The organism is Pseudomonas sp. AC136, from assembly GCF_979258585.1.
Genome location: NZ_OZ409865.1, coordinates 4,744,157 through 4,801,827, shown reverse-complemented (window position 1 = coordinate 4,801,827; position 57,671 = coordinate 4,744,157). Strand labels below are relative to the sequence as shown.

Annotated in this window: 48 protein-coding genes and 1 pseudogene (2 of these 49 running past the window's edge); 20 read left to right on the top strand and 29 right to left on the bottom strand. The window is 60.6% G+C overall.

Going from position 1 to position 57,671, the window contains the following annotated elements:
* From prpC to ACZZZU_RS21465, 3 genes are all read right to left on the bottom strand, one after another.
* Positions 1-1,102 carry the 5' portion of a bifunctional 2-methylcitrate synthase/citrate synthase gene (gene prpC, locus ACZZZU_RS21475; RefSeq protein WP_463551758.1) on the bottom strand. Its footprint begins 62 nt before the window's first position, so the window shows 1,102 of its 1,164 coding nt (coding positions 1-1,102); the start codon lies at positions 1,100-1,102; its stop codon lies off the left edge, out of view.
* Between the two features lie 95 nt (positions 1,103-1,197).
* Positions 1,198-2,082, bottom strand: coding sequence for a methylisocitrate lyase (gene prpB, locus ACZZZU_RS21470; protein WP_463551757.1), 885 nt, complete (start codon positions 2,080-2,082; stop codon positions 1,198-1,200).
* Entirely contained in the window at positions 2,079-2,810 is a 732-nt protein-coding gene (locus ACZZZU_RS21465; RefSeq protein ID WP_463551756.1) for a GntR family transcriptional regulator, read from the bottom strand. The genes prpB and ACZZZU_RS21465 overlap by 4 nt, the downstream gene beginning before the upstream one ends.
* A 382-nt stretch (positions 2,811-3,192) precedes the next feature.
* On the opposite strand from ACZZZU_RS21465, the gene rloA reads away from it, so the two are divergent.
* The 3 genes from rloA to ACZZZU_RS21450 all read left to right on the top strand — a co-directional run bounded on the left by rloA (position 3,193) and on the right by ACZZZU_RS21450 (position 6,405).
* A complete protein-coding gene (gene rloA, locus ACZZZU_RS21460; RefSeq protein ID WP_122492491.1) occupies positions 3,193-3,744 on the top strand; it encodes a retropepsin-like aspartic peptidase RloA in 552 nt (183 codons plus the stop codon).
* Between the two features lie 144 nt (positions 3,745-3,888).
* Positions 3,889-5,415: an osmotic stress tolerance membrane protein RloB gene (gene rloB / locus ACZZZU_RS21455; RefSeq protein ID WP_463551755.1), complete on the top strand. Its 1,527-nt coding sequence runs from the start codon at positions 3,889-3,891 to the stop codon at positions 5,413-5,415.
* Positions 5,416-5,418: 3 nt separating this feature from the next.
* A complete protein-coding gene (locus tag ACZZZU_RS21450) occupies positions 5,419-6,405 on the top strand; it encodes an alpha-L-glutamate ligase-like protein (RefSeq protein WP_122492493.1) in 987 nt (328 codons plus the stop codon).
* A gap of 484 nt (positions 6,406-6,889) precedes the next feature.
* Here the strand turns inward: ACZZZU_RS21450 and ACZZZU_RS21445 are convergent, their stop codons facing one another.
* Together ACZZZU_RS21445 and ACZZZU_RS21440 are read right to left on the bottom strand one after the other, a co-directional pair.
* Positions 6,890-7,489, bottom strand: coding sequence for an FMN-dependent NADH-azoreductase (locus tag ACZZZU_RS21445; RefSeq protein ID WP_463382089.1), 600 nt, complete (start codon positions 7,487-7,489; stop codon positions 6,890-6,892).
* 133 nt (positions 7,490-7,622) lie between these two features.
* Positions 7,623-7,952 carry a 3-phosphoglycerate kinase gene (locus ACZZZU_RS21440; RefSeq protein WP_463551754.1) on the bottom strand — a complete coding sequence of 110 codons (330 nt, stop codon included), beginning with the start codon at positions 7,950-7,952 and terminating at the stop codon, positions 7,623-7,625.
* Positions 7,953-7,998: 46 nt separating this feature from the next.
* Here ACZZZU_RS21440 and ACZZZU_RS21435 point away from each other — a divergent pair, with 46 nt between their 5' ends.
* The 5 genes from ACZZZU_RS21435 to ACZZZU_RS21415 all read left to right on the top strand — a co-directional run bounded on the left by ACZZZU_RS21435 (position 7,999) and on the right by ACZZZU_RS21415 (position 12,901).
* Positions 7,999-8,925, top strand: coding sequence for a LysR family transcriptional regulator (locus ACZZZU_RS21435; protein ID WP_122492496.1), 927 nt, complete (start codon positions 7,999-8,001; stop codon positions 8,923-8,925).
* A 30-nt stretch (positions 8,926-8,955) separates the two neighbouring features.
* Positions 8,956-9,744 (top strand): alpha/beta fold hydrolase, encoded by a 789-nt coding sequence (locus tag ACZZZU_RS21430; RefSeq protein ID WP_463551753.1) that lies wholly within the window; start codon positions 8,956-8,958, stop codon positions 9,742-9,744.
* Positions 9,745-9,824: 80 nt separating this feature from the next.
* A complete protein-coding gene (locus ACZZZU_RS21425; RefSeq protein WP_463382086.1) occupies positions 9,825-10,388 on the top strand; it encodes a peptidylprolyl isomerase in 564 nt (187 codons plus the stop codon).
* Positions 10,389-10,529: 141 nt separating this feature from the next.
* A complete protein-coding gene (locus tag ACZZZU_RS21420) occupies positions 10,530-12,362 on the top strand; it encodes an ABC transporter ATP-binding protein (protein ID WP_463551752.1) in 1,833 nt (610 codons plus the stop codon).
* Positions 12,363-12,634: 272 nt separating this feature from the next.
* Complete coding sequence (locus tag ACZZZU_RS21415; protein ID WP_122492500.1) at positions 12,635-12,901, top strand: DUF2790 domain-containing protein; 267 nt, start codon at positions 12,635-12,637, stop codon at positions 12,899-12,901.
* A gap of 30 nt (positions 12,902-12,931) precedes the next feature.
* Here the strand turns inward: ACZZZU_RS21415 and ACZZZU_RS21410 are convergent, their stop codons facing one another.
* Together ACZZZU_RS21410 and ACZZZU_RS21405 are read right to left on the bottom strand one after the other, a co-directional pair.
* A complete protein-coding gene (locus ACZZZU_RS21410) occupies positions 12,932-14,056 on the bottom strand; it encodes a GNAT family N-acetyltransferase (protein WP_463551751.1) in 1,125 nt (374 codons plus the stop codon).
* A 197-nt stretch (positions 14,057-14,253) separates the two neighbouring features.
* On the bottom strand, positions 14,254-15,606 hold the full coding sequence (locus ACZZZU_RS21405) for an OprO/OprP family phosphate-selective porin (RefSeq protein WP_463382083.1): 1,353 nt from the start codon (positions 15,604-15,606) through the stop codon (positions 14,254-14,256).
* 513 nt (positions 15,607-16,119) lie between these two features.
* Between ACZZZU_RS21405 and ACZZZU_RS21400 the strand changes: the two genes are divergently transcribed.
* Both ACZZZU_RS21400 and ACZZZU_RS21395 read left to right on the top strand, forming a co-directional pair.
* Positions 16,120-16,818: a pirin family protein gene (locus ACZZZU_RS21400; RefSeq protein WP_463551750.1), complete on the top strand. Its 699-nt coding sequence runs from the start codon at positions 16,120-16,122 to the stop codon at positions 16,816-16,818.
* Positions 16,819-17,000: 182 nt separating this feature from the next.
* Positions 17,001-17,678 (top strand): YceH family protein, encoded by a 678-nt coding sequence (locus ACZZZU_RS21395; protein WP_463551749.1) that lies wholly within the window; start codon positions 17,001-17,003, stop codon positions 17,676-17,678.
* Positions 17,679-17,955: 277 nt separating this feature from the next.
* Here ACZZZU_RS21395 and ACZZZU_RS21390 read toward each other — a convergent pair whose 3' ends face one another.
* Together ACZZZU_RS21390 and ACZZZU_RS21385 are read right to left on the bottom strand one after the other, a co-directional pair.
* Positions 17,956-18,558: a glutathione S-transferase family protein gene (locus tag ACZZZU_RS21390; protein ID WP_463551748.1), complete on the bottom strand. Its 603-nt coding sequence runs from the start codon at positions 18,556-18,558 to the stop codon at positions 17,956-17,958.
* A gap of 33 nt (positions 18,559-18,591) precedes the next feature.
* A complete protein-coding gene (locus tag ACZZZU_RS21385) occupies positions 18,592-19,758 on the bottom strand; it encodes an aminotransferase-like domain-containing protein (RefSeq protein WP_463541533.1) in 1,167 nt (388 codons plus the stop codon).
* A 97-nt stretch (positions 19,759-19,855) separates the two neighbouring features.
* Here ACZZZU_RS21385 and ACZZZU_RS21380 point away from each other — a divergent pair, with 97 nt between their 5' ends.
* The 3 genes from ACZZZU_RS21380 (at position 19,856) to ACZZZU_RS21370 (ending at position 22,191) form a co-directional block, all read left to right on the top strand.
* Positions 19,856-20,302 carry a MarR family winged helix-turn-helix transcriptional regulator gene (locus ACZZZU_RS21380; protein ID WP_463536343.1) on the top strand — a complete coding sequence of 149 codons (447 nt, stop codon included), beginning with the start codon at positions 19,856-19,858 and terminating at the stop codon, positions 20,300-20,302.
* Between the two features lie 95 nt (positions 20,303-20,397).
* Complete coding sequence (locus ACZZZU_RS21375; protein ID WP_463551747.1) at positions 20,398-21,000, top strand: LysE family translocator; 603 nt, start codon at positions 20,398-20,400, stop codon at positions 20,998-21,000.
* Positions 21,001-22,191 (top strand): benzoate/H(+) symporter BenE family transporter, encoded by a 1,191-nt coding sequence (locus tag ACZZZU_RS21370; protein WP_463551746.1) that lies wholly within the window; start codon positions 21,001-21,003, stop codon positions 22,189-22,191.
* A 110-nt stretch (positions 22,192-22,301) separates the two neighbouring features.
* Here the strand turns inward: ACZZZU_RS21370 and ACZZZU_RS21365 are convergent, their stop codons facing one another.
* Positions 22,302-23,147 carry a methyl-accepting chemotaxis protein gene (locus ACZZZU_RS21365; RefSeq protein WP_463552171.1) on the bottom strand — a complete coding sequence of 282 codons (846 nt, stop codon included), beginning with the start codon at positions 23,145-23,147 and terminating at the stop codon, positions 22,302-22,304.
* A 15-nt stretch (positions 23,148-23,162) separates the two neighbouring features.
* Positions 23,163-23,363: pseudogene (locus ACZZZU_RS21360) on the bottom strand (HAMP domain-containing protein); the annotation flags it as partial.
* 1,614 nt (positions 23,364-24,977) lie between these two features.
* On the opposite strand from ACZZZU_RS21360, the gene ACZZZU_RS21355 reads away from it, so the two are divergent.
* The gene (locus ACZZZU_RS21355; protein WP_463551745.1) at positions 24,978-26,246 is read left to right on the top strand and encodes an OprD family porin; all 1,269 of its coding nucleotides are present in this window, start codon (positions 24,978-24,980) and stop codon (positions 26,244-26,246) included.
* 381 nt (positions 26,247-26,627) lie between these two features.
* On the opposite strand, the gene ACZZZU_RS21350 is transcribed toward ACZZZU_RS21355, so the two are convergent.
* Positions 26,628-28,076: a glyceraldehyde-3-phosphate dehydrogenase gene (locus ACZZZU_RS21350; RefSeq protein WP_122492512.1), complete on the bottom strand. Its 1,449-nt coding sequence runs from the start codon at positions 28,074-28,076 to the stop codon at positions 26,628-26,630.
* Positions 28,077-28,236: 160 nt separating this feature from the next.
* On the opposite strand from ACZZZU_RS21350, the gene mfd reads away from it, so the two are divergent.
* On the top strand, positions 28,237-31,686 hold the full coding sequence (gene mfd, locus ACZZZU_RS21345) for a transcription-repair coupling factor (RefSeq protein WP_122492513.1): 3,450 nt from the start codon (positions 28,237-28,239) through the stop codon (positions 31,684-31,686).
* Between the two features lie 18 nt (positions 31,687-31,704).
* A complete protein-coding gene (locus tag ACZZZU_RS21340) occupies positions 31,705-32,229 on the top strand; it encodes a CsiV family protein (protein WP_463551744.1) in 525 nt (174 codons plus the stop codon).
* A gap of 139 nt (positions 32,230-32,368) precedes the next feature.
* On the opposite strand, the gene fleR is transcribed toward ACZZZU_RS21340, so the two are convergent.
* The 12 genes from fleR to ACZZZU_RS21280 form a co-directional block, all read right to left on the bottom strand.
* Complete coding sequence (gene fleR, locus ACZZZU_RS21335; RefSeq protein ID WP_463551743.1) at positions 32,369-33,772, bottom strand: sigma-54-dependent response regulator transcription factor FleR; 1,404 nt, start codon at positions 33,770-33,772, stop codon at positions 32,369-32,371.
* Positions 33,773-33,777: 5 nt separating this feature from the next.
* On the bottom strand, positions 33,778-34,983 hold the full coding sequence (locus tag ACZZZU_RS21330; RefSeq protein ID WP_463551742.1) for a sensor histidine kinase: 1,206 nt from the start codon (positions 34,981-34,983) through the stop codon (positions 33,778-33,780).
* Between the two features lie 121 nt (positions 34,984-35,104).
* Entirely contained in the window at positions 35,105-36,577 is a 1,473-nt protein-coding gene (locus tag ACZZZU_RS21325) for a sigma-54-dependent transcriptional regulator (RefSeq protein WP_463382072.1), read from the bottom strand.
* 220 nt (positions 36,578-36,797) lie between these two features.
* Entirely contained in the window at positions 36,798-37,097 is a 300-nt protein-coding gene (gene fliT, locus ACZZZU_RS21320; RefSeq protein WP_122451749.1) for a flagellar protein FliT, read from the bottom strand.
* A gap of 19 nt (positions 37,098-37,116) precedes the next feature.
* On the bottom strand, positions 37,117-37,497 hold the full coding sequence (gene fliS / locus ACZZZU_RS21315; RefSeq protein WP_122492518.1) for a flagellar export chaperone FliS: 381 nt from the start codon (positions 37,495-37,497) through the stop codon (positions 37,117-37,119).
* A 126-nt stretch (positions 37,498-37,623) separates the two neighbouring features.
* Positions 37,624-39,072: a flagellar filament capping protein FliD gene (gene fliD / locus ACZZZU_RS21310; RefSeq protein WP_122492519.1), complete on the bottom strand. Its 1,449-nt coding sequence runs from the start codon at positions 39,070-39,072 to the stop codon at positions 37,624-37,626.
* Between the two features lie 79 nt (positions 39,073-39,151).
* Positions 39,152-39,517: a flagellar protein FlaG gene (locus tag ACZZZU_RS21305; RefSeq protein WP_122492520.1), complete on the bottom strand. Its 366-nt coding sequence runs from the start codon at positions 39,515-39,517 to the stop codon at positions 39,152-39,154.
* Positions 39,518-39,594: 77 nt separating this feature from the next.
* Entirely contained in the window at positions 39,595-41,055 is a 1,461-nt protein-coding gene (locus ACZZZU_RS21300; RefSeq protein ID WP_122492521.1) for a flagellin, read from the bottom strand.
* Positions 41,056-41,457: 402 nt separating this feature from the next.
* Complete coding sequence (locus tag ACZZZU_RS21295; protein ID WP_463551741.1) at positions 41,458-47,058, bottom strand: glycosyltransferase; 5,601 nt, start codon at positions 47,056-47,058, stop codon at positions 41,458-41,460.
* A 56-nt stretch (positions 47,059-47,114) separates the two neighbouring features.
* Entirely contained in the window at positions 47,115-47,534 is a 420-nt protein-coding gene (locus ACZZZU_RS21290) for a sugar 3,4-ketoisomerase (protein WP_122492523.1), read from the bottom strand.
* A 129-nt stretch (positions 47,535-47,663) separates the two neighbouring features.
* On the bottom strand, positions 47,664-48,773 hold the full coding sequence (locus ACZZZU_RS21285; RefSeq protein ID WP_463551740.1) for a DegT/DnrJ/EryC1/StrS family aminotransferase: 1,110 nt from the start codon (positions 48,771-48,773) through the stop codon (positions 47,664-47,666).
* A 1-nt stretch (position 48,774) separates the two neighbouring features.
* Positions 48,775-49,239, bottom strand: coding sequence for an acyltransferase (locus tag ACZZZU_RS21280; protein WP_463382069.1), 465 nt, complete (start codon positions 49,237-49,239; stop codon positions 48,775-48,777).
* 127 nt (positions 49,240-49,366) lie between these two features.
* On the opposite strand from ACZZZU_RS21280, the gene ACZZZU_RS21275 reads away from it, so the two are divergent.
* Genes ACZZZU_RS21275 through ACZZZU_RS21260 form a run of 4 tightly spaced genes read left to right on the top strand, consistent with a single transcriptional unit; the run spans position 49,367 to position 52,278 of the window.
* On the top strand, positions 49,367-50,428 hold the full coding sequence (locus tag ACZZZU_RS21275; protein ID WP_463382068.1) for a CDP-glycerol glycerophosphotransferase family protein: 1,062 nt from the start codon (positions 49,367-49,369) through the stop codon (positions 50,426-50,428).
* Positions 50,429-50,432: 4 nt separating this feature from the next.
* Positions 50,433-50,951, top strand: coding sequence for an adenylyl-sulfate kinase (locus ACZZZU_RS21270; protein WP_463551739.1), 519 nt, complete (start codon positions 50,433-50,435; stop codon positions 50,949-50,951).
* Positions 50,948-51,541 (top strand): hypothetical protein, encoded by a 594-nt coding sequence (locus ACZZZU_RS21265; RefSeq protein WP_463551738.1) that lies wholly within the window; start codon positions 50,948-50,950, stop codon positions 51,539-51,541. Before ACZZZU_RS21270 ends, ACZZZU_RS21265 begins: the two co-directional genes overlap by 4 nt.
* Positions 51,542-51,573: 32 nt before the next feature.
* Positions 51,574-52,278: a formyltransferase family protein gene (locus ACZZZU_RS21260; RefSeq protein WP_463551737.1), complete on the top strand. Its 705-nt coding sequence runs from the start codon at positions 51,574-51,576 to the stop codon at positions 52,276-52,278.
* On the opposite strand, the gene ACZZZU_RS21255 is transcribed toward ACZZZU_RS21260, so the two are convergent.
* From ACZZZU_RS21255 to flgL, 5 genes are all read right to left on the bottom strand, one after another.
* Positions 52,275-53,477 (bottom strand): class I SAM-dependent methyltransferase, encoded by a 1,203-nt coding sequence (locus tag ACZZZU_RS21255; RefSeq protein WP_463551736.1) that lies wholly within the window; start codon positions 53,475-53,477, stop codon positions 52,275-52,277. The genes ACZZZU_RS21260 and ACZZZU_RS21255 overlap by 4 nt on opposite strands.
* Before the next feature lie 33 nt (positions 53,478-53,510).
* A complete protein-coding gene (locus ACZZZU_RS21250; protein WP_463551735.1) occupies positions 53,511-54,251 on the bottom strand; it encodes a phosphocholine cytidylyltransferase family protein in 741 nt (246 codons plus the stop codon).
* 3 nt (positions 54,252-54,254) lie between these two features.
* A complete protein-coding gene (locus ACZZZU_RS21245) occupies positions 54,255-54,899 on the bottom strand; it encodes a gamma-glutamyl-gamma-aminobutyrate hydrolase family protein (RefSeq protein ID WP_463551734.1) in 645 nt (214 codons plus the stop codon).
* Positions 54,896-57,256: a PEP-utilizing enzyme gene (locus ACZZZU_RS21240; protein WP_463551733.1), complete on the bottom strand. Its 2,361-nt coding sequence runs from the start codon at positions 57,254-57,256 to the stop codon at positions 54,896-54,898. Before ACZZZU_RS21240 ends, ACZZZU_RS21245 begins: the two co-directional genes overlap by 4 nt.
* A gap of 100 nt (positions 57,257-57,356) precedes the next feature.
* On the bottom strand, positions 57,357-57,671 hold the 3' end of the coding sequence (flgL, locus tag ACZZZU_RS21235) for a flagellar hook-associated protein FlgL (protein ID WP_122492534.1). Its footprint extends 1,005 nt past the window's final position; 315 of the gene's 1,320 nt are visible here — the last part of the coding sequence; its start codon lies beyond the right edge, outside the window; it ends in the stop codon at positions 57,357-57,359.

Genomic DNA, 57,671 nt, shown 5'->3' with positions numbered 1-57,671 from the left:
GGCGAATGATTTTGCCGTCGATACGCTGCTCGATCACATGCGACGACCAGCCCGAGGTGCGGGCGATCACGAACAGTGGCGTGAACATGGCGGTGGGCACGCCCATCATGTGGTAGCTAACGGCGCTGAACCAATCGAGGTTGGGGAACATTTTCTTGATGTCCCACATGATGGTTTCCAGGCGCTCGGCAATGTCGAACATCTTGGTGTTGTTCTGCTCCGCCGACAGCTCGCGGGCCACTTCTTTAATCACTTTGTTGCGCGGGTCGGCCACGGTGTACACCGGGTGGCCGAAGCCGATCACCACTTCTTTTCTCTCAACGCGGGCGCGGATATCGGCCTCGGCTTCATCCGGGTTGTCGTAGCGTTTTTGAATTTCAAAGGCCACTTCGTTGGCGCCGCCATGCTTGGGGCCACGCAATGCGCCAATGGCGCCGGCGATGCACGAGTGCATGTCCGAGCCGGTGCCGGCGATCACCCGCGAGGTGAAAGTCGAGGCGTTGAATTCATGCTCGGCGTACAGGTTCAGCGAGGTGTGCATGGCGCGCACCCACGACTCGCGCGGCTTTTCGCCGTGCAGCAAGTGTAGGAAATGACCGCCGATGGAGTCGTCGTCGGTTTCCACATCGATGCGCTTGCCGTTGTGGCTGAAGTGGTACCAATACAACAAGGCCGAGCCCAGCGAGGCCATCAGTTTGTCGGCAATGTCGCGGGCGCCGGGGTGGTTGTGGTCGTCTTTCTCTGGCGATACGCAGCCCAGCACCGACACGGCGGTGCGCATCACATCCATCGGGTGCGCCGAGGGCGGCAGTTGTTCCAGCGAGGTTTTCAGCGCGGCCGGAATACCACGCAGCGCTTTCAGCTTGGCTTTGTAGGCGGCCAGCTCCGACACATTCGGCAGCTTGCCGTGCACCAGCAGGTGGGCGATTTCTTCGAAGTCGCAGCGGTTGGCAAAATCCAGCACGTCGTAGCCACGGTAGTGCAGGTCGTTACCGGTACGGCCGACGGTGCACAGCGCGGTATTGCCGGCGGAGGTGCCGCTCAGGGCAACTGATTTTTTGGGTTTGAAGCCCGGCGTGGTCGTCTCTGGGGTTGCGCTCATCGCGGGTATCTCCTCATCTGATCCGGTTGTAATTGTTGTTCTGACTCAGCACAGCGCTGGCCGGCCGCCGCTTCAGTCGAGCGACCGGGTGGCAATCACTTATTGGCGGCAAACAACGCGTCGAGCTTTTGCTCGAAGGCGTGGTAGTTGATGCGGTCATACAGTTCAGCACGGGTCTGCATCATTTCGATGACGTCTTTCTGGTGGCCGTTCTGGCGAATCGAGGTGTAAACACTTTCCGCCGCCTTGTTCGATGCGCGGAACGCCGACAGCGGATAAAGCTGAATGGCGACGCCGACCGAGGCCAGTTCATCGCGGGTAAACAGCGGCGTGGCGCCGAACTCGGTGATGTTGGCCAGCACCGGCACACCCAAGGCGTCGACAAAGCGCTTGTAGGTCGGCAGGTCGTAGGCGGCTTCGGCAAAGATGCCGTCGGCGCCGGCTTCCACATAGCGCAGGCAGCGTTCAATGGCAGCGTCCACGCCTTCGGCCTGAATGGCGTCGGTGCGGGCGATCAGGAAGAAATCGGCGTCGGTCTTGGCGTCGGCAGCCGCTTTTACGCGGTCGGCCATTTCTTCGGTGGAGACGATTTCCTTGCCCGGACGGTGACCACAACGTTTGGCGCCCACTTGGTCTTCAATGTGAGCCGCCGCAGCGCCGGCCTTGATCAGGCTTTTAACTGTGCGCTCGATATTGAAGGCACTCGGGCCGAAGCCGGTGTCGATGTCGACCAGCAGCGGCAGGTCGCACACGTCGGTGATGCGGCGCACGTCGGTGAGCACGTCGTCCAGGGTGTTGATGCCCAGATCCGGCAAGCCCAGGGAGCCGGCCGCTACCCCGCCACCGGACAGGTAAATGGCTTTATAACCGGCGCGTTTGGCCAGCAGCGCGTGGTTGGCGTTGATCGCGCCAATGACCTGCAACGGCGATTCAGCAGCAATGGCAGCGCGGAAACGTTGACCTGGGGTGTTGGAGCTCATGCTTCACCTCTCGTGGGGGATTTGGAAACCGCCTGCCCGGCCTGACCGGTGTAGTGGCGTTCGATATTGCGTTTGGAGGCCGCGATATGGCGGCGCATCAGCAGCTCCGCCAGCTCGCCGTCGCGCTCGGAAATGGCGTCGAGAATGCGGTGGTGCTCGGCAAACGCGTGACGCGGGCGATTGGGCGTGGCGGAAAATTGCAGGCGATACATGCGCACCAGTTGGTACAGCTCGCCGCAGAGCATCTGCGCCAGGGTTTTGTTGCCGCTGCCTTGAATGATTCGGTAGTGGAAGTCGAAGTCGCCTTCTTGCTGGTAGTAACCGACACCGGCCTGGAACGCGGCGTCGCGCTCGTGCAAATCCAGCACGCTGCGCAGCTCATCGATTTCAGTCTGGCTCATGCGCTCGGCGGCCAGGCGACAGGCCATGCCTTCGAGGGATTCGCGAATTTCGTAGAGTTCGATCAGCTCGGCGTGGCTGAGCGAAACAACGCGAGCGCCGACGTGGGGCACGCGCACCAGCAGCTTCTGGCCTTCCAGCCGGTGAATCGCCTCACGCAGCGGGCCACGGCTAATGCCATAGGTGCGCGCCAGTTCGGGTTCGGAAATCTTGCTGCCGGGGGCGATGTCGCCCTGCACGATGGCCGCCTGAATGCGGCGGAATACGTGCTCGGAGAGGGTTTCGGAGTCGACGGGAGAGTCGACTACGGATTCGAGGGCGTCTTGCATATTGTCGACACACCGATGAATATTTCGGTGAAAACTACCCGCCGAACACGCTTTCGTCAAACGTTCAGAGTGGATTGTTGACAGTATTTAAGATCGAGGTTTGCAGGAATCGCGGCTGAAGCCGCTCCTACAGGTTGGCGTTTGGTGTGGGAGCGGCTTTAGCCGCGATGCTTTTTTTGCCTCGCAACCGCCTGTCGCCGCAAAAAATCTGCATGTTAGAATGCGCCGCGCTTGAAGCCTGCCAGACTGCGCCGTGCGGGCTGCTAGACTCACTCGCCAAGCGCCAGGTGAACCTAAGCCCTTGCTGTTAACACTAAGTGACTTGATCCGGGACTGCTCCACACGGACCCCGCTGAAATTTCCACGATCCGTTTTAGGACTTATGACACTCAAGCCCTTAGCCCTCTTGTTATCGCTCGTTCTGTTGCCGGCCCTCAGCCAGGCGGCGGAAAAGGGTGTGTATGGCCTGAACGAATACGCGCAGCTCACCGACATTGATCTGCAAGTGGCGGCCAAGCTCGACACCGGCGCCAAAACCGCTTCGCTCAGTGCCCGCGACATCAAACGCTTCAAGCGCGATGGCGAAACCTGGGTGCGCTTTTACCTGGCCATCGACGACGCCCACGCGCACCCCATTGAGCGGCCGCTGGCGCGCATCAGCAAAATCAAACGCCGCGCCGGTGACTACGATCCCGACGAAGAGAAAACCTACACAGCACGTCCGGTCATCGAACTTCAGGTATGCATGGGCAAAGCCCTGCGCACCATCGAGGTCAACCTCACCGACCGCAGCGCGTTCCAGTACCCCTTATTAATTGGTTCCGAAGCGCTAAAACGCTTCGATGCCTTGGTCGACCCCAGCCTCAAATACGCCGCCGGCAAACCCGGCTGCGCGGTGGCAGAAGACAGCAGTGAGAAACAACCGGTGAGCTAAACGGCCTACCCGGCCGCGCCCGTTACACCGAAACAGCTTCAAGAACGTGAGCTCCACCGCAATGCCATTACCTGCACCGCGCCCTGCCTGGGGTCATGTGGTACAGCGACACTGACAAGATTGATTAATGGACAGGTTCCCCACATGCGCTCTCTTACCCTGCATCTGAAAGTCCTGATCGCCATTTTGGTGACCTTGGGCGTTCTGATTACGGCCTACCAGATTTTCGTCGTTGGCATTCCGATTACCGAGGATGAAACCGACGATCTGTGGAACATCGATGCCAAGGTCGAATTCCAGGCCACACCGAAAAACCCGGTGAAGGTGCAGATGTTCGTGCCGCCGCTGAGCCAGGATTATGTAAGCCTCAACGAGAGCTTCATTTCCAATAACTACGGGGTGAGCATCAACCGCGTCGACGGCAACCGTAAGGTCACCTGGTCGGCCCGTCGTGTCAGTGGCAACCAAACACTCTACTACCGCCTAGTGCTGACCAAGCGCTACAGCGGTGAAAAACCCAAAGCCAAAGGCCCGATTTTCCGCGACAGCATTGCTGTGGAAGGCGCCGAAAAAATTGCCGCCGAAGCGCTGATGGCGCCGATTCGCCAGCACTCGGCCGACATCGAAACCTTCATCAGCGAAACCATCAAACGGGTCAACAACGTCAACGATGACAACGTCAAACTGCTGCTGGCAGGCGACCTGTCGACCCCGAACAAAGCCAAAACCATCGAACTGCTGCTTTCCATCGCCCATGTGCCGATGGAGCGCGTGCACACCATTCGCCTGGTAGCGGACCAACCGCAAACCCCGGAACTGTGGCTGCGCAGCTTCAACGGCCAGGACTGGCTGTACTTCAGCCCGGAAACCGGCGAACAAGGCCTGCCGGCCGATCGCCTGGTGTGGTGGACCGGTGATGAAAACCTGGTGAGCATCGAAGGCGGGAAAAAACTTCAGGTGCGCTTCAGCCTCAACAACAGCCAGATGAACGCCATTCGCCTGGCCAAGCTGACCGACGAAAACACCGACGCCGACTTCCTCGAATACTCGCTGTACGGCTTGCCGCTGCAAACCCAGCAAACCTTCATGATCATGGTGATGATCCCCATCGGCGTGCTGGTGATTCTGGTGCTGCGTAACCTGATCGGCCTGCAAACCCTGGGTACGTTCACCCCGGTGCTGATCGCCCTCGCCTTCCGCGAAATGCAGCTGGGCTACGGCATTGCGCTGTTCACCATCATTACCGCGCTGGGCCTGTCATTACGCTCGTACCTGGAGCACCTGAAACTGCAAATGCTGCCAAGGCTGTCGGTGGTGCTGACCTTTGTGGTGGTGCTGATCGCGACCATCAGCCTGCTGAGCCATAAATTGGGCCTGGAACGCGGGCTGTCTGTCGCGCTGTTCCCGATGGTGATTCTGACCATGACCATCGAACGCCTGTCGATCACCTGGGAAGAACGTGGCGGCGGCCATGCCATGAAAGTGGCCATCGGCACGCTGTTCGCCGCCTCCCTGGCGCACCTGCTGATGACCGTGCCGGAGCTCAACTACTTCGTCTTCACCTTCCCGGCAGTGCTGCTGATTCTGGTGGGCTTCATGTTGGCCATGGGTCGTTATCGCGGCTATCGCCTGACCGAGCTGTTCCGCTTCAAAGCCTTTCTGAAGGACTGAGCCATGTTCGGCATGATCAAAACGTGGAAGGCCCTGGAAGCCAAAGGCATCATGGGCATCAACCGGCGCAACGCGGACTACGTGCTCAAGTACAACAAGCGGCACCTCTACCCGATTGTGGATGACAAGATCATCACCAAAGAGCGGGCGATTCTGGCTGGCATTCATGTGCCGGAAATGTACGGCATCATCGAAACCGAAAAGCAGATCGACAAGCTGCCGGAAATCATCGGCGACCGTCCCGACTTCGTGATCAAGCCCGCCCAGGGCGCGGGCGGCGACGGCATTCTGGTGATCGCCGACCGTTTCGAAGACCGCTACCGCACGGTGTCCGGCAAGATCGTCAGCCATGAAGAGCTTGAGCATCAGATCTCCAGCATTCTCACCGGCCTCTACTCGCTGGGCGGCCACCGCGACCGCGCGCTGATCGAATACCGGGTTACGCCGGACCAGATTTTTAAAAGCATCAGCTACGAAGGCGTGCCGGACATCCGCATTATTGTGCTGATGGGTTACCCGGTGATGGCCATGCTGCGTTTGCCGACTCGCCAATCTGGCGGCAAGGCCAACCTGCACCAGGGCGCCATTGGCGTTGGCGTCGACCTGGCCACCGGCGTCACCCTGCGCGGCACCTGGCTGAACAACAAAATCAGCAAACACCCCGACACCACCAACGCCGTGGATGGCGTACAGCTGCCCAACTGGGATGGCTTTATGAAACTGGCCGCCGGTTGCTACGAACTGTGCGGGCTGGGCTACATCGGCGTGGACATGGTGCTCGACCAGGAAAAAGGCCCGCTGATTCTGGAACTCAACGCCCGCCCCGGCTTGAACATCCAGATCGCCAACGACTGCGGCCTCACCCACCGCGCTCATGCCGTGGAAGCACGCATTGAAGAACTGACCGCCCAAGGCGTAGTGGAAACCGCCGAGGACCGCGTGAAGTTTTCTCAGAGTTTGTTTGGCAACGTGCATCGGCCAGAGATTTGATTGGCGCGTAGCGCAATAAAAAGCCCGGCACTTGCCGGGCTTTTTGTTGGCCAATCCACAGAGCCATTTCCACCAGACTCAATGAGTTTTATCGCCAGCCCCCGACCTGTAGGAGCCGCTTAAGCCGCGATTGGCCTGACCTGCAAGCGCATTCTCTCCCACCATCGCATCGCGGCTAAAGCCGCTCCCACAGGTAGCATTTCCACCAGACACAACGAGTTTTAACGCCAACCACCGACCTGTAGGAGCGGCTGGGCGGCATCCCGATTAGCCGCGATTGGCCGGGCCTGAAAACGCATTCCCTCCCTCCATCGCATCGCGGCTAAAGCCGCTCCCACAGGTAGCATTTCCACAAGACAAAAAAAATGCCCAACAGAACAAGGGGAGTGTCTGTCGGGCCGATACACGCAGGAGCGGGCGTGTGAAGTAGGAGCATTAACCAACCGGGGCGCCGCTCCAGCCGAGCGGGCGCCTCGTCAAACCATCAAGCCACTTGCGCCAGCTGCGCCTTGGCTTGATTCAAACCTTTTTCCATAAACTCGCCACCCAGGTTCAACCCCTCAGCGTGAATGAAGCTCACGTCGTGAATGCCGACAAAGCCCAACGCCTGGCGCAGGTAGGGTTCCTGGTGATCCAGACTGCTGCCGGCGTAAATGCCGCCACGGGAGGTCAGCACAAAGGCGCGTTTGCCGGTGAGCAGGCCTTGCGGGCCGGTTTCGGTGTACTTGAAGGTCACGCCGGCACGCAGCACATGGTCGAGCCACGATTTCAGCGTGCTGGGAATGGTGAAGTTGTACATCGGCGCGGCCAGCACCAGCACGTCGGCGGCGAGCAATTCATTGGTCAGGGTGTTGGAGCGAACCAGGGCGGCTTTTTCGGCGTCGCTCTGCTGGTCGGCGGGCGTCATCCAGCCGCCGAGCAGATTCATGTCCAGGTGCGGCACTTGGTCAACAGCGAGGTCACGAACGGTGATGGTGTCGCCAGGGTGGGCGGCCTGCCATTGCGCAATGAACTGCGCGGTGAGTTCGCGGGAGATCGAACCCTGGGTGCGGGCGCTGCTTTCAATCACTAAAACCTGAGACATCGGACCTGCTCCATCTGCGTTGTGCGTGCGATGGAGCTAGACTAATGCCGTATAAATCGATAAAAAAGCGTAAAAACCCGCTACAACCTATCTATTTATTTGATTTATCGCGTCGTTAACCCTAGTCTCAGCGCTAGACAGGCTTGCAGGTAACGCGGATGCGCATTTTGATGACTTGCGAGGTAAAGCGCCCGGTCAGCAACGCGTCTTTGCCGGGTTGCAGCGTGACCTTGCGGGTGCGAGGTGCTTCCGGCCCATTGCGGAAAACCGCCGAGCATTCGGCGGCGGCCCGGCCATAGTTGTAAAGCTGCACGGCCCCCATGTTGAAGTCGACTTCCTGGGTCGATGCCGACACCTCGGCGCCATTGAGCTTTTTCTCAAGCTCGATGGGAAACGCAAAGGCGGTCAATGGCACGGCACTCAAGGGCAGCGCAGCAAAGGCTAAACACAACAACTTATTCATAGTGGTCTCCGGCAGGGATCACAGCTTAGGACAAGAGGATGCGAGGATGAAAGCGCCCCGGGTAACCCTGGATCAGTGGCGAACGTTGCAAGCGGTCGTCGACCACGGCGGTTTCGCCCAGGCAGCCGAAGCGTTGCACCGCTCGCAGTCATCGGTGAGTTACACCGTGGCGCGTATGCAGGAGCAACTCGGCGTGCCGTTGCTGCGTATCGATGGGCGCAAAGCCGTGCTCACCGAGGCCGGCGATGTGCTGCTGCGCCGCTCGCGGCAACTGGTTAAGAACGCCAGCCAACTCGAAGACCTCGCCCACCACATGGAACAAGGCTGGGAAGCCGAAGTGCGTTTGGTGGTCGATGCCGCCTACCCCACCGCCCGCCTGGTTCGTGCCCTTACCGCGTTTATGCCGCAGAGCCGTGGCTGCCGCGTGCGGCTGCGTGAGGAAGTGTTGTCGGGCGTGGAAGAAGTGCTGAAAGACGGTATCGCCGACCTGGCGATCTGCGGCTTCAACGTACCCGGCTTTCTCGGCTCGGAAATGAACCCGGTGGAATTCGTCGCCGTCGCCCATCCCGAACACGCCCTGCACCGCTTGCAACGGGAAATCACCTTTCAAGACCTCGAATCCCATATGCAGGTGGTGATCCGCGACTCGGGCCGCCAACAGCCAAAAGACGTCGGCTGGCTTGGCGCCGAGCAGCGCTGGACCCTCGGAAGCCTGGCCACCGCCGCCACCTTCGTGGCCAGCGGGCTGGGCTTTGCCTGGCTGCCGCGCCACCTGATCGAGCGCGAATTGCGTGAAGGCGTGCTCAAGGAACTGCCGCTGGACCGTGGCGGCAGCCGCCACCCGACGTTCTTCCTCTATACCAACAAAGACAAACCCCTGGGCCCGGCCACGCAGATTCTTATCGAGCTGCTGCGTAACTTCGACGCCGCGCCACTGGACGCCCCATTCGCCGCACCCGCCATGCACAACTGACCCCGCAGCCGCGCTAGCCAGGAGGCACACATGCCGTATTTCGATCACGACGATTGCCAGCTGCACTACGAGGAATACGGCACCGGCGCGCCCTTGGTGCTGGTCCACGGCCTGGGCTCCAGCACCCTGGATTGGGAATACCAAACGCCCGTGCTGAGCCAGCACTACCGCGTGATCAGCCTGGATGTGCGCGGTCACGGCCGCTCCGACAAACCTAGCGAGGCCTACAGCATCAGCGGTTTTGCCGAAGACGTGGCGGCCCTGATCGAACACCTGAATTTGCCGCCGGTGCACCTGGTGGGCATTTCCATGGGCGGCATGATCGGCTTTCAGGTGGGCGTCGATTACCCGCACCTTTTGAAAAGTCTGACCATCGTCAACAGCAGTCCGGAAGTGAAGGTGAAAACGCCGAAAGACGCGCTGATGGTGGCGCAGCGCTGGACCTTATCGCGCCTGCTCAGCCTGGAAGTGATCGGCAAAAAGCTCGGCGGTTTGCTGTTTCCCAAACCCGAGCAAGTGGAGCTGCGCCTGAAGATTGAGCGGCGCTGGCCCATGAACGACAAGCGCGCCTACCTCGCCAGCCTCGACGCCATTATCGGCTGGGGCGTGCGGGAACGACTGGCGCGCATAACCTGTCCTACGCTGGTGGTTACGGCCGACCATGACTACACCTCGGTGGCCAGCAAACAGGCTTATGTCGACGAGCTGCCCAACGCTCGCCTGTTAGTGGTAGAAGATTCGCGCCACGCCACGCCCATGGATCAACCCGAGTTCTTCAATGCCCAGCTGTTGGCATTCCTCGCCGAGGTGGACCGTTAAACTGCCCGGCTACAGCTGTTCCTCCCATGCCAATAACCGGTTTCTCCACACCAATAAATAGTCCAGACAAGGTCTTCGCCATGTTGAAAAAAGCCACCCTCCTCGCCTGCTCCGTGCTGTTCGCCAGCCACCTGTTCGCCGCCGACGCGCAAGCCGGCACGCACGTGCTGCTCACCACGAGCCTGGGCGACATCGAAATCGAACTGGAAGACCAGAAAGCGCCGATCAGCACCAAAAACTTCCTCGCTTATGTGGACAAGGGCTTCTACAGCAAAACCATTTTCCACCGCGTAATTCCGGGCTTTATGGTTCAGGGCGGCGGCTTCGACACCGACATGCGCCAGAAGAACACCGACTCGCCGATCAAGAACGAAGCCGACAACGGCCTGCACAACGTGCGCGGCACGCTGGCCATGGCCCGCACCGGGGTTGTTGACTCGGCCACCAGCCAATTCTTCATCAACCAGAAAGACAATGCCTTCCTCGACCACGGCGGCCGCGACTTCGGCTATGCCGTGTTCGGCAAAGTGGTTAAAGGCATGGACATCGTCGACAAAATCGCCCAAGTACCGACCGGCCGCTACGCCGGCATGAGCGATGTGCCGAACACGCCCGTGCTGATTCTGGCCGCCAAACGCCTGTAACTTCTGCCCGCGACGCCGCGGAACGAAAGCGTAGCGAGCGACAGCAGGCAATCCGAAAGCAGACGGAAAACGAGCAGTTGGCGTTTTCCGTTTGGTTTTTCAGCGCCGCCTAACCGAGCGCAACAGCTTTTCAAGAGGTTTGTGATGTTTCGCCGTTTCGAGCAATTGATCGACATCTTCCGCCCCGCGCCCAGCGAGGCACCGCCCACGGACGTGTGGCGTTTCTACCTGTACTTTCTGCGCCAGGCCTGGCCCAGTTTTGTGGCGTTGATGATTGTCGGCCTGATCGTCGCGCTGATCGAAGTGGCGCTGTTCAGCTTTCTCGGCGACATCGTCGACTGGGCGCAAAGCACCCCACCCGCCCAATTCTTCGAGCAACACGGCACCGCGCTCCTGTGGATGGCCGCCGTCACCTTGTTGCTGCGCCCACTGTTCAACGGTTTGCACGGCCTGCTGGTGCACCAGACCATCAGCCCGAGCCTGACCAACCTGATTCGCTGGCAAAACCATAGCTACGTGCTCAAGCAGAGCCTCGGTTTTTTCCAGAACGACTTCGCCGGGCGCATCGCCCAACGCATCATGCAAACCGGCAACTCCCTGCGCGACTCCGCCGTGCAAGCCGTCGACGCGTTGTGGCATGTGCTGATTTACGCCATCAGCAGCCTGGTGCTATTTGCCGAAGCGGACTGGCGGCTGATGCTGCCGCTGCTGGCGTGGATCGTCTGCTATATCGGCTCGCTGGTGTACTTCGTGCCACGGGTGAAAGCCCGCTCGGTGATCGCGTCCGAATCGCGCTCCAAACTCATGGGCCGCATTGTCGACGGCTACACCAACATCGCCACGCTCAAGCTTTTCGCCCACACCAACTCCGAGCAGAACTACGCCCGCGAAGCGCTGCACGAACAGAACGTGACCACGCAACTGGCTGGCCGCGTGGTGACGGTGATGGACGCGGTGATTACCGCCATGAACGGCGCACTGATCGTCGGCACCACGGGGCTGGCGTTGTGGCTGTGGAGCCAGGGGCTGATCACCGTGGGCGCTATCGCTCTGGCCACTGGCCTGGTGATTCGCCTGATCAATATGTCCGGCTGGATCATGTGGGTGGTCACCGGCATTTTCGAAAACATCGGCACCGTGCAAGACGGCATGCAAACCATCGCCCAGCCGCGCAAGGTGCTCGACCGTGCCGACGCGCCGCGCCTGCAAGTGCCCCAAGGCGCCGTAAGCATGCGCAACGTCAGCTTTCACTACGGCAAAGGCGCGGGTGTGATTGGCGGGCTCGATTTGGAGATTGGCGCGGGCGAGAAAATCGGCCTAATCGGGCCATCCGGCGCGGGTAAATCCACCTTGGTGAATTTGCTGTTGCGCCTGTACGACCTGGAAGGCGGCGAGATTCTTATCGACGGTCAAAACATTGCCCACGTTGCCCAGGAAACCTTGCGCGAACGCATCGGCATGGTCACCCAGGACACCTCGCTGCTGCACCGCTCCATCCGCGACAATTTGCTGTACGGCAAACCCGACGCCACCGACGCCGAGCTGTGGGAGGCGGTGCGAAAAGCGCGGGCCAGCGAGTTTATTCCCGAACTCTCCGACGCCCAGGGTCGCTTCGGCTTTGACGCCCATGTTGGTGAGCGCGGTGTGAAGCTGTCGGGCGGCCAGCGCCAACGCATCGCCATCGCCCGCGTATTGCTCAAAGACGCGCCGATTTTGATCCTCGACGAAGCCACCTCGGCGCTGGACTCTGAAGTGGAAGCGGCCATCCAGGAAAGCCTCGACAGCCTGATGCGAGGCAAAACCGTCATCGCCATCGCCCACCGCCTTTCCACCATCGCGCGCATGGACCGCCTGGTTGTGCTCGACAAAGGCCGCATCGCAGAAAGCGGCACCCACGCCGAATTGCTGGCGCACAAAGGCCTGTATGCGCGGTTGTGGCATCACCAAACGGGCGGGTTTGTGGGGCTTGATTGATCGCGACGGTCTCACGTCCGAACCGCGAATCCTGTAGGAGAGGCGCTAGCCTGGATGTTCTCAAAGCCAGCAAAACCGTTAGCTAGCTTTCTAATATCAACGTCACCGATGCCGACTAGCAAGATCATTGATTATTCAAACCTGCCCTGCGGCTGTTTATATAAGCCCGTCGCTACCTGCGACAGAAAGCCGCAATGCAAACCTTCTCTGCCGCTTACCGAAGATTTTCGTTGCTGCTTTTAATCGACCCCCACTGTTGAGGAAAGGCCATCATGAAAATAGCTTCACTGGTTACCGCCGTTCTCTCCGGCTTCGCTCCTGGCGTGTTTGCCGATGATCTCAACCCCGCCCCGGGCGCTGGCCTGCCGGCAGTGGATTACCACTACGGCATGAAGGTTGATGTAGCCAAAGTGCTGCACCGTACCGACAACTCCGGCAAAACCGGTGTCGTGCCTGTGATCGTGGTCTACGAAGACAGCCTCGGCGAAGTGCACAAGCTGAAGTATCAAGAATGGGGCGGCCGCGCGCAGAACGGCTAACCCGCCGCCCGCCGGGCTTAGACCACCGCGCTAAGCCTGGCGAAACGGCAACAGCGTCTTCGCCTCTTCGGCGTAGGCGCGAATGCCGGCCCGTTCATCCTCAAGAAAATCCGCCACCGCATCGCGCAGTCCTGGGTGACACAAGTAGTGCCACGACTGCGTAATGACCGGCTCAAAGCCCCGAATCAACTTGTGCTCGCCCTGAGCACCGGCGTCGAAACGCTGCAAGCCCTGACTGATCGCATAGTCCATGCCCTGATAAAAACAGGTCTCGAAGTGCAAGCGATCAAACTCCGCCAGGCATCCCCAATAGCGTCCATACAAACTGTCGCCAGCCACCAGGCTGAACGCCATGGCCACCGGCCGCGCGCATTGAATGGCGAACACCACACGAATCGCCTCGGGCATGCGCTCGGCTAACAGGCTGAAGAAGGTGCGCGTCAGGTACGGCATCTGCCCGCGCACGGCGTAGGTGTTGGCGTAGCAGGCGTAGACGAAATCCCACTGCGCTTCGCTCAGCGCCTTGCCTTCGTACCACTCAAACTCAATGCCCTGCCCCGCCACCTGCTCACGCTCTTTGCGCATTTGCTTGCGCTTGCGCGAGGCGAGCACGTCGAGGAAATCGGCGAAGTCGCGATAGCCACGGTTTTGCCAATGAAACTGGCAGCCCAGACGCTGCAACCAGTTTTCGCGGCCGTCGAGCAAGGCGCTGGCCAGCTCATCGGTGAAGTTAATATGCAGGCTGGAAAGCCCTTGTGCCGGTAGATCAGCCGTTAGCGCGTTCAGCAGGAGCGAGGCGCTGTCCGGCAAGCCGAGCAGGCGCGGCCCGGTCACGGGGGAGAACGGCACGGCGCCGAGTAGCTTGGGGTAATAAGGAATGCCCGCGCGCTGGCTGGCGTCGGCCCAGCCGTGGTCGAACACGTATTCGCCGTAGGAATGGCTTTTCAAATATGCCGGCAACGCCGCCTGCAATTCGCCTTGGTCGTTCACCCACACGCGGTGCGACGCCCGCCAACCACTGCGCCCGCCAATGCTGCCGCTGTCTTCCAGCGCCGATAGAAACCCATGGCGCAAAAACGGCTGTGACTCGGGCAGCAACGCGTCCCAGGCCGAGGCGGGAATGGCGGAAAGCGAGTCGACAATGTGCACGGGCATGGGCGGTTCCACGGCGGGTTAGACGGCCCGGTCATCATAACGGCAGCTTGGCGGGTGTGGTCAAAAGCATCGAGGCTGAAGCCTCTCCTACAGGGTGTGCGCCGCGATGCGCTTATATTAATACGCGCCCATAAAAAAGCCCCGCACGAGGCGGGGCTAAAGAAAGGAGCAGAACCTTTGTTGCGTGGAGCTACAGCTTAGAACGCGTATTGAGCGCGAATTACGAAACCGTCGCCGTCGTCGTCGCCAGTGCGGCGAGCTGGAACTGGGCCAGCGGCTGCGGTGGCGTTGTAAACCTTGTCAGTTTCAGCTTTCACGTAGGTTGCGCTGATTTTCACTGCTTCGTTCGCATACCAGTTAACGCCAAGGTTGTGAACGTTCGCTTGTCTATCACCTGCGTCCAGAGTCAAACGGGTGGTAGCGTTGAGCGCGGTGTCATCTTCAACCTTGATGCCGTCGTAGCGATAGAACAGTTCCCATGCGCCAATCTGGTTGTTCGCTGGCTTCAGCGCGTCAAATTTGCCCAACTTGTAGCCACGCGCTTCGCCGGTCAGGGTATACGCAGCTTGCACGTAGTAGCCCTTGGCTTTGATGTCTTCAAAGTTCGATGCATCTGCCTTCAGTTTACGAGTCATGTACTCGCCTTGAAGGGAGAACGGACCAACAGCCCAGGCCGCTTCCAGACCCAGCGCGGTGTCATCGTCGTACGAGCCAGCAACAGTGTTGTTGCTGCCAGCGAAGATAACGCGGTTGCCGTTAACTGCGCCGGCATCGTTACCGCCAGTGGTTTCTACGCCACGCATGCCCAAACGGCTACGGAAACGGGTGTCAATGATCGAGTCGGAAACGTCGCGGCGGGCGGCGCTGAAGCCGAAGTGCAACACGTTGCCAGCGTCGTGCAACGGGGCGAATACGCCGCGAAGGTTAACCTGCTTGTTAGCATCGCCGTCGGTGTCGTTGTTGTCTTTCGAGAACGCACCAGCAGAAACGTAGATCGAGTCGCCAATAACGCTGGACGCTTGCAAGCCCATGCCGTTCTGGTGGCTGTTGGCCCAGTCGATGATGTCGTAGAAGGCGTTACGCTCAGGCGCAGTCACCCACTTGGAGCTGGTGGCTTTTTCCAGACCGAACTCTGGGTCGAAGCGGCCCACTTTGATGGCAGTTGGGTTGAAGCCGATGTAAGTGATGGAAGCTTCGTCGAAGTAACCGTCATCAGCACTACCGGAGTTGTGCGAGAAATCGTAGTTGATGTTGTACAGCCAGTCGCTGAACGCGATGCCGGAGAACTCAAGGAATGCGCGACGGAAGTAGGCGGCGTCAGCGGTGTCACCGTTCTTGGTGTAAATACCGTCGAAGCGGCTGTAGTCAGCTTGCAGACGGCCGCCGATTTTGAAACCGAACGACTTGTCAGTAGTAGCCACTTCAAGGCCACCTTTAGTTTTTACAACGATGTCAGCGCCGTCAGTAGTAACGGTACCGGCGAAAGCCTGGGCGGAAATGGCCAGGGCCAGGGCGCTGGCGGCAATACCGGCGAAGTGCTTACGGATCATCGAAGAATTCCCCTATTGGTCTTTGAAATACACCCGAGCGGCTGGCTCGTTTGTGCTGGGGGAATACTGGCGGGGGGTTATTTCAGCTCAGTTGCTTTTATATAAATGTTTTATGACAAAGGAACTTTTTTACTTCTAATAGGAATAACCATCCAGACGCTCTAGCACGATGGTTTCAGCCGTTTTTCTGGCACGGTGCCAGCACCGGAGTTTTCCATTTCGGCTAAAACATGGCTGTCACAAAGCGGGAATGTGACAACCGCCTGTCTGCGTGGTCGAGCATCATCTACGAGGGCAAATGGCATCCCAGGCGCACTAAAAACTGTCAAAACAGCAGCCATTAACATATCGATCTATTCGATAATTCAAGGGCGAAAATTGCGCTATTCAGTCATATCAAACCGATAGATCATGGCACCCAACACCAGCGGCATCCCACCGTCTGACTTGCGCTTTGCAGCACAGACCAGACCCAACGAGCGCCACCTGGCTAACCAACGGAGGACACAAGTCATGATCGAACGTCGACCTTTTGAGCAGATGGGTGGTGCCAACCATGGCTGGCTGAACGCTCGCCATCACTTCTCGTTTGCCGAGTATTACGATCCGAGCCGGATGAACTGGGGCCAATTGCGCGTGTGGAACGACGATGAAATCGCTCCGCAAAGCGGCTTCCCCCGTCACGCGCACCGGGACATGGAAATCATCACCTACGTACGTGAAGGTGCCATTACTCACCAGGACAACCTGGGCAACAAAGGCCGCACCGAAGCCGGTGATGTGCAGGTAATGAGTGCGGGCACGGGCATCGCCCACAGCGAGTACAACCTTGAGGATGAAACCACCAAGATCTTCCAGATCTGGATTCAGCCCACCGAGTTCAACTCGCCACCGTCGTGGGGCGCCAAGCCGTTTCCTAAAGGCGAACGCGCCGGTGCATTCGTGACCCTGGCCAGCGGTGACAAAGACGACGGCGAAGCGCTGCACATCCGTGCCGACGCCCGCTTGAGTGCGGCGACACTGAAGGCCGGTCAGCAAACCGAATACCGCCTTGGCACCCATCGCAAGGCGTATCTGGTAGCGGCCAGCGGTGTGATCAGCGTCAACGGCGTGCAAGCCAACGCCCGCGACGGCGTGGCGGTCAGCGGTGAAGAGGTGTTGGTCTTCAATGCCGTGGAAGATGCCGAAATCATCCTGGTGGATGTGGCCTGATTCCCAGCCTCGCGCAGTAAAAGAAGCAGCCTTCGGGCTGCTTTTTTTTGTCCCCTCGCCCGCTTTCTGTAGGAGAGGCTTCAGCCTCGATTCGTGCAAAAGACTTTCCTCGTTGCGCTCAAGAGTGCAGCCGCGCCCATCTCACGCTAGGCTACGGCTCCATTTGCGCCGGAGCTGCCGCCATGAGCCAAGACATCGAAGCAAGCCAGGAAACGGTCAACCCCGCCCCCGCCGTAGAACCACTCACTGCCACCGAAGCCCGCGTGCTCGGTTGCCTGGTCGAGAAGCAAGCCACCACGCCCGAAACCTACCCGCTCACGCTCAACGCAGTGGTGCTGGCGTGTAACCAAAAAACCAGCCGCGAGCCGGTGATGAACCTGACCCAGGGCCAGGTCGCCCAAGCGTTGCGTGCGCTTGAAGGGCGCGGCATGGCGCGGCTGGTGATGGGCAGTCGCGCGGATCGTTGGGAACACCGAGCCGACAAAGCACTGGAGCTGGTGCCGGCCCAGGTGATTTTGTTGAGTCTGCTGCTACTGCGCGGGCCGCAAACGCTGAATGAACTGCTCACCCGCAGCTCGCGCATGCACAACTTTGACGATGTGGAAGCGTTGCAGCACCAGCTGGAACGCCTCGCCAGCCGTGGCTTGGCGGTACACGTTCCGCGTCAGGCGGGGCAGCGGGAAGACCGGTATATGCATTTGCTCGCCAGCCCTGAGGAATTGGCGGCGGCGATTGCCAGCAGTGGGCGCAGTGAACGCAGCGAAGGGGCGGCGCCCTCGCAGTCGCGCATTGATGAGTTGGAAGAGCGTGTGGCGCAGTTGGAGGCGCGGTTGGCGGCGTTGGAGCAGGCTAACGGGTGATTGCGCGTTTCTTGATGGCCCGAGTAGAGGCCGGCCCTCACCCCTAGCCCCTCTCCCGCAAGCGGGAGAGGGGAACAGAACTGGGTCGCGGCGAATAATTCGGTCAGCCTCCCGCCAGCATGCGGGACAGCGAACGGGATTGGGTCGCGGCGACTCACTCGGTCGGCTCCCTCGCCCGCTTGCGGGAGAGGGTTGGGTTGAGGGGCCGTTGATGCTGACTTATCCCGCACATAAAAAAACCGGCACTAGGCCGGTTTTTTTATCTAGCAAACCTCAATCAATCCAACATCCCAACATGCTTCGGATGGCTCGCCACCCGCTCCAACCAGGCGCGCACCGCCGGGTACGGTTCCAGGTCGAAGCCGCCTTCATGGGCCACGTGGGTGTAGGCGTACAGCGCGATATCGGCGATGGAGTAATGATCGCCCACCAGATAATGAGTCAGCTTCAGTTGCTGCTCCATCACCTTCAGCGCCTTGTATCCGCCCTTGCGGGTCGATTCATATTCGGCGCGGCGCTCTTCGGGCAATCCTTGGTACAGCTTGATAAACCGCGCCACGGCGATGTACGGCTCATGGCTGTACTGCTCGAAAAACTGCCACTGCAGCACTTGTGTGCGCAGGCGCGGTTCGGTGGGCAGGAATTCGCTGCCGTCGGCGAGGAAATTCAGAATCGCGTTGGACTCCCACAAGCACGTGCCGTCTTCAAATTGCAGCACGGGAATCTTGCCGTTGGGGTTCATGGCGAGAAATTCCGGGGTCTGGGTTTCGCCCTTGAGAATGTCCACCGGCACCCACTTCGACTCTTTGCCGAGCAGGTGCAGCATCAATTTGACCTTGTAGCAGTTGCCGGAGAGGTAATCGCCGTAAACCTTGTACATAGCAACCTCCTGTAGTGCCTGTTCGGTGAGGTGTTAAGCCGCTTGTTCCAACTGCGCCTGGCGGATGACGTTAGCCAGGCGCGACAGCCCTTCGCCCAACCGATCCGGCGAAATGTGGCTGAAATTCAAGCGCAAGTAACCGGGGTTGTCTTCCGGCTGGGCGAAGAAAGGTTCGCCCGGCATAAACGCCACGTTTTCTTTCAGCGCCGCGTCGAGCAGCGTGCGGGTGTCCAGCGGTTGTTTGAGGGTCAGCCAGAAGAACAGGCCGCCTTGCGGCACGTTCCATTCGGCGAGGTCGGCAAAATGTTCTTCCAGCGCCACTTGCATGGCGTCGCGGCGCACGCGGTAGAAGTCACGCAGCTCGGCCAGGTGCGACTTGTATTTCTCCGTGCCCAGCCATTGCAGCGCTTGCCATTGGCCGACGCGGTTGGTGTGCAAGTCGGCGGATTGTTTCAGGCGCAACAGGTGCGGGAACAGGTCCGGCGTGGCGATCAAGAAGCCGACGCGCAGGCCCGGCAACAGGGTTTTCGACACGGTGCCGGTGTAGATCCAACTGGCCTTTTTCAGGCGGCTGACAATCGGCGTGGCGCTGCCGGCGTCGAACACCAGCTCGCGGTAGGGTTCGTCTTCAATCAGGGTCACGCCGAACTCATCAAGCAACGCGGCCACGGCGTCGCGCTTGGCTTCGCTGTAGCGCACGGCCGATGGGTTCTGGAAGGTCGGAATCAAATAGGCGAACGCTGGCGTGTGCTGTTCCAGGCGCTTGCGCAAGGCGTCGAGCTGCGGGCCGTCGGCTTCCTGGGGAACGCTCAGGCAGTCGGCGCCGAACAGTTGAAAGGATTGCAGCGCGGCGAGGTACGTCGGCGCTTCGAGCAGAATTTCGGTGCCCGGGTCGATAAACAGTTTCGAGGCCAGGTCGAGGGTTTGTTGCGAGCCGCTGACGATCAGCACCTGGCTCGCGTCGCAGGCGATGCCCAGCGCCCGGGCATCGGCGGCGATGGCTTCACGCAGCGCCGGCTCACCTTCGCTCATGCCGTATTGGCCCATGCTCAACGGCATGTCGGCCCATTCCACTTTCGGCAGCATGGGTTCGGCGGGCAAACCACCGGCGAAGGACATCACTTCCGGACGTTGCGCAGCCGCCAGAATTTCGCGGATTAAAGAGCTTTTAAGACGGCTGATACGTTCGGAGAAGGCCATACAAGTCACCGGTAGCAAAGGCAGGGAAAAATAAGTCAAACTGATTGACCGAAATCGGCTAAACCGAAACTACGACGATACGGATAACAACGTCAATATGCTTGACCTTAAAAACTCAACCACTCAGCAAAATGCCATGGAAGCGTTTTTTTTCGGCTACCAGGCATTCACCGCCAAGGCCGATGAAATGCTCGCGCGCCGGGGCTTGAGCCGCGTGCACCAGCGCATTCTGTTTTTCATTGCGCGCAGCCCCGGCATGAGCATGAAAGAGCTGCTGGCGGTGTTGGGTGTGAGCAAGCAAGCGCTGAATATTCCCCTGCGCCAGTTGCTCGAAATGGACCTGGTGCACAGCGACGCCGCCACCGACGACAAACGCAAACGCCTGCTCTTTCTCACGCCCGAAGGCAGCAAGCTGGAAGGCGCCCTGCGTCGTGAACAAGTGAAGCTGTTGCGCCGTGCGTTTGATGAAACCGGCGAGGACGCGGTCAAGGGTTGGTTTGCCGTGAACCAGGCCTTGGCTCAGGGCGCAGCGGTCGAGCAATAGGCGGCCGATCTGTACGGCCATTTGCGCCAATTGCTGTATCGGGACGGCAACCCCCGCCGCCCGTAGGCTGGACGCTCGTTTTGGAGTGGAATGCCATGAGCCTCGAGCTGCTAATTGCCTTTATCGCCTTCGCCTTTGTCACGTCCGTGACGCCCGGGCCGAACAACACCATGCTGCTCGCCTCGGGGGTCAATTTCGGTATTCGTCGTACGGTGCCGCACATGCTGGGTATCAGCGTCGGGCTCATGTCATTGGTGTTGGCGGTGGGTTTTGGCCTGGGTCAGGTGTTCGAACAAGTGCCCATGCTGTACGTGATTCTGCGCTACGTCGGCGCCTTGTATCTGCTTTACCTGGCCTGGAAAATCGCCCGCTCCGGCGCGCCGGAAGCGAATGGCGATGAGCGCGGCAAGCCGTTCAGTTTTGCCCAGGCGGTGGCGTTTCAGTGGATCAATCCCAAGGCCTGGATCATGGCCGTCGGCGCCATTACCACCTTCGTGCCGCAACAAAATTTCGTCGTTAACGTGCTGCTGATCGCAGGCGTGTTCGCCTTGGTCAACTGCCCGACCATGAGCGTGTGGACCGCTGCTGGCAGCCTGCTGCGCAACTGGTTGCGCAACCCCGGCGCGCTACGCTTTTTCAATATCACCATGGCGCTGTTGCTGGTCGCCTCGCTCTATCCCATCTTCAAGGACGTGTGAATGGACACCGCTTCTACCCAACCGCTCCGCCCGCTGGCCGACAGTTCGCCATCGGCCGTGGTCGCCGGTTTCATCGCGATGATGACCGGCTACACCAGCTCGTTGGTGTTGATGTTTCAGGCCGGTCAGGCGGCCGGGCTGACCACGGCACAAATCTCGTCGTGGATCTGGGCGCTGTCCATCGGCATGGCGGTTTGCAGCATCGGTTTGTCGCTGCGTTATCGCACGCCGATCACCGTGGCCTGGTCGACGCCGGGCGCCGCGCTCCTCATCACCAGCCTGGGCCACGTGAGTTACGGCGAGGCCATCGGCGCCTATATCACCTGCGCGGTGCTGGTGATTATTTGCGGGCTTACGGGCAGTTTCGAACGACTGGTCAAGCGCTTGCCCGGCTCGTTGGCGGCGGCGTTATTGGCGGGGATTCTGTTCAAGATTGGCAGCGAAATATTCGTTGCCGCGCAGCACCGCACAGGCTTGGTGCTGGCGATGCTGTTCACCTATTTGCTGGTTAAACGCGCCCAGCCGCGCTACGCCGTGCTCGCTGCGTTGGTGGTCGGAACGGCGTTGGCCGGCGGCATGGGCTTGCTGGATTTCAGCGGCTTTCATTTGCAGGTGGCGGTGCCGGTGTGGACCACGCCGAGCTTTTCCCTGGCCGCCACCATCAGCATCGGCATTCCGCTGTTCGTGGTGGCCATGACCTCGCAGAACATGCCGGGCATCGCCGTGCTGCGTGCCGACGGTTACACCGTGCCGGCCTCGCCGCTGATCAGCGTCACCGGAATCGCCTCGCTGCTGCTGGCGCCGTTTGGCTCCCACGGCATCAACCTGGCCGCCATCAGCGCCGCCATTTGCACCGGGCCACATGCCCACGAAGATCCGAGCAAGCGCTACACGGCGGCCATGTGGTGCGGCGTGTTTTACGGATTCGCCGGGGTCTTCGGCGCCACGCTGGCGGCGCTGTTTGCTGCACTGCCGAAAGAGTTGGTGCTGTCGATTGCCGCGCTGGCCTTGTTCGGCTCGATCATCAACGGTTTGACCAACGCCATGGCCGAGCCGAAAGAACGTGAGGCCGCACTGATCACCTTTATGGTCACCGCCTCGGGCTTGAGTTTGTTTTCGATTGGGTCGGCGTTCTGGGGGATTGTGGCGGGGGTTTTGACCTTGCTGATTTTGAATTGGCGTAAGGGCTGAGGCTTTAAAAGCATCGCGGCTGAAGCCGCTCCCACAGGTTTTTGCGTTCCTGTGGGAGCGGCTGGGCGGCATTCCGATTAGCCGCGATGCTCTTCAATGTCTACGCAAACTCACGCCAACCTGAAATGCTCCACCATCCCCTGCAATTCATTGCTCAAACTCGCCAATTCAATACTCGACGCAGCCGTGCCTTCCATGGCCATGGACGATTGATCGGCGCTGCTGCGGATGTTGGTGACGCTGCGGTTGATCTCTTCAGCCACGGAGCTTTGCTCTTCCGCTGCCGCGGCAATTTGCTGGTTCATTTGGTGAATCACTGACACCGCCGCCGCGATGCTGCCCAAGGCGCTTTCGGTTTCCAGGGCGTCGCTGACGGTGAGCTGAACCAACGCCGTGCTGCTTTGAATCTGGCTGACCGAACTCTGCGCGCCTTTCTGCAAGGCGCTGACCAGCCGTTCGATTTCTTCGGTGGACTGTTGCGTGCGTTTGGCCAAGGCGCGCACTTCATCGGCGACCACCGCAAACCCTCTGCCCTGCTCACCCGCGCGCGCCGCTTCGATGGCGGCGTTGAGTGCGAGCAAGTTGGTTTGTTCGGCCACGCTTTTAATCACGCTGAGCACCGAGACGATGTTTTGAATTTCGCTGCTCAGGCTTTGAATACTGTCACTCGCCGAGCTGGACGACGCGGACAACTGTTCGATGCGCGCCATGGTCTGGCGCACCACGTTCTGCCCGTTAAGCACCTTCGAGTCGGCGGTTTCGGCGGCGCCAGCGGCCTCTTCGGCATTGCGGGCGACGTCGTGCACGGTGGCGGTCATCTGGTTCATGGCCGTGGCCACTTGTTCGGTTTCTTCTTTCTGGCTGGCGACTTCGGCGTTGGTCTGTTCGGTGACGGCCGACAGCGAGCGCGCCGAGGTGGCGATCTGGTTGATGCCGGCCTGCAAGCTGCCGACCATGCTGCTGAGGCTGGCAGACATCTGCTGCATGGCGCTCATCAACTGGCCGACCTCATCGGTGCCGCGTACTTCAATTCTGGTGCTGAGGTCGCCGTCGGCAATACGCGTGGCCACATGAATCACGCTTTGCAGCGGTTTGACGATGGCACGGGTAATCAGCAACGAAGCGCACAGCCCGACCAGAATCGCCAACGCCGAGGAGCCCAGAATCAGCATGGAATTGGCCTTGAGCTCGGCGCGCATGGCGGCGTCTTGGGCGGTGTAGGCCTGGTCCACTTCGGCCATCACCTGTTCGGCGCGCTCGCGCATTTGCGTGTACACCTGGCGCTCTTTGCCGAGCAGGTCGGTGTATTCGGCAAGCTTGCCGCTGAAGGTGGTGATGTTGGTGCTGACGTCGTTAAGCACCGTCAGGTAGCCGGAGTCTTTCACGGTGCTTTTCAGGGTTTCAGCCAATTGCAGGGCTTCATCGGCCTGGGCGATTTTTGTTGCTTCGAGGGTTTCGCCCTCTGCCGCTTTGCGGCTTTGCGCGAGCCGCAGGTGGGCTTCGTTCATGGCTTGCAGCATCAGGCGCGACACCTGGCTGACTTGCCCGGCCTGGACGATAAATTCCGCACCGTTCTGGCCTTGGGAATCTTTGAGTTCGTAGGCGCCGTCGTCGGCCAATCCGGCTTGCAGCAAATCCAGATTGTTGGCCACGCTGGTGACTGACCAACTGGCCATTTCCAGCGCCAGGTCTTTGGCCAGGGCCAATTCGACGAATTGATCGAACGAGGTGCGGTAGGTGCCCAACGCTTGCGCCACGGCGTCCATGGCGGCCGCGCTGGAGGGCGATTGTTCTTTGAGCGTGGCGGTGGCGGCGAGAATGTCGTCCACGCCTTTACGCAGCGCATCGGCGGCCTTGGCATCGCCGCTGATGGAAAACGCTTGCTCGTTCAGGCGCACGCGCAGCACCGCGCTGTTAATCGCCGACATCTGCTTTTGCGCTTCGAAGCGCTGGCTGATGGCCTGCAACGCGGTCACGCCAATGGCCGCCACCACGGCGGTAAGGAGCAGCACCAGACCAAATCCGCTGCCCAGCTTCTTTGCCATGCCCAGGTTGGCAAAACTGCGTTGCAAGATCGAAATCATCGCGCCGGTCCTATATCGAATGCTCAACGACAGGTCTGTGTATTCAAGATTCGTGCGAAGTTGCGACGCGCGAAGGCCCAGCACAAGCGGCTTTACCCTCAGATATGGCAAATAGCTATGTCGACGTCGTTTTCAGATCAAAAAACTGGCGTCAACGTCAGAGGCCGCTTCGCGCGTCGCCCCGGCGGCTAGAAACCCTGCCCCATTACGTCGCATGCGCCGCGAGAACAGACATCACACAACAGCAGATCAGGCGTGGAGGCCACAAAGTGCGCGGCGAGACCTCTTCGATGGATGGCGCCTCGCCCTCAAGAGCTGCGTGGTTGCTGAGCTAACGAATAAAAAGCTCTAGCACTTTCGTCTAACAGTGCGTTGACAAATCCGACAGCCTCTGTCGATAATCCCGACACAGTTGTACGACAACATATAACAACAAAAACAATAATCGCAGGACCACGCCATGACGACTCGCCCTCTCGCCAGTCCCCTACCGCGCCAGCCTTCGGCCCGGTCGTTCATTCGCCTTCACGGGCCCCCCCATCCTTTCGAATTCGCTGACGGTTAGTCCGCAGCAATAGGCCCGGCTGCGTTCAAGCCAGGCCCAACGCCTCGACACAGGGGCATCACCGGTTCCGCCTTTTGATGCAAGCCAGATTTGGCTCGCAGGGGAACGGCTTTTTCAAAAATGGGAGCACAACAACAATGAAGACCCGCACCACTCGATCGCTCGTCCTCTTGGGCGCCGGCAGCATGGCCATGGCTCTGCCGCTGATTTCACAGGCTGAAGGTTTTATCGACGACACCAAGGCGACGCTGACTTTCCGCAACGCCTACTTCAACCGCAACTTCACCAACCCGGCCTACCCGAACGCGGCTAATCCGCAGAACAAGGCCGAAGAGTGGACGCAGAACTTCATTCTCGATGTGAAATCCGGCTACACCCCAGGCCCGGTTGGCTTTGGCGTGGACGTGCTGGGCCTGTACTCGCTGAAACTCGACGGCGGCAAAGGCACCGGTGGCTCGCAACTGCTGCCGATTCACCAGGACGGCCGCCCGGCTGACGACTTCGGTCGCCTGGGCGTGGCGGCGAAAGCCAAACTCTCGAAAACCGAATTGAAGGTCGGCGAGTGGATGCCGGTGCTGCCGATTCTGCGCTCCGACGACGGCCGCTCCCTGCCGCAAACCTTCCGCGGCGGTCAGGTGACTTCCCAGGAAATCGACGGCCTGACCTTGTACGGCGGCCAGTTCCGTCAGAACAGCCCGCGTAACGATGCAAGCATGGAAGACATGTCCATGAACGGGCGCGGCGCCTTCCTGTCCGACCGCTTCAACTTCGGCGGCGGCGAGTACACCTTCAACGAAAAACGCACCACGTTTGGCGTGTGGTACGCCGAGCTGGAAGACATCTACCAGCAGCAATACTTCAACGTGCTGCACAGCCAGCCAGTCGGCGACGTCACCCTGGGCGCGAACCTGGGTTACTTCATTGGCAAGGAAGACGGCAGCCAACTGGCCGGCGACCTCGACAACAAAACCGGCTTCGCCATGCTCTCGGCCAAATACGGCGGCAGCACCTTCTACGTCGGCTTGCAGAAAGTCAGCGGCGACGATGGCTGGATGCGCGTCAACGGCACCAGCGGCGGCACCCTGGCGAACGACAGCTACAACTCCAGCTACGACAACGCTAAGGAAAAATCCTGGCAGCTGCGTCACGACTTCAACTTCACCGCCGTTGGCGTACCGGGCCTGACCCTGATGAACCGCTACATCAGCGGTGACAACGTGCACGTCGGCGCTGTGACGGACGGCAAAGAGTGGGGCCGTGAATCCGAGCTGGCGTACACCGTGCAGAGCGGCACGTTCAAAAACCTCAACTTCAAATGGCGCAACGCGAGCATCCGCCGCGACTACAGCACCAACGAATTTGACGAAAACCGCCTGTTCATCAGCTACCCGCTTTCGCTGCTGTAACCCGTCGGGCTTCGCCTGGCATCGACTTACTCCTCGTGTGAAAACACGCTTTGGCCCGTCCTCGTGACGGGCTTTTTTATTGCCCGCATTTTTTTGTAGGAGCGACTTTAGTCGCGATTCCTGAAAACGGTGCTTGCCGGTAAATCGCCATCGCGGCTAAAGCCGCTCCTACAGGAGTTTCGGGGGGCCGTAATACGCCGTTTTTTGTAGGAGCGACTTTAGTCGCGATTCCTGGAAACGGTGCTGGCCGGTAAATCGCCATCGCGGCTAAAGCCGCTCCTACAAAAGCATGGCGGGCATAAAAAAGCCCCGATCAAGTCGGGGCTTTTCTTTTCGCTGTAGCGCAGCGGTAAAACAACTACCGCGCGCTGCTGCGCATTATCACGCTGGGAAAGAAGGCGGATTTACGTCGGCCATGTCTTCCATTACGCGCACTACCTGGCAGCTGTAACCGAATTCGTTGTCGTACCAAACGTACAGCACAACGCGGTTGTCGTTGCAGATGGTGGCTTCAGCATCGACCACACCGGCGAAACGCGAGCCAACGAAGTCGGTGGAGACCACTTCCAGCGAGTTAACGAAGTCGATCTGGCGATGCAGATCCGAGTGCAGCGCGACGTAGCGCAGGTACTCGTTCATTTCTTCGCGGGTGGAGGCCTTTTCCAGGTTCAGGTTGAGGATGGCCATCGACACGTTCGGGGTCGGAACGCGAATGGCGTTGCCGGTCAACTTGCCAGCCAGTTCCGGCAGGGCTTTGGCAGCGGCTGTGGCAGCACCGGTTTCGGTGATCACCATGTTCAACGGCGCGCTGCGACCACGACGGTCGCCCTTGTGGAAGTTGTCGATCAGGTTCTGGTCGTTGGTGTACGAGTGAACAGTTTCGACGTGGCCGTTAACGATGCCGAACTTGTCATTCACCGCTTTAAGCACCGGCACGATGGCGTTGGTGGTGCAGGAAGCGGCGGAGATGATTTTGTCGTCCGGGGTGATTTCACCGTGGTTGATGCCGTGCACGATGTTTTTCAGTTTGCCTTTGCCCGGCGCGGTCAGTACCACGCGGTCAACGCCAGGGCAGGCCAGGTGCTGGCCGAGGCCCTCGGCGTCACGCCATACACCGGTGTTGTCGACCAGCAGCGCATTGCTGATGCCGTACTGGGTGTAGTCGACTTCTTTCGGCTCTTTGGCGTAGATAATCTGGATCAGGTTGCCGTTGGCGGTGAGGGTGTTGTTTTCCTCGTCAACGGTGATGGTGCCGTTGAACGGACCGTGTACCGAGTCGCGACGCAGCAGGCTGGCGCGTTTGACCAGGTCGTTGCTGGCGCCTTTGCGCACAACGATAGCGCGCAGACGCAGACCGTCGCCGCCACCAGTTTTCTCGATCAGGATGCGTGCCAGCAGACGACCGATACGACCGAAGCCGTACAGCACAACGTCGGTGCCTTTACGCGGGGTGCCGTTTTGCTTGCCAACCACGGCGGCCAGTTCGTCACGCACGAACTGCTCGATGGCGCGGCCGTTGCCGTCAGCTTTGAATTTGACCACGAGCTTGCCGAGGTCGACCGAGGCGGCGCCCAGCTTCAAGCTGCTCATTTCTTTCAGGACGGCGAAGGTCTCGTGAACCGAGAGTTCGCTTTCGTCAGCCTGGCGGTGACGGGCAAAGCGGTGGGCTTTGAGAATCTGGATAACCGAACGGTTAATCAGGCTGCGACCGTAAATTGAGGTCACCACGTTGTTGTTGCGGTAGAGCTGACCAATCAGCGGAATCATCGCCTCCGCGAGTGCTTCACGATCAATCCATTCACCAAGACACTGATCAGGCTTCTGAGTCACGGGCAATACCTTTAACAAGTATGTAGGGGCTGAAAAAACGGGCTACATTATGACGGGCTGTGCAACCGCCGGCAATCTGCAGCGGACGAAACACTGACAGCAGCGCGGCGGGATAGTTACAATCCTTCCGGTTAATCCTCAACCGGAGCCACGACCTCTCGTGTCCGTATTGCGCTTACCCAGCCTTCCTGCCGCCTCCGGCAAACAAACGTGGGGCAACCTGCCCGGCGCCGCCCTGAGCCTGGCCATTGCCGAAGCCGCCAACGCCGCCAAGCGTTTCACCCTGCTACTGACCGCCGACAGCCAGAGCGCCGAGCGCCTGGAGCAGGAGTTGCGGTTCTTCGCGCCCGAGCTTCCGGTGCTGCACTTTCCCGACTGGGAAACCCTGCCCTACGACCTGTTTTCGCCGCACCAGGACATCATTTCCCAGCGCATCGCCAGCCTGTACCGGCTGCCCGAGCTGAGCCACGGCATTCTCGTGGTGCCGATCACCACCGCCCTGCACCGCCTGGCGCCCAAGCGTTTCCTGCTGGGCAGCAGCCTGGTGCTCGACGTGGGCCAGAAGCTCGATGTGGAACAGATGCGCACGCGCCTGGAAGCCACCGGCTACCGCTACGTGGAAACGGTGTACGAGCACGGAGAGTTCACCGTGCGCGGCGCCATCATCGACTTGTTCCCCATGGGCACCGCGCAGCCGTACCGCATCGACCTGTTCGATGACGAGATCGAAACGCTGCGCACCTTCGACCCGGAAACCCAGCGCTCCATCGACAAGGTGGACTCCATTCGCCTGCTGCCGGCCCGCGAGTTTCCGCTGAATAAAGAAGCCGTCACCGGTTTCCGCGCGCGTTTTCGCGACCGCTTCGACGTCGATTTCCGCCGCTGCACCATTTACCAAGACCTCAACAGCGGCATTACCCCAGCGGGCATCGAGTATTACCTGCCGCTGTTTTTCGACGAAACCGACACCCTGTTCGATTACCTGCCAAGCGACACGCAAGTGTTCTCGCTGCCGGGCATCGAGCAAGCCAGCGAGAACTTCTGGAACGACGTACGCAACCGCTATGAAGAACGGCGCGTGGACCCCGAGCGGCCGTTGGTGCCGCCGGCCGAGTTGTTCCTGCCGGTGGAAGACTGCTTCGCGCGCCTGAAAAACTGGCCGCGCGTGGTGGTCAGCCAGCAAGACGTCGACACCGGCGTCGGCCGCGAGCGCTTCGCCGCCCAGGCATTGCCGGACCTGGCCATTCAAGCCAAGGCCAGCCAGCCAATGGCCGCGCTGGAAACCTACCTGGCCGACTTCCCCGGCCGCGTGTTGTTTACCGCCGAATCGGCCGGGCGCCGCGAAGTGCTGCTGGAGCTGCTCGCGCGTTTGCGCCTCAAGCCGGTGGAAGTGGACAGTTGGAGCGACTTTGTAAAAGGCAAAGAGCGCCTGGCGATCACCATCGCGCCGCTGGACGACGGTTTGCAGCTCGACGACCCAGCCCTGGCGCTGATCGCCGAAAGCCCGCTGTTCGGCCAGCGCGTCATGCAGCGCCGCCGCCGTGAGAAAACCCGCGGTGACCACGGCGACGCGGTGATCAAAAACCTAACCGAGCTGCGCGAAGGCGCGCCGGTGGTGCACATCGACCACGGCGTCGGCCGTTACTTGGGTTTGGCCACGCTGGAAGTGGACAACCAGACCGCCGAATTCCTCATGCTCGCTTACGCCGACGAGGCCAAGCTGTATGTGCCGGTGGCCAACCTGCACTTGATCGCCCGCTACACCGGCAGCGATGACGCTCTTGCGCCGCTGCACCGTCTGGGCTCGGAAACCTGGCAGAAAGCCAAGCGCAAAGCCGCTGAGCAAGTGCGTGACGTGGCGGCCGAGTTGCTCGACATCTATGCGCGCCGAGCGGCCCGTGAAGGCTATGCCTTCGCCGATCCGAAACTGGATTACGAAACCTTCAGCGCCGGCTTCCCCTTTGAAGAAACGCCGGACCAGCAAACCACCATCGAAGCCGTTATGGCCGACATGCTGGCGCCCAAGCCGATGGACCGCCTGGTTTGCGGCGACGTGGGCTTCGGCAAAACCGAAGTGGCCATGCGCGCAGCGTTTATTGCCGTACACAGCGGCAAGCAGGTGGCGATTCTGGTGCCGACCACCCTGCTCGCCCAACAGCACTACAACAGCTTCCGCGACCGCTTCGCCGATTGGCCGGTGACCGTGGAAGTGATGAGCCGCTTCAAGTCCGACAAAGAAGTGAAAGCCGCGGTTGCGCAGTTGGCCGAAGGCAAGATCGACATCGTCATCGGCACCCACAAGCTGCTGCAGGACGATGTGAAAATCAAAAACCTCGGCCTGGTGATCATCGACGAGGAACACCGTTTCGGCGTGCGCCAAAAAGAGCAGCTCAAAGCGCTGCGCAGCGAAGTGGACATTCTCACCCTCACCGCCACGCCAATTCCGCGCACGCTGAATATGGCCGTGTCGGGCATGCGTGATCTTTCGATCATCGCCACGCCGCCGGCGCGGCGGTTGTCCGTACGCACCTTTGTGATGGAGCAGCAAAAGCCGGTCATTAAAGAAGCCTTGCTGCGCGAACTGCTGCGCGGCGGCCAGGTGTACTACCTGCACAACGATGTGAAAACCATCGAGAAATGCGCCGCCGACCTTGCCGAACTGGTGCCCGAAGCCCGCATCGGCATCGGCCACGGGCAGATGCACGAGCGCGAGCTGGAACAGGTGATGAGCGACTTCTATCACAAGCGTTTCAACGTGCTGATCGCCTCGACCATTATCGAAACCGGCATCGACGTGCCGAGCGCCAACACCATCATCATCGAGCGCGCCGACAAATTCGGCCTGGCGCAATTGCACCAACTGCGCGGCCGCGTGGGCCGCAGTCACCACCAGGCGTACGCCTATTTGCTCACGCCGCCGCGCAAGCAAATGACCCCCGACGCCGAGAAGCGCCTGGAAGCCATCGCCAACACCCAAGACCTCGGCGCCGGCTTTGTGCTGGCCACCAACGACCTGGAAATTCGCGGCGCGGGCGAGCTGCTCGGCGACGGTCAGAGCGGGCAGATTCAAGCGGTGGGTTTCACCTTGTATATGGAAATGCTCGAACGTGCGGTGAAAGCCATCCGCAAAGGCGAGCAACCCAACCTTGAGCAGCCGCTGGGCGGCGGGCCGGAAATCAACCTGCGCGTACCGGCGCTGATTCCTGACGCTTACCTGCCGGATGTTCACACGCGCTTGATTCTGTACAAACGCATCGCCTCGGCCGCCGACGAAGACGCGCTCAAAGAGCTGCAGGTGGAAATGATCGACCGCTTCGGCCTGCTGCCCGAGCCGACCAAAAACCTGATGCGCCTGACCTTGCTCAAACTGCAAGCCGAGCAACTGGGCATCAAGAAAGTCGACGCCGGCCCGCAAGGCGGCAAAATTGAATTTGCCGCCGATACCCAGGTCGATCCACTGGTGCTGATCAAGCTGATTCAAAGCCAGCCCAACCGCTACAAATTCGAAGGCGCTACGCAGTTCAAAATCCAGGTGCCGATGGAGCGTCCGGAAGAGCGCTTTAACACGCTGGAAGCGCTGTTCGAGCGCCTCACGCCTAAACAAGCTTGATTATTAAAGGACTACCGAATGCGTGCCCTCCGTTATGTCGCCCTGTTGCTCAGCCTCGTTACGCCGATGGCGTTTGCCGACGGCCTGTATCAGGTTGAGCTGATCATTTTTCGTCAGGCCGGCGAGCCCATTCCCGCCAGCCAAACCGCCCCCGATGACTGGGCTGCCGGCGTGCAAGGCAGCGCCGCTGACAATGCCCGTGGCACGGCGCTGAACGGCGAAGCTGCCAAGCTGAATCAGAACAACGGCTACACCGTGCTACTGCACCAGGCCTGGCAACAAAGCATGGGCGAGGCGCCGACCAAGATCGCCGTGAACACCGGCAACCAGCAGTTCGGTCACTACCCGGTGGAAGGCACCCTGAGCCTCAAGCAGGTTCGTTTTGTCGATCTGGACGCCGACTTCTGGATCAACCAGTTCGACGCCACCGGCATGCTCACCGGCAGCGAGCGCCTGAAGCGCACCGCGCGGTTGAAAGCGGGCGAATTGACGTATCTGGATCATTCGAATCTGGGCATGTTGATTCGTATCAGCCCGCTCTAATCCGCGAACACAATTCCCGCGTAGGAGCGGCTTTAGCCGCGATGCTCTGGATCTTTAAAAGCATCGCGGCTAAAGCCGCTCCTACAGGTAAAACGAAAAAGCCCGGCATTTGTGCCGGGCTTTTTAATGGGCGACGGTTTTAGCTCGCAAACAAATACGCCTCAACATCCATCCCCGCATCGCGCATCTGCGCCAGCTTGTAGCGCAGGGTGCGCGGGCTGATGCCCAGACGTTCGGCGGCTTCCTTGCGACGACCACGTTCGGCGCGCAGGGTGTCGATGATCATCTGGAATTCGTGCCGGCGCAGGTCATCGCCCAAGGCGCCGCTGTCGCTGCCTTCGTCGTTGATCGGCAACACGGCGTTGCCGCTGCTAGCCGGTGTGAGTGTCGGCGTTGGCAAAGGCGCCAGGCCGATGGGACCGCTCAGGCACAGGTCTTGCGGCTGAATGACGCCGCCCTGCTGCAAGATCAGCGCGCGCTGAATGGCGTTGTCCAACTCCCGTACGTTGCCCGGCCATGGGTAACCGGTCAGCGCGCGTTCCGCCTCGGCCGATAAGCGTGCCGGGGCGTGGTTCATTTTCTTCGCGTGCTTGGCCAGCAGGCGTTCGGCGAGCGGCAGGATGTCGGCGGTACGCTCGCGCAGGGGACGCCAGCCCAGTGGGAATACCGACAGGCGATAGAACAGGTCTTCACGGAACCGCCCCGCCGCCACTTCGCCGGCCAGGTCGCGGTTGCTGGTAGCCAGCACGCGGATGTCCAGATCAATTGGCTTGCGCGCGCCCACGCGTTCCACTTCCCGTTCTTGCAGTACGCGCAGCAGCTTGGCTTGCAGGCCCAGCGGCATCTCGGAGATTTCGTCGAGCAGAATGGTGCCGCCTTCGGCCATTTCGAACTTGCCCGGCTGCGAGGCGACGGCGCCAGTAAAAGCGCCCTTCTCATGACCGAACAGCGTGGCTTCGAGCATGTTGTCGGGAATGGCCGCGCAGTTGATGGCAATAAACGGTTTGCTCGCGCGCGGTGACTGCTGGTGAATGTAGCGCGCCAGCACTTCTTTGCCGGTGCCGGATTCGCCGGAAATCAGCACCGTGGAATCGCTCTGCGCGACGCGCTTGGCCAGTTCCAACAGTTGTCGGCTGGCAGGTTCCAGCGCCACCGGACCGTCACCTTCATCTTTACCGACGCGGCCAAGCGCATGGCGCTCGACCAGTTCGAGCAGCGCTTTGGGCTCGAACGGTTTAACCAAATAATCCGCCGCGCCGCGGCGCATGGCATCGACCGCGCGCTCTACGGCGCCAAAGGCGGTCATCAGCAGCACGGGCAATTGCGGGTAACGGCTGCGGATCAGGCCCAGCAACTGGTGACCGTCCATGCCGGGCATGTTGACGTCGCTGATGACCATGCAGAACGACTCGCGGCCCAACGCCGTCAGTGCCGCTTCGGCGCAGTCTACGGCGCAGAAATCGTGGCCGCCGATCACCAGGGTGTCGGCCAGTGCTTCACGCAGGGCGCGGTCGTCTTCGACCAACAGAACTTTGCTCGCCATGGTGGTTACTCCTGAGAAGTCCGTGGGGCCACTGCGATCAGCGGCAATACCAAAATGGCGCAGGTGCCGCGGCCGGGGCGCGAGCGCAGCAGCAATTCGCCCTGGTGAGCGCGGGCCACCGCCTTGACGACCGCAAGGCCGAGACCGGTGCCGGTGGTTTTGGTGGTGAAAAAGGGTTCGCCCAGGCGCGCCAGGGTGGTGGCGTCGATGCCGGGGCCGTTGTCGCTGATGCACAGGCGCAGGCTCTGGCCACGTACATAGAAATGAACCTTGAGACTCGCCTCGCGGCCAGCGGCTTGAATGGCGTTTTCCACCAGGTTCAGCACGGTGCCGACCAAGGTGTCGCGGTTGCACAGCAGCTCGCCGGTATGGGCGTCGCACTGCCAGCGCACGTTCATGCCTTGCACATGGGGCTCGGCGGCGGCACGCAGCGCTTCGTAGAGTTTTTTCGGCGCCAGGCGATCGGGCATCGGCAGTTCGCCACGGGCGAACACCAGCATGTCGCGCACTTGGTGTTCCAGTTCGTGCAGACGCTCCTTCAAGCGGCTGGCGAAACGCTGCTGCTGATCGACCGGCAGAACTTGCTCGGTCAGATGACTGGCGTAGAGCAAGGCGGCGGAAAGCGGGGTGCGAATTTGGTGAGCGAGTGAGGCGACCATACGGCCCAGCGCCGACAAGCGTTCGTGGCGAGCCAGTTGGTCTTGCAGCTGACGGGTTTCTGTCAGGTCGTTCAACAGCACCAGTTGGCCGGGCTCGGCCGAAAGCGAGCGGGTGGCGATAGAGAGGCGGCGACCGTTTTTCAGCGACACTTCGTGGCCGTCGTCTTTGCGCGGGGCGAAGTTGCGGGCAATCACTTCGCGCCAGAGCATGCCGACCAAGGGCTTACCGAGCAGTGCACAGGCCACCGGGTTGGCCTCGCGCACCACGCCTTGGCCGTCGATGACGATGACGCCGCCGGGCAGCACATCAAGCAGGCTTTGCAGGCGGTGCGCCAGGCGCTCCTTCTCGGCCAATTCCTGCATGCGCTGCGCGCTGACCAGCGCCAACTCGCCCTTGAGTTCGGTAACCCGCGCTTCCAACAGGTTGTAGGAGTCACTGAGCTGCGTCGACATTTGGCTGAACATGGCGAACGCCTTCTCAAGCCCTTGGCGGCTGGAGGCCTCGATGTCGTTAGCAGCAGTGCTGGACGTTGGGAGTGCGGTTTGCTTCATGGTTCTCTCTCACCCGGTGAGCCGTCATAAGACGGTCAGTCGAGAGAGAACTAGCAATAGCCGTGCCTAAAAAAATATCCTTATTTTTCAAGGCACTAGTTTGAGGGGAGGAAATTTCGCGTCAATCATCCGACTGTTCGTCATCATCCCGACGACTCATGCCGTACTTACGCATCTTCTCGACCAGGGTGGTACGACGAATGCGCAAGCGCTCAGCAGCACGGGCCACCACGCCACCGGCATCGTCCAGCGCCTGTTGGATCAGGCCCTGTTCGAGATTGCCGAGGTAGTCCTTCAGGTCGAGCCCTTCAGGCGGCAGCATGGCGGTGGTTTCCGGGCCGGACATGTTGCTGTTGAAGGAGAAACGCTCTTCCAGGTCGTCGCGGACGCTGGTGGCCTGTTGGTCGTGCTCGTCTTCAACCTGACGGAATTTCTTCGGCAGCTCGAGCACCCCGATCACGCCGTAGGGATGCATGATCGCCATGCGCTCCACCAGGTTCGCCAGCTCGCGCACGTTGCCAGCCCAGTCGTGGCGGCACAGCGACATGATGGCGGCGGAGTTAAAGCGGATGGAACCGCGCTTCTCCACTTCCATACGCGAGATCAGCTCGTTCATCAGCAGCGGAATATCTTCCACGCGCTCACGCAGCGGCGCCATTTCGATGGGGAACACGTTGAGGCGGTAGTAGAGGTCTTCGCGGAAGGTGCCCGCTTCGATCATCGACTCCAGATTCTTGTGCGTGGCGGCGATGATGCGCACGTCGGCGCTCTGGGTTTTGTTGCTGCCCACGCGCTCGAAGGTACGTTCTTGCAGCACGCGCAACAGCTTGACCTGCATCGGCAGCGGCATGTCGCCGATTTCATCGAGGAACAGCGTGCCGCCGTTGGCCAGTTCGAAACGCCCTGCCCGGCTGGTGATGGCGCCGGTAAACGCGCCCTTCTCATGGCCGAACAGTTCACTTTCCAACAGCTCAGCCGGAATGGCGCCGCAGTTAACGGGAACGAACGGCGCGTCGCGGCGCTTGGAGTGGTAATGCAGGTTGCGCGCGACCACTTCTTTGCCGGTGCCGGATTCGCCAAGAATCAACACGCTGGCTTCGGTGTCGGCCACTTGCGACATCATCTGCCGTACTTGCTGAATGGCGCGGCTGGTGCCGACCAGGCTGCGGAACAGGTTCGGCTCGCGGGCCCGGGCGCCGCGCGCCTGGTCGTACATTTCGCGGTAAACCTGGGCACGGTGCAGGGAGTCGAGCAATTTGTTGTAGCTGGGCGGCATTTCCAACGTGCTCAACACACGACGGCGCACGTCTTCGGGCCAATCTGCTGGCGCGGCATCGCCCACCAGCAAGATGGGCAGTTGCTCATCCCAGGCAGCAAGTTGTTTGAGTAATTCGAGGGAGCCACCTTTGCTGGTGACTTCGCCGAGCAGCACGCTCAGCACGTCGCGCGGGCTGTCGAGCTTGTCGACCGTCTCCCGCCAGTTCTGGCTTGTGCAAGCCAGATGTTCTTCCCCGAGGAAATTTAGAATTACCGCCAAATCGCGGCGGCGTTCGCTGTTGTCATCGACCAGTAAAATTTTGGTTTCACGCCACATAGTGTCTGGTTCTGATCCGGGGTGTGAAGAAAGCGTCCATCGCAACCACGATAAAATGACGCCAGCAATTGGCCACTAGTAGAGTCAATTTTTTGTACGCAGTCAATTTTATGACGTGTTTTTTTCTACCCAGTTCAACCAGGTAGCACATTGTCTTGAGAATTAACGCAGAGGTTTGTAGCTAACTCCTCTGAACGAAAGGTTAGCTACAAAATTTTGACTAGCCAAACATCTGATAGATTTTGGCGCTTTGATTGGATTTGACCAGCACAGTCAGCTCTTCGCCAACCGCTTCACGCTTGCGTACACAGGCTGCCGTCAGGTGGCGATACACCTCGACCAACGCTTCCATCTGCTCACGCAGGGCTTCTTCGATACCGGTGCTGTCGGCCATTGCGGCACTCACCTGCTCGCGGCACGAGGTGTCCAGCGCGCCGATACGTTCCCAATCTTCCTGTTGAAAGGCGTCGATCAGGGCCAGGCGGGTACTTTCGATTTGTTGCAGCATGGAATTCGCCATTTCGTCGTCCTCACCCACCTTACGGTGCAATTGCATCCCAGCCGGACTTCACTTCACGCAGCAAACCCGACACTTCAACCAGTGGCGCTGGGTCGTTGCTTTTGTTCGCTTCCAGCATGCGGGTGATCATGTATTCGTAAACGCGGTCGAGGTTTTGTGCGACCTCGCCGCCCTTGCCCATGTCCAGACCTTCACGCAGGCCGCCCACGATACCGATGGCTTTGCTGATCAGCTCGCCTTTCATCGAGGCCTGGCCGCGCGCCATGGCGCCTTGGGCTTGAGCCAGACGCTCAAGACCGCCCTCCATCAACATCTGGATCAAACGATGGGGAGTTGCTTCAAACACTTGAGACGACACGCTCACTTGCTTGTACTGATTCATCGCCGCCATCGCTCTCATTTTGCAAACCCTCGTGAACCGTTGTTTCGATATTCAAGCTATCGGCGGGTTTCGTGGGAGCTTTAAGCCCGTCCGTACTTTTTCTTCATCAAAAAAAGCTATCGGCCGGGCGAGAATTAGCGGGACTTAATTCTTCTTGACCAGGCCAGGCAGGTTGTCCAGCTGCGACATGAGGCCGGTGCTGGTGTTGGTGAGCTGCGAAACCAGGGCGTCCATGGCGTTGTACTGTTTGTACAAACGCGTCTGCAACGCGGTCATGCGCAGATCCAAGTCTTCCTGCTGCTTATCGAGACTGGTGATGGTATTGGAAAGTTGCTCGGTGCGCTGCTGCAGAATTCCGCCACCATCGGTGTACGGTTTGAGCTTAGACGTAAGCCGGCTCGCTAGCCCGTCGTCGCCGGTGAAATAAGCGGCGACGCCTTCGTAGTTTTCGCTGATCGCGGTATCGAGCTTGGCGCTGTTGACCTCCAGCGTACCGTCCGTCTTGGTGGTGATACCCAGATTAGCCAAGGCCGAAATGGCGCCGCCGTTATCCTGGTTCGATACCAACTCACTGCGGATCGAACTGACCAGCGAGCGCGCCGTGGAGTCGCCAGCCAGCCCGGCTACAACCGGGTTGCTGTTAGCAACCGTGGTCACTTTAGTCAGCGAATTCACGGTGCTCATCATTTTGTTGTACGCGGTGACGAAGTTCTGCACGTTGGCTTTCACCGCCGACGTGTTATCGGCGACGTTGAGCGTCAGTGGCTCGTCGGCTTTGGTAACGCCGGTCAGCTTGATGGTCACGCCATCGATGGCTTTGTCGACGGTGTTCGAATCGCTCACCACTTCCAGCCCGTCGATCGTCAGCTTGGCGCTCGACGCAGCGGCCAGGGTTTTACCGCCCTTGGCTACGGCGGCGTCGTACTCGGCGGGCGTGGCGAACGTCGTAGGATCCAGCGTAGCGCCGGGGAAGGTCAGGTCTTCGAGCGAGGCATTACCTGTACCGGTGCTGGTGCCGGTCATGGTGATGTCGTTGCCATCACCCATCTTGGTGCTGCTCAGAACCAGGCGCGAACCCTGGCTGTCGGTGACGATGGTGGCGCTCACCCCGGCGGTTTTGCCTTGGGCATTGATGGCGTCACGCACACCGGCAAGGGTGTTGTTGGTGCTGTCGACATTGACGGTCAGCGCTGTGTTGCTGCCGACTTTGATTTCCAGCGAACCGGTGTTGAATTTGGCAGTGCTGCCGCCACTGATCGCCGCAGAAGCAATTTTGCTGCTGCTGGCCAGTTTCGACACTTCGATTTTATAGCTACCCGCGATGGCACTGGCGCTGCCAGTGGCGCTAAGCGCGGTGGTGTTCGTGGAAGTCGCCGATTTGGACAGGAAGCTGGTCGGGCTGTTGAGCAGCGACAGGGCGGTTTGGAACTCGCTCACTGCGCTCTTCAACGAACCGAGCGAGGTCAACTTGGTCGTTGTTTTGGATTCGAGCTTATCGATCTGATTCTGCTTGGGCGCTTTCTCCGCCGCCACAGACGCCTTCACGATATCGTCAATATTTACGCCCGAACCAATGCCAGTTACACCAGCCATCTCGCACCTCCGTCAAAAAAACGTCCCGAATTCCCTATGGGAACGGGTATGGCGAGTTGTACTCAAGAACCGTACCAACTCACGCTTTAGCCTCGAACATGAGGCTGCGAATGTCCTCTAGGCGTTCAGCCAGCTTGAGCAATTCCTCGGAAGGAATCTGCCGCACCAACTTGCCTGAGTCCGTATCGATAACTTTGACAACAACTTCGCCGCTTGAGTCATCGACATTGAAATTCAAACCACGCTTAACCGTTTGCACGAAGGACTGAATGTCAGCAACTGCTGCATCAATACTTCCACTGTCGGCCTGAGCGTCGGAGCTTGTATCCGCACTTGCAGCGGACGCCGTCTGTTTTGCAGCCTGCTGAGCAGACCCTACCGGCACTTGCCCGTCACGAGCTTGTCTGGGCAGAGCGGCAACCGACGTGATATTGGAAACATCCATTTTAGACACCTCACAATGGCCAAATGGGAGGAAGGGTCATCCCCTTCCTCCCACCGATTTTGGCGTCTCTTTCTGCGTTATTGCAGCAGACTGAGAACCGACTGTGGCAGTTGGTTAGCTTGAGCCAGAATCGCGGTACCAGCTTGTTGCAGTACTTGGTTTTTCGACAGCTTTGCAGTTTCAGCAGCGAAGTCGGTGTCTTTGATCCGGCTACGAGCAGCGTCAGCGTTCTCAGAGATGTTCTGCAGGTTGCTGATGGTGTTGTCGAAGCGGTTCTGTACAGCACCGAGGTCCGCACGCTGAGCATCGATGTTTTGCAGTGCGTTGTCGATTACAGCGATTGCACGTTGAGCGCCGTCAGCGGTGGAGATATCCACATCCGAAACGGTGTTCAGGTCGGCAGCCTGGTCGCCAAACACTTCAGTCGAAGTACCGGTGAGGGCGTAGGAGTTCGGCGAGTTCAACTCGACGTACCCGATCGCTTTACCGCCAGCGGCACGCACATCGGTTTCGGCGCTGAAAGTACCGTCAGAACCTTGTGCAGCCAGGTTGATGGTACCGGTCGACGAAGCAGAGTCAGCACCGAAGACAATGTTTTCACCAGTGGCCGAAGTAATGGTCACTTTGTCAGTTTTCGAATCGTAGTTCGCAGTTACGTTCAGCTTACCGGCGTTCGAGTTGATCTGATCAGCCAGACCTTTGGAGTCAGTCACACCTACGATGGCAACCGATTGGCTACCCACGCTCAGCGAGAAGCTGGCAGCGCCGGAAGTGATGTTCACGTCAGCCTGTACAACGTTACGAGCCGAAGCGCTGAGGCCCGAGATGGCGCCGTCGAACTTGCCAGCAATCGATTTAGCGCTGTCGCCGGAGGTTACGGCTACGTCTTTGGTTTGACCGCCACCAACAACGGTGATGGTGTTAGCCGAGAAGCCAGCGCCGCTTGCTGCGATGCTTGCAGACACAGTGCCACCAGCAGCCGAAGCGCCGGCGCTGTCAGTGCTTGCGCCGCCACCGATCTGGTACGAACCCAGCGAGGTAGCAGAAGCATTTTTCAGCGAAACGTCGATGGTTTCGTAAGCGTTGGAACCCACTTGGAAGCTAGTGGTACCGAACGAACCGTCGAGCAGTTTGCGACCACCGAACGTGGTGGTGTCAGCAATACGGCTCAATTCAGCTTGTTGGGCCGATACTTCTTTTTGCAGAGCGGCACGGTCGGTGTCGCTGTTCGAGCCGTTGGCTGCCTGGATGGACAGGTCGCGGATACGCTGCAGAATGTTGGTCGACTGTTGCAGCGCGCCTTCAGCGGTTTGCGACAGAGAGATACCATCGTTGGCGTTACGGGTCGCTACGTTCAGGCCGCTGATCTGGTTGGTCAGACGGTTAGAGATCTGCAGACCGGCAGCGTCGTCTTTGGCGCTGTTGATGCGGTTACCGGTGGACAGACGTTGCAGCGAGGTATTCAGCGAGTTGGACGAAGCGTTCAAGTTGCGCTGAGTGTTGAGCGATGCAATGTTCGTGTTAACTGTAAGTGCCATTTGGGCGTCTCCCGAGTACCTAGTATTTGCCTGAGCTTGCGACGTTCAGGGCCTGCAGCTCAGGCGCCCCTAGAATTCGCATTCGAAGTGTTTATCGGCGCTAGTTCTTGGAGCTTTAGCAAAATTTTCAAAAATTTTGCTGGCTGCTTGCTGAACCGGTGCAAACCGCTTCCACACTTTCTGTATCGGCACAGGCCGCAGAACTAAAGGGCTCGATGAAAATTTTTGCACGTGGCCAAGCCATCTCCAGCGCCTCGCTTACCCACCCAGCCGTTTAAGTGACGCCAATTTTCAAACAAAACCGGCACTTAGCCATCCTGGCGATCGGGCTTACTGTTTTCTGACGCGAATAAAAAAGGGGCTATCACCGCTGTGAAGCCCCTTCCAAGTACCGCGATGAGTCTAGTCGGGCATCCAGGCTTTCGCCCAATTGCGCACATTCTCGCCTTCGAGCATCCAGTCGCGACGAATAATGGTCTGCAAGTCATCGCCCATTTTCGCCGTTGCATCCAGGTCAGCCAGGTGCATGCGAATGGCGTCCATCCAGTCTTTGTAGCGGTTTTTCACCCGCGTCACGGGCAAGTCGCCGCGATAGCACACGGCATCCGTGCAGATCACCGGGAAACCGAGGAAGCCGTACTCAAGGAGTCGCAGATTACTCTTGCAGTCGTTGAACTGGTTCTGCTCCAACGGCGCCAGCGCCAGGTCAAGGTTCAACGAGGCAAGAATCGTCGGGTACTTGTCGATGGTCACGCCTGGGTAGTACTCGGTCACGTAGGGCCGCAACTTGTCCGGGCACAGGCCAAAGAACACCCATTCCACTTCATCCGCCAGATCCCGCACCACATCGGCAATCAGTTCCAGATCGCCCGTGTGCCCTACGCCGCCGGCCCAGCCGACTCGCGGCTTGCGCCCAACGCGGCGCTCGCTGTTCAAACCGTTCCACCAGTTGGTCGGCAGCCGGTTCAGCACCACGCGAATATCGTCATGCATGCCGGTAAGTGCTTCCGCCAGCGGTTGGGTCGACACCACGAAGCGGTCGACCAGCGTCAGCGCCTTGCGCAACGAGCGCAGTACGTCTTTGGGCATGTCGGCGCGGTGCACGCTTTTCAGCGGCAGGTTGGGCAGGTAGTCGTCCAGCTCGTACACACGGAAGGCGTTAGACAGCTGCTTGATCTCGGCCATCGACTCCAGCTGCGCATCGGTGACCTGGCGCTGGAAGATGATCACATCGCTCTGGAACCGCTCCAACTCCACCGGATGCAGCAGGGTTTCGCTGATGACCCCGTCCGCCACGCCCTCGCGCTGCATGGCGGTGAACGGCTGACGCACCCGGTAATGCCCGCAACCGCCACGATCGGCCGGGTGCACCAAAATGCGCGGCAGCGGCGCCCGCACAAAGGGTTGCCAGGTGGCGCCACGAATCGGATCCAGCTCGAAGCCTTTATTGGCCAGGGTCAGGTTCGGGTTGTAGGCCGGGTCGCGAGCCAGCAGCGGCAGCCACTTCTGGTACATCGCCGCCTGTTCGCTGCGGAAGCGCTTGAGCTTTTGTTCCTGCGCCAGGGTTTCAACGCCCGACTTCTGGCTGACGCTGCCCTCGTGCAACAGCACCGAGTAAGGCGTCCACACGCTCAGGTAGCCGGCTTCGCGCACCTTCAGGCACAGGTCGACGTCGTTGTAGGAAACCTTGAACACCACCTCATCCAGCCCGCCAACCGCGTCGTACACCTCTTTGCGGATGATCAGGCAAGCGGCCGTTACCGCCGAATAGTTCTGCGCCACCAACAGGCGCTGCATGTAACCGGCGCTGTCGCCGGCGTCGCCAAGGAACGGATGGTCCGCCGGCCCGCTAAGCCCCAGCACCACACCGGCGTGCTGAATATGGCCGCTGGGGAACAACAGCTTGGCGCCGACGATGCCCACTTCCGGGCGCCGCGCGTGGTTGAGCAATTCGTCCAGCCAGTCTTCACGCAGAATCGCCGTGTCGTTGTTCAGCAGCACCAGATACTCGCCGCGCGCGACAGCGGCGGCCGCGTTATTAATAGCCGAGAAGTTGAACGGCCCTGGATAACGCACCACCCGAATCTGCTCGCTGTTCAACTGCTCGATGCCGGCCAGCCAGGCTTTGGCTTCTTCGGTTTCGCTGGCGTTGTCGATAATCAGCAGCTCGTAATTCGAGTAAGCGGTTTTCTCCAACAAGGTTTCGACGCAGCGTTGCAGCAACGCCAACTGGTCTTTGGTGGGCACCAAAATGGAAACCAGCGGCTGCTCCGGGTAGTCGTAGCGAATGCGGTTGAAGCCCGGCAATACGCCTTCTTGCATCGTGTGCGGCACGCCGAGACGGTCGAGGTGTTCGCTGACCACCGCTGCCGAATGCAGGCGCACCTCGTCGCTGGCCAGCCAGCGCGCGAACGGCACCGCGCTGTGGCACAGCACCTCAGCGATATGGCCGACGCTGTCCAAGCCGAAAGACTCGGCGCAACGCAGCTGAAAGTCCTGCAAGGCCAGGCCGTCGAACTGGAACCGCAGCCCGCCCAATTGCTCCAGTGCCTCGCGGGCAATAAACAGCGAGCGCCCGGTGTACGGGTAGCTGCGCAGCAAATCGAGGTTGAAGTCGGGTTTGAAAATCGGTGAGTGCGCGCCCTGCTCGCCACTGGTGTCCTCGTCGCTGTAATAGCAGCCAGTCGGCGCGGCCACGGCACGGTCCAACAACAATGCCAGCGCGTGGGGTTCCAGCGTATCGCCGGCCGGCAGCAGATACAGCCAATCGGCCGTGCTACTGACGGCGGCATCGTTCATCTGCTGCCAGTCGCCAGTCACCACGCGGTGCGGCGCGCCGTGCTGTTGCGCGGTCAGGCTGTCGACCGTCGCTTGCAGTGCCGCCGGTTCGGTGCCCGGCAATGCCAGCACCAGCACCTCGATGCTTGGCACATACGCATCTTGCAAGCGACGCTCGAAGGCGGCGAGCACCTGCGGCGTCAGCGTGTGCAAGTAACCGAACGTAGGCTGGCCCACGGCCTTGTTGCTCATTTCATCGACCAGACTTTGCAGAAACTCGCCGCGCGCTTGCTCAACCGGCGCCTCGACGCCCTGGCCATGACGGCCGTACAAGCGCCGGAACAGCTCGGGGAAATTCTTGCGCTCGCGCACGCTCATGCGCTGCTCGGGGCTTTCCTGGCGGATATGCACTTGCACGGTTTGCGCTTGCACATGTTCAACCGGATAACGCGCCGACAGTTTCAGCAGCATGTCCCAGTCTTCCAGCGCTGGCAGCTCAACGTCGAAACCGCCCACTTCATCCAGCCACTGGCGCGGGTGCGACCAGGCGTTCACCGGAATGAAGTTCTGCACCAGCAAGTTGTCGCGCGAGAACGGGCCGTGCTGCGACGAAGATTGCCGCGAGATCTCCTGGCGCTTGCCGCCTTCCAGCGTTTCCAGCACGTACAGCGTGTCGGTGTACACCAAGCGTGGGCCTTGCGCGTGAGCCTCGGCGTGGCGCTGCAAATGCTCTGGCAGCCACATGTCGTCGTCGTCGAGGTAGCACAAGTAGGCGCCTCGAGCCTGGCGAATGCCGCAGTTACGCGCGTTCGACAGCCCGCCGTTACGCCCCAATGCCAGATAGGTGATGGGGAAGTCGTAGCCCTGCAGCACATGCTCAACCGGCGCGCCGGCATCGTTGATCAGAATGACTTCGAAGTCTTTGAAGGTTTGCGCGCTAAGACTGGCCAGCGCATCGACCAGCAGATCGGCGCGGTTATAGGTGGTGAGAATGATGGAGAAGGTCGGCCCCTGTTCCCCCGCCTTGACCGCGCCAGGGCCGGCCAACGCCGTTTCAATCGCCTGACTGCGCGCCTTGAAGCGCGCTTGCACCTCGGCTGGCGCGCTCTGCATACGCTGGCGATACAGCGCCAGAATCGGCCCGGCCGCCGCGATCATGCGCGGGCGCACGGCGGGGTCGGCCAGGTTCAGTTCGAGAATTTCGGTGTGTTCGGCCAGCGGCTTGTCGCTGCCGTAGAAGCTGTTGGAAATCTGCCCGCCATGCACGCGGTAACCCACGCTGGGCTGACGCAGAAACACAAAATCCGGTGCCAGCCGCGCCAGGCGAATCCACAACTCCCAATCGCCGGCGAGCATGTCGCTGCGGTGAATGGTGCCGTCGGCCTGGGTGATTTGCGCCAATACGCTGCGGCGCAGCATGACTGCCGAGGGCGTGATGTAGTTGTCGTAGCTGAGCAGGTCCACCACTTCATCGCGCCCACCCGAATAGGACTGCGAGCGATGACCGGGATGTTGTGCGTAGTGGGTGATGGTGCCGCGCTCGTCGATCCAGTTGCACTGTGTGTAACCGAGGCCAGCGTGCGGCGTGCGGTCCAGAGCGGCCACCAAGGAGGCCAGGTGGCCGGGATACAAGACGTCGTCCGAGCCCAGCACCACCACATAACGGCCGCTGCCAGCGGTGACGCATTTGTTGTAGTTGCCGGTCATGCCGAGGTTCTTGGCGTTGACCTCGTAATAAAAGCGCGGGTCTTCGGCGTAGCGCTGCAAGATCTCGACGCTGTTGTCTTTGGAGCAGTCATCGAATACCAGTACCTCGAACGTCACGCCCTGCTGGGCGAGGATCGAGTCGATGGTCTGACCGATAAATGCACTGTTGTTGTACGACATGACGGCAACGGTTACATCCACGGCATTGTGTTCCTCGGCAAACAACGCCTGCGCCCCATGCTGGGCCTGACGCTGGTGATTCAATTCGGCGAAAAATGCAGCGGCTTCGGCGTCCCGGTCGACCGGCACATCAGCCATGCGCGCCTGGCGTACCGGCGCATCGGCGGCTAACCAGTTCTGCAATTTTTCAATGGGGATTTCCACGTTCCAGTGGAATACCACGGAGTGGGTGCCGGGCTGGCCAACTACCGGCAAATAAACCAAACGCACGCCAACAGCGGCCGCCAAGGCGTGGAAAAACCAGTACCACATCTGCGCGTTGTCTTGGATAAGCATCACCAGCGTGCTGCCGCTGGGCATCCACAGCAGGTTGGCAGCCGCCGCGCCGGAGCCGAGCACCGCCAGTTCCATTGATGACAACAGTGCGACCTGCTCGGCGAACGTATGGGTTTCCGGCTGAATCAACGCAAAGCCGTCCGCGCGCAGCGCCTCGGTAAGCGCTTGCTGGTTGACGATGGTGCGACCGTTTCCGCCTGGCGGGCGAATCAGGTACGTCTTGCCATTGTCGCGGTGGGCGCGCGGCACACGCGCTTTGATGTAATTGGCCATCCAGGCGATGGCGCTGGGGAACACCTGATACTCGTCACCGGCATACACGTACCCGGCGCGCGGTTCCCAGATATCGGCGCTGTCAGAGAAGTGATACAGCACGCCCACATCGCAGGCCTGGCCGGCGGGCACGCAGACGGTTTGCTCGCGCGGCCAGAACAGCGCCAGTGAATCCATGATCGAGGCAGGCAAGCCCGCCTCTACCAGCACCACGGTTTGCGCGTCGAACGCGGCTTGGTTAATCCAGAAAAAACGCGCCAATTTTTCGCTCAGCCAGTGCGCGTAGTTGCCATTTTCCCAGCCGAAAAATGAGATGGCATGGGCCACCTGCAACGGCTCGCCAGCGCCTGCATAAAAGGCGCAACGACCGTCGTCAGTCAGCTTCAATCCATGCTTTTCGTACCAGCCGACGTTGAGCCGCTCGCGGTTATCAAACGCCACGTCACAGACGTATTCGCCGTTATCGATATCGGCGATGCCTGCCATGCCGGCCACCAGCCGTACCTGATGAAACTCGGCGCTGTACTGGGCGTAGGTGGTTTGCGGTGCGCGGCGAACATTGGCGGGGATGGCGAAATCGACCATCTCCAACGGCGCGGGCGCCCAGGCCGTCGAAGGCGCCAGTTCCAGCAAATGGTTGCGGCCCTTGGCGGCGCGCGCAGGAACCAGCGCGGCGCTGGCAAATGCACCTTGCAGGTGACTCCACCGGGAAGGTGCAGTAGCAGACATGGATGAAACTCCGAATTTTGAACACGCCGCCTACGCTTGCGCAGGCGGCCCACGCATCAGCCTTTGGGCTTGGCGTTTACCGCCTGGGAGAACTGATCGTAGTCGCGGAAATAGTCGTCTTCGCTGTAACGCTCCGAAGCCAGAACCATGCACACCGAGCCGCTGGAGAAGTTGTCGATCTCGCGCCAGATCATCGGCGGGATGTACAGGCCGTAATAGGAGCGGTTGAGGTGGTATTTGAATTTGGTGCGGCCGTCGTCGAGCAAGATGTCAAAGCTGCCAGACATGGCGATCAGCAACTGATGAAGCTCTTTATGGGCATGGCCGCCACGGTGCGAACCGCCGGGAACGTCATACAGGTAGTAAACACGCTTGATATCGAACGGGATGTGTTGATTCCCCTCGATAAAGGTCAAGTTGCCGCGCCGGTCTTCAATGATCGGCAAATCGACAATTTTGCAGTGCTGTAGAGACATGAGCGCTCCGAATCCGTATGGAAACCATCACACCAATTTCGACCACGCGTACCGTCAAAAAATTAGCAGTGATAGCCGTTGTCAGCTGCAAAGCAAAACTTGCACCACTTTGCCGTCGCCCGCAGGCGCTTAGCCGCTGAAGCTGTTACACGCCTCGATAACCGCGTGCTGATGGGCTGCCGACAGGCCGGGGTATAGCGGCAGGCTCAACACCTGCGCCGCCAACTCGTCCGAGATGGGCAAGCCCAGTTGGGCAAATTCGCTGTAGGCGGCCTGGCGGTGAATCGGCACGGGGTAGTGAATCAGGCTCGGCACGCCGCTGCGCTCCAGGTGCGCTTGCAACTGCTCGCGCGCCTGGGTGCGAATCACGAACTGATGCCAGACATGGCTGCCGACCACCGCTGGCGCTTGGGGCAGCACCAGCAGCGGGTTGCGAATGTGGCGGAGGTAATGCGCGGCGATGGCCTGACGCGCTTGCGCGTCGCTCTGTACGCTGGGCAATTTCACCCGCAGCAGGGCCGCTTGCAGTTCATCCAGGCGCGAGTTCACGCCTTGCACGTCGTGAACGTATTTGCGCGTAGAGCCATAGCTGCGCAGCTTGCGCACCTGCTCGGCCAAACGGTCGTCGCCGGTCGTCACGGCGCCGGCGTCCCCGAGGGCACCGAGGTTTTTCACGGGAAAGAAACTGAAGCCCGCCGCATGGCCAAACGCACCGGCTTGCCGGCCCAGGGCGTCCACCGCGCCATGGGCTTGGGCGGAATCTTCAATCAGCAGCAGATCGTGCTCGCTAGCCAGGGTTTGCAACGCCTCCATGTCGGCCAACTGACCGTATAAATGCACAGCAATGACGGCGGCGGTGCGCGGGCCGATGGCGGCTTTTACCGCCTGCGGATCAATGTTGAACGTCGCCGCATCAGGTTCCACCAGCACCGGCGTCAGGCCCGCTTCGCTCACCGCCAGGGCCGTGGCGATAAAACTGTTGTTGGGCAGAATGACCTCGTCGCGGTCATCGAAACGGCCGAGGTTTTTATAGCCGCGCAATATCAGCGTCAGCGCATCCAGACCGTTACCCACGCCAATGGCATGAGGCACGCCGCACGCTTGGGCGTATTCGGTTTCAAACGCTGCCACCTCGGCACCCAACACATACCAGCCCGAGCGCAGCACGCGTTGAAACGCGTCGGTCAGCGCCTGTTCATCGCGCAGATTGAGCGCAGCCACATCAAGGAAAGGAAACATATCAATCGCCTAGGTAACGCACCACGCGTGCGGGGTTGCCGACTACCAGCGCAAGGGCTGGCACGTCGTGGGTGACCACCGCACCGGCGCCCACCATGGCGCCGGCACCGATGGAGATACCGGGAAGAATAATGGCCCCGGCACCAATGGACGCGCCCTGGTGCACATGGGTCTGCGGGAAGCTGTCGGGGTATTGTTTCGAGCGTGGCAGCAGGTCGTTGGTAAAGGTGGCGTTGGGGCCGATGAACACGTCGTCAGCGATGCGTAGACCGTCCCACAAATACACCCCGCATTTCACCGTTACCCGGTCGCCAACCACCACGTCGTTTTCGATCAGGCAGTGGGCGTTGATGTTGCAATCGCGGCCGATCTGGGCGCGCGGCAGAATCACTACGTACTGCCACACCGTGGTGCCATCGCCAATTTGCTGGCTGTGAACGTCTGCCAAAGGATGAATCGAAGCCATGCGCGCGGTGCCTTGCTGGAGGTGGGCTTGAGGTTAGCAAGCCGTCGCAGGCTCGTCACGGACGGCGCCTCGCCACGGCGCTTTTTTTCAGTAAGATGAGCCTCCGCACCCGCCCGGACTGGATGGCATGGCTAACGACCTCGACCGCATCGGTTTTCTGATTCACAACATCGAAATGTTCAACCACTACCGCGCGGTGTGGCAGCACCTTCCGGCCGGCAGTGTGGAAGTGGCGGTGACCGGACAGCTCAAAGACCATCAAACCATCATCGACACCTGCGAGCGCGAGCAATTGCCCTGGCGTGCAGCCAGCGAGCTGCTCGCGCAGAAACAGCGCTACGACATTCTGGTGTCCAGCTTTCCCCAGCATTACGAACGCGGCAGCGACTCGCCCTACCTCACCCAGTCCATCGGCCGGCACAACCTGCGTTTCATGTACGCCACCGGCAAAGCGGGCTGGAATTTCCAGCAGTGGAACGAGGTGTACGACGCCGTGCTGTGCTTCGGACCGTACCAGGCCGAGCAACTCGCGTTCTGCAGCAACACGCTGAAAGTGCAGATGGGCTACCCGCGTTTCGACCGCTTTTTCAACCAGCCGCTGGACCGCGCCGCGCGGCTCACCGAGCTGGGCTGCGACCCCACCCGCAAAACCGTGGTGTGGCTGCCGACGTGGAAAACCTTGTGCTCAATTGATCTGTTCGTCAGCGCCATCGCCGCGCTGCAAGACCGCTATAACGTGATCGTTAAACCGCACCCCATCACCATTACCGACGAGCCCGCGCGCATGCGTCAGCTCGACGTGATCAACACCTGCATCCGCGAACACATCGACAACGTCGAGCTGTTTCAGCTCGCCGACTTTTTGCTGTGCGACTACGGCGGCTCCGCCTTCGGCGGCATCTACACCGACCGCAACGTGTTGCTGCTGGACATGCCCCACGCCGAAAGCGACCCGCTGGTGGGCAAAGACTCCTCAGATATCTGGCTGCGCAAAGTGATGCCGCACATCAGCGCCGAACAGGTCGCGCAATTACCCGACCTGCTGGCCGACGAGCACCTGTGGGAGCAGCAACGCGGCGTACGCCAGCAGCTGAGCCAATACTTCTTCGCGCCCTTCCACGGTTTTGCTTCGCAGGTGGCCGCTCTGGCCATCGCCAACAGCCCGAAAATGCTCAACAAAGGGCGCTAATAGAATGGTCATCTGGTTAATCGGTTTGTCTGGCTCGGGCAAAACCACCCTGGGCCGCGAGATCGCCCAACAGTGGAAGCAACAACAGCCCAACACCGTGCTGGTGGATGGCGATGAAGTGCGGCGCATCTTCCGCCAGGATCTTGCCGCCGCCGACTACAGCATGGCCGGGCGGCGGACCAACGCCGAGCGCATCTTCGAACTGTGCGCCTGGCTCGACGCCCAACAGATCAACGTGGTGTGCAGCATCCTCTCGATTTTTCCCGACCTGCGGGCGAAAAACCGCGAGCACTTCCAGCGCTATTTCGAGCTGTACCTCAACCCGCCGTTCGACACCTTGGTGCAGCGCGACACCAAAGGCCTGTACGCCAAGGCATTGGCAGGCGAAATGAGCGACATGGTCGGCGTCGACATTCCCTTCCCGGCGCCCACCCACGCGGACCTGGAAATCGACACCAGCGCCACGGCCGACATCAGCGCCCTGGCCCGCGACATTCTCAAGCAGGCGCAAAGCATCCCATGAGCACCCCGCCCTACCCTTACAGCCAGGGCGAGCGCCTGGAAGAGCGCAACACCTATTTCTACAGCGCCTACCATGGCCAGCCCTTCTTTGCCGCGTGGCGCGCCAGCCGCGAACAGGCGTTGGCCAACTTGCCGCCGGCCAAGCCGTGGGCGCCGAAGGCCAGCGGCGTGACGCTCAATACCGAGCACGGCTACGACACCCAAGCGCTGCTGAACCTGCTGCTCACCAGCGACCTCGACGCGCCGGCCCATCGCCGTTTCGCCGAACAGTTGCTGCAACGCTTCGAGGTCAGCAAACGCCTGTACCGTCACTACACGCCCGCGTTCAAGGCGGTGCTCGACAGCGGCTATGACGACCTGTCGCTGTACGTGCAATTCGCCGCGCTGTGCCTGGCCATGCAGGCGCAACCGAACGCGCTGCCGTTTCTCAATGGCCTGCTGAAAAGCCTCGACACGCTGATTGCCATGCAAACGAGCTGCCCGGCCGAGCTGGGCGCGCACGTGGCGTGGCTGATTGCCGGCGAAGCGCGCTGGGTCGAGGCGCTGGCCGTCCAAGTAAAGGTGCCATTGCACGCAGGAGATCAGCCGTGAGCTGTGCGAACACTGTTCTGAACGATGTCGTCATGATCGCGGCCCACAGCGCCCGTTCGCAGGCGTACCTGCAAACCCTGTTGGCCAACGACCTGGCGCCGGCACATGTGCTGCTGCTCGGCGAGGCCAACGCGCCCGCCGCTGAGCCGGCGCCACCGGCCGAGCATCTGCATGGCGTGCTGCTGCCGGATTTGAACATCTCCTTGGAAACCAGCCTGGCCGCCGCCGGCATTGCCTTCACTCAGCTGGACACGCGCGACATCAACGCCGCCACCGTGCGTGACCAGGTGCAGGCGCTGCAGCCCAAGGTGATTATTTTCTCGGGCTACGGCGGGCAACTGGTCGGTGCCGAGCTGATCGACTTGGGCATCCCGCTGCTGCATGTGCACAGCGGTTGGCTGCCGGACTATCGCGGCAGCACCACGGCGTATTACAGCCTGCTGGAAGAACGTCGCTGCGCCGCCAGTGCGTTGATTCTCGACAAGCAGATCGACACCGGCCCGGTGCTGGCGCGCAAGCATTACCCGGCGCCGCCGATGGGCACCGACATCGACCGCCGCTACGACACGGCCATTCGCGCCGACCTGTTATTGCAGGTGCTCCGCGCCTACCAAGCGACCGGCGAATTAGCCGTAGAGATGCAGCAAGAGGTGGAGCACGGCAACACCTACTACGTGATCCACCCGGTGCTCAAACACTTGGCCCTGCTGAGTTTACCGGCTGCCGAGCAGCCTTAGGCGAACGGCGTGCCGCTGAATTCGTAGCGCAGGCGCGCCTGGGCGAGGCTCATTTGCCGCGTCACTGTGGCAAGCACAGCCGGGCGCCGACGCAGCACCACGAACAGTTTGTCGATGTCTTGCGTGGGCACAAACGCGCGGGTCATTTTGCTGTCGACCAGCTCGAAGTAGCGCTCCATCACCTCGAACTTGGCGTCCAGGTCGCCGTCATCGCCGGGTGCGCCAGCGCCCGGACCAAACACGTTGTGGCTTTCGAATAACAGCCAACCGTCATCGGCAGTGAGCTGCCAGAGCTTGGCCACGAAACTCTCGAACTCCACCGACAAATTGCCATCGATGGTGCAATGGTTGGCGAGTGACAGCACCACGTCGTAACGCTGACGCGGCTGCCAGGTGGTGAAGTCGGCCACCTCGTAGTGCACGTTGTGCTGGGCCACGGCAGCCGCCGTGGTGCGGCCGATTTCCACCAGGAATGGGTTGTACTCCACCGCATCCACACGGCCGGCATGACGCGCCAGTTCGATGGCCATGAAGCCGTTGTTGCAGCCGATCTCCAGCACGCTCATACCGGCGCGCAGCCACGGCATAAAACCGTAGCCGGCCAGACGCTCCTGCGTGGGTTTCACCCCGGCCAGGCCGATGCGCTCGTAGCCCTGATAGGCATAACCACTGCAATAGGGTTTGCCCCACTGCTGCACTTGCATATGCAGCAAGCCAAACAAGCGGTCGAGCAGACCGATACGCTCAGGCGCCACCAACTGCGTGACCACCACGTCGCGCCAGGTGTAATAACGCGCCAGAAAGGCGAAGTTCTGGTCGGCCTCGACAGGGAACGTGCTCAGGGTCTGCAACAGATCGTGCATCAGCGTGCCCGGCACCTGCACATCGCCCTGCTCCATCACCCATTGCGCGCTGGTGGTTTCCACCTCGGCTGCCAGGCCCGGCACCCACAGCTGAGTCAGAAGGTTGCGCGTCAGGGCTTGCAGTTGTGGGTGCTCGGCGCAGGTTTGCGGCCACAGAAAGCCCAGGTACACCGGGTTGAGCAGCACGCGCAGGCACAGCCCTTCCCACACGGCGTCGGCGTCTTCCTGACTGAGGCTGGCCAGGCGTTGGCGCGCGTGCTGCTCCAGCGGGTCAAGCGGGCGCGGGATGCGGTCCAGAATCTGCGAAACGGTGTGCAGCGGAAAGTGCAGTGCCATGAACAGCCTCGCCAGACGAAACAGTGGAGGGAACTAGCCGGCCAGCGCCGCCGCAGGAATCAGTTGGTGGTACAGGGCCAGGTCGCCCGGCTCGTCCACCTCGCCCCACGGCCCTTGAACCGGCGACAACGCAATCGCCACGCCCGCGCCGAGCACGCGGCGCAGCAGGCTGGTCATGTCGAGCTTGTCGATGGCGGCTTCGTCCAGTGGCGCCAGTTGCTGTTTCACCTGCGCCCAACCGGCCGGGGTGAATTTCAGCAGGCCCATGTATTGGCCCTGAATTTCCTCAGTGCTGGAGCAACGCTCGCCGATGCTCGTCAGGTTGCCCTGGGCGTCGAGCACAAAGCTTTCGGCGTCGGCCAGCGGTTCGGCAAAGCGCTTGGACCACAGCGCCAGCCAATCGGGGTCGTAGGCAATCGCCAGGTCGCCTGCGGTGTCGGCAAGTGCCGTGACCGTGGCGGAGGTATAGACGATGTCGCTGTAACTGACGATGCACGGCGCGCTGCTCAGCCAGGCATCGGCGGCCAACAAGGTGCGCACCATATTGCTCTGCTGCCAGCGCGGGTTTTCGAAGTAGGTCAGCGGCTCGTCGAAGCGCTCGCGCAGGTAGCCGCGCACGATGGCCAGCTCGCTGATGCCGGCGCCGCGCAAGGCCGCAAGCTGCCAGTCGAGCAGGCGCTGGCCGTGCAGCACGGCAAAGCATTTGGGTTGTTCGGCGGTGAGTGCGCCCATGCGGCTGCCGCGTCCGGCGGCGAGAATCAGTGCCCGTGTCATGGTTTAAGCAGTCGCTCCATCGGGGTTATGAGAGGCGTCGCCTACGCGTCGCCCGGCGAGGCAGTGTTGCAGCAACGCGCGGTCGACCGGGTTGAACGCGGCTTCGCGCTCGGGGTGCCAGAGCACGCCGAGTATCGGCAGTTCAAGGTGCTCGAATGCCTCGACCACACCGTCGGCGCTACGGGCCAGCACTTGCAAAGGCGCTTTCACGGCGCGGGCGCCCCACTGGTGATAGCTGTTCACTTCATGGCTGCGGCCGTTGAGGTGCAGCACGTGTCGGGTGCCGACGTGGCCGTCGACTTTTTCCAGGGCATTGCCGAATGCGTCCAGCAGCAATTGCGCGCCTCGGCACAGGGCAAACAGCGGCACGCCGTGGGTCATCGCCAGGCCGAGCAACGCCTGTTCGGTGGCATCGCGTTCGGGGGCGTTGCCGCCGTAACGGGCCAGGTCATTGCCGCCGGAAAACACCACGCCGACCGGGTGTGCCAGTTGCCAGTAACCCTCAACAAGCTCGGGGTTGTTGGGCACGGGAATGGCCAGGTAACCGCAGTCGGCCAACCAGGCCACCAAGCGTTGGTCCACCGCATCGCGCCGCTCGCCGCGATCGCTCAGCACGTCCACGCGCTGGCTGAGCAGCACCGGCTTCACCGCACCACCTCGACCCGGCGATTGGCGCAGTCGATGCGCAGCATTTTTGCCGCCGCCCATTGCCGATAGAGCATTTCGCCGGCGCCGATCACGGCCGGCAAACCCAGCTCGTTGGCGCGGATGGCCATGTGCGAATTGGTGCCGCCGTAAGCGGTGATGAACCCGGCGATACGGTGGGAGAAAATCCAGTCGAAGCCGGGATCAGCGCTGGGAATAACGACAATGGCGCCGTGCAGTTGATCGCGTTGCTGGAAGCTCACCACCGGCGCCATCACTTGCCGCTGGGTAATGAAATTCGGCTCGGCCTGGGGCATGTGGAAGTGCAGCGCGTCCTGGGCGTCGGTGATCAGCGGCGGCAGCACCAGCTGGCAGGTTTCGGCGTAACGGCGGCGGCCTTCTTCGATGCTTGAGGCAATCAGCTCGGCAGGGTCGGCGCTGGCGGCGTGCAGTTCTTTGATCACTTGGATATTGGCGTACGACATGTCGTCGGCGCTAAAGCCCAGGTCTTGACCGAACTGGCGGAACAGCGACAGTGCATCGGACAAGTTGCGGGTGAAGACAAACTTGGCGTACTCGCGCAGTTCGATACCGGCCTGAAGAAAATCGAACAGGCCGACCACGTCGTGGGACAAACCGTGCTCGGCCAGCAGCCGGCTGATTTCGCGCATCTGCCCCAGCGACAAGGCAAAGCGCAGTTGGCCATGGGCCGGCTCGGCGGCGCTGTTGTCCCAGTCGAAATACATGTCCGGCGCTTCGTCGTAGCGCGGCGACAGAATGTCGTAAGTACCCGGGCGCAGGTGGCCATAGCGGGCCAAAAAGGTGGTGCGGTTCAGCTGCGCCAGGTCTTGGGTCATCTGGCCACTGACGGTGCTCAGGCCATTGAGGAAGGCATCGTATTCCTCGGCATTCAGCACGCCGACCGTCACCAGCGAACGCAGCAGTTGCACCGCAATAAACCCGGCGCGCGCCAGGCCGGCGAAAGGCAAGGTGCCGTAACGGCGGCAGTCTTCGAGCAGCCAGTAAATGCGCGTGACCGGGTCGGTGTCGGCGCCGAGAATTTCGTCGCGCCGGGCCAGCAGCACATCGAGCTTTTGCCGGTCGGTGCGCCACAAGCCCGTTTCGTTGTGCACGATGCGGTTGGTGAGCTGACGCAGGCTGTCGGCCAGGCGGTCGCATTCAGCATCGGTGAAGCCCACTTCGCGCAACGCCTGCAAGCGCTGCGGCAGGTCGAGCGTGTAGCAGGAGAAGACGATTTCGAACTCGACTTTGTCGTGCAGATTGGGCGCGGCCAGCAGGCGTTCGATGTAGTAATTCACCAGCTTGTCGGCCAGCGCGCCGTCGATGTCGCGCGGAATAAACGAGTTGAAGCTGACGCGCACGTCGATATACGGCAGGCCGTGGAAATGCAGCATCAGCGGAAAACTGCGCAGGTTGCGGTAACCGTAATTGTTGCGCTGATAAGCCCAGATCATGTCGGTGACCAGCTCGCGGTACAGCGACAACGACAACGGCCGTGGCCGCACACCGATGATTTCCGCCGGGTTCCAGTCGGGCATTACGCCGAATACGGTGCGCTCGCCATGCAGGAACGGCTGCGGGCGAATGCCCTGCGCGATGCGGTCGTGGATCAGTCGAACCATGCGCGTGTGGGCGCTGAGCTCAACCGCCGGGGCGGTGACGATCAGCGGCCGCACTTGCAACAGATAGAGCGTGCCGAGGGTGTCGGTGGCAAATTCAATGTCCAGCGCCGTGCGCTCGAACAGGCCCGCCAATTCGCGCAGTAGCTCGATCACACCGTGCAGCGGGGCCGGCACGTTGGCGCTGCTGTGGTGGGCGTAGAAGGTTTTCAGCTCGTTGGAGCGGCCGGACGTCACGCTGTCGGTGCTGCCGCTGTTGTCGTCGTAGTTGATGACGAAATACGGCGCGCTGTTGGTGGGGTCTAGGCCAAAGCCAACGCCGGCCATGGCCACATGGCTGAGCATGGGCTGGACGAACACCTGGTCGTCGGCGTGTGCCGCGGCGCCGCCCATGGAGGCGATGACCTGGTCGATGGCTTGGGTTAAATCGGCTGGGGCCACGTTCAGGCAGGAGTCATATTCGCCGGCTGCCGACGTCTGTTCGCCGTCTTCCTGACAACTGCTGCTGCGCACCACCATCAGCGGCCAGGCGGCCTGCTGAATCTGGCTGAGCACAGCGCTGGCATCGGCGCGCCATTGGCTCACGCGAAACTGGCATTGGGGCAACACCACGGCGCTGTTCAGGCGCCCGAGTAGAAGCTGGAGATTGTCTGCCTTGCTGGCAAAGCGCAGCGGCTCTGTGGCCGGTAACTGATCGACGTCCGCTGGCGCTGCCTGCATACCCACTCCGAGGAAAGCTTTTTGTTTTGACGTGCTGAAGACTAACGCATTGAACAGCGCGCCCGCTTTTTCGGCGGGCGATGCTGAAAAAGCGGCGCGCTTAACTGATGTAGTTGAACAAACTCAGGTTGGCGATTTTCACGTAGCTCTGCTGCGCCGCCGAGAGGATGGTCGATTGCAGCGAAAGCCTGGAGATGGCGTCGGCGTAGTCGAGGTCTTCGAGGTCCGATTGCACGGACTTGTTGACCAGGGTGACGTCGGCAATGAAGTCGCCAGTGGAGTCCAGCGTGTTCAGGCGCGCGCCCACGGAACCGCGAACGCCGTCGACCTTGGCGTACACCGCATCGAGGTTGGAAAGCGCGATGGCCGCGCTGTCGCGGATAACGCGGTTGTCTTCCTCGGTATTGCCGGAGCC

Excerpts from the sequence above, each read along its gene's own strand:
- ACZZZU_RS21395 (WP_463551749.1), top strand. The coding sequence starts at position 17,001 with ATGAGCCAAGACATCGAAGCAAGCCAGGAAACGGTCAACCCCGCCCCC.
- rloA (WP_122492491.1), top strand. The coding sequence starts at position 3,193 with ATGACACTCAAGCCCTTAGCCCTCTTGTTATCGCTCGTTCTGTTGCCG.
- ACZZZU_RS21440 (WP_463551754.1), bottom strand. The coding sequence starts at position 7,952 with ATGAATAAGTTGTTGTGTTTAGCCTTTGCTGCGCTGCCCTTGAGTGCC.
- ACZZZU_RS21445 (WP_463382089.1), bottom strand. The coding sequence starts at position 7,489 with ATGTCTCAGGTTTTAGTGATTGAAAGCAGCGCCCGCACCCAGGGTTCG.
- ACZZZU_RS21270 (WP_463551739.1), top strand. The coding sequence starts at position 50,433 with ATGGTCATCTGGTTAATCGGTTTGTCTGGCTCGGGCAAAACCACCCTG.
- fliS (WP_122492518.1), bottom strand. The coding sequence starts at position 37,497 with ATGAGAGCGATGGCGGCGATGAATCAGTACAAGCAAGTGAGCGTGTCG.
- ACZZZU_RS21425 (WP_463382086.1), top strand. The coding sequence starts at position 9,825 with ATGTTGAAAAAAGCCACCCTCCTCGCCTGCTCCGTGCTGTTCGCCAGC.
- fliD (WP_122492519.1), bottom strand. The coding sequence starts at position 39,072 with ATGGCTGGTGTAACTGGCATTGGTTCGGGCGTAAATATTGACGATATC.
- ACZZZU_RS21340 (WP_463551744.1), top strand. The coding sequence starts at position 31,705 with ATGCGTGCCCTCCGTTATGTCGCCCTGTTGCTCAGCCTCGTTACGCCG.
- ACZZZU_RS21265 (WP_463551738.1), top strand. The coding sequence starts at position 50,948 with ATGAGCACCCCGCCCTACCCTTACAGCCAGGGCGAGCGCCTGGAAGAG.
- ACZZZU_RS21285 (WP_463551740.1), bottom strand. The coding sequence starts at position 48,773 with ATGTTTCCTTTCCTTGATGTGGCTGCGCTCAATCTGCGCGATGAACAG.
- ACZZZU_RS21465 (WP_463551756.1), bottom strand. The coding sequence starts at position 2,810 with ATGCAAGACGCCCTCGAATCCGTAGTCGACTCTCCCGTCGACTCCGAA.
- rloB (WP_463551755.1), top strand. The coding sequence starts at position 3,889 with ATGCGCTCTCTTACCCTGCATCTGAAAGTCCTGATCGCCATTTTGGTG.
- fliT (WP_122451749.1), bottom strand. The coding sequence starts at position 37,097 with ATGGCGAATTCCATGCTGCAACAAATCGAAAGTACCCGCCTGGCCCTG.
- prpB (WP_463551757.1), bottom strand. The coding sequence starts at position 2,082 with ATGAGCTCCAACACCCCAGGTCAACGTTTCCGCGCTGCCATTGCTGCT.
- ACZZZU_RS21290 (WP_122492523.1), bottom strand. The coding sequence starts at position 47,534 with ATGTCTCTACAGCACTGCAAAATTGTCGATTTGCCGATCATTGAAGAC.
- ACZZZU_RS21255 (WP_463551736.1), bottom strand. The coding sequence starts at position 53,477 with ATGGCACTGCACTTTCCGCTGCACACCGTTTCGCAGATTCTGGACCGC.
- ACZZZU_RS21435 (WP_122492496.1), top strand. The coding sequence starts at position 7,999 with ATGAAAGCGCCCCGGGTAACCCTGGATCAGTGGCGAACGTTGCAAGCG.
- ACZZZU_RS21275 (WP_463382068.1), top strand. The coding sequence starts at position 49,367 with ATGGCTAACGACCTCGACCGCATCGGTTTTCTGATTCACAACATCGAA.
- ACZZZU_RS21375 (WP_463551747.1), top strand. The coding sequence starts at position 20,398 with ATGAGCCTCGAGCTGCTAATTGCCTTTATCGCCTTCGCCTTTGTCACG.
- ACZZZU_RS21385 (WP_463541533.1), bottom strand. The coding sequence starts at position 19,758 with ATGGCCTTCTCCGAACGTATCAGCCGTCTTAAAAGCTCTTTAATCCGC.
- ACZZZU_RS21370 (WP_463551746.1), top strand. The coding sequence starts at position 21,001 with ATGGACACCGCTTCTACCCAACCGCTCCGCCCGCTGGCCGACAGTTCG.
- ACZZZU_RS21300 (WP_122492521.1), bottom strand. The coding sequence starts at position 41,055 with ATGGCACTTACAGTTAACACGAACATTGCATCGCTCAACACTCAGCGC.
- ACZZZU_RS21380 (WP_463536343.1), top strand. The coding sequence starts at position 19,856 with ATGCTTGACCTTAAAAACTCAACCACTCAGCAAAATGCCATGGAAGCG.
- ACZZZU_RS21430 (WP_463551753.1), top strand. The coding sequence starts at position 8,956 with ATGCCGTATTTCGATCACGACGATTGCCAGCTGCACTACGAGGAATAC.
- ACZZZU_RS21250 (WP_463551735.1), bottom strand. The coding sequence starts at position 54,251 with ATGACACGGGCACTGATTCTCGCCGCCGGACGCGGCAGCCGCATGGGC.
- ACZZZU_RS21280 (WP_463382069.1), bottom strand. The coding sequence starts at position 49,239 with ATGGCTTCGATTCATCCTTTGGCAGACGTTCACAGCCAGCAAATTGGC.
- ACZZZU_RS21355 (WP_463551745.1), top strand. The coding sequence starts at position 24,978 with ATGAAGACCCGCACCACTCGATCGCTCGTCCTCTTGGGCGCCGGCAGC.
- ACZZZU_RS21410 (WP_463551751.1), bottom strand. The coding sequence starts at position 14,056 with ATGCCCGTGCACATTGTCGACTCGCTTTCCGCCATTCCCGCCTCGGCC.
- ACZZZU_RS21405 (WP_463382083.1), bottom strand. The coding sequence starts at position 15,606 with ATGATCCGTAAGCACTTCGCCGGTATTGCCGCCAGCGCCCTGGCCCTG.
- ACZZZU_RS21400 (WP_463551750.1), top strand. The coding sequence starts at position 16,120 with ATGATCGAACGTCGACCTTTTGAGCAGATGGGTGGTGCCAACCATGGC.
- ACZZZU_RS21330 (WP_463551742.1), bottom strand. The coding sequence starts at position 34,983 with ATGAAGCAAACCGCACTCCCAACGTCCAGCACTGCTGCTAACGACATC.
- ACZZZU_RS21240 (WP_463551733.1), bottom strand. The coding sequence starts at position 57,256 with ATGCAGGCAGCGCCAGCGGACGTCGATCAGTTACCGGCCACAGAGCCG.
- ACZZZU_RS21450 (WP_122492493.1), top strand. The coding sequence starts at position 5,419 with ATGTTCGGCATGATCAAAACGTGGAAGGCCCTGGAAGCCAAAGGCATC.
- ACZZZU_RS21305 (WP_122492520.1), bottom strand. The coding sequence starts at position 39,517 with ATGGATGTTTCCAATATCACGTCGGTTGCCGCTCTGCCCAGACAAGCT.
- ACZZZU_RS21390 (WP_463551748.1), bottom strand. The coding sequence starts at position 18,558 with ATGTACAAGGTTTACGGCGATTACCTCTCCGGCAACTGCTACAAGGTC.
- ACZZZU_RS21415 (WP_122492500.1), top strand. The coding sequence starts at position 12,635 with ATGAAAATAGCTTCACTGGTTACCGCCGTTCTCTCCGGCTTCGCTCCT.
- ACZZZU_RS21260 (WP_463551737.1), top strand. The coding sequence starts at position 51,574 with ATGATCGCGGCCCACAGCGCCCGTTCGCAGGCGTACCTGCAAACCCTG.
- ACZZZU_RS21295 (WP_463551741.1), bottom strand. The coding sequence starts at position 47,058 with ATGTCTGCTACTGCACCTTCCCGGTGGAGTCACCTGCAAGGTGCATTT.
- ACZZZU_RS21325 (WP_463382072.1), bottom strand. The coding sequence starts at position 36,577 with ATGTGGCGTGAAACCAAAATTTTACTGGTCGATGACAACAGCGAACGC.
- ACZZZU_RS21365 (WP_463552171.1), bottom strand. The coding sequence starts at position 23,147 with ATGGTCGGCAGCTTGCAGGCCGGCATCAACCAGATCGCCACCTCGGCG.
- fleR (WP_463551743.1), bottom strand. The coding sequence starts at position 33,772 with ATGGCGAGCAAAGTTCTGTTGGTCGAAGACGACCGCGCCCTGCGTGAA.